21 protein-coding genes (1 of these 21 running past the window's edge) are annotated in these 57,671 nt (G+C 47.8%); 2 read left to right on the forward strand and 19 right to left on the reverse strand.

What is annotated here, in order from left to right:
• Window positions 1–352: 352 nt before the first annotated feature.
• Complete coding sequence (locus QZZ54_RS09240) at window positions 353–2,485, forward strand: GGDEF domain-containing protein (protein WP_290701993.1); 2,133 nt, start codon at window positions 353–355, stop codon at window positions 2,483–2,485.
• An 89-nt stretch (window positions 2,486–2,574) separates the two neighbouring features.
• On the opposite strand, the gene serB is transcribed toward QZZ54_RS09240, so the two are convergent.
• From serB to QZZ54_RS09320, 16 genes are all read right to left on the reverse strand, one after another.
• Complete coding sequence (serB, locus tag QZZ54_RS09245) at window positions 2,575–3,789, reverse strand: phosphoserine phosphatase SerB (protein WP_290701996.1); 1,215 nt, start codon at window positions 3,787–3,789, stop codon at window positions 2,575–2,577.
• A gap of 51 nt (window positions 3,790–3,840) precedes the next feature.
• Complete coding sequence (locus QZZ54_RS09250) at window positions 3,841–4,662, reverse strand: efflux RND transporter periplasmic adaptor subunit (protein WP_290701998.1); 822 nt, start codon at window positions 4,660–4,662, stop codon at window positions 3,841–3,843.
• Window positions 4,662–6,644 carry a hypothetical protein gene (locus QZZ54_RS09255; RefSeq protein WP_290702000.1) on the reverse strand — a complete coding sequence of 661 codons (1,983 nt, stop codon included), beginning with the start codon at window positions 6,642–6,644 and terminating at the stop codon, window positions 4,662–4,664. Before QZZ54_RS09255 ends, QZZ54_RS09250 begins: the two co-directional genes overlap by 1 nt.
• On the reverse strand, window positions 6,644–8,791 hold the full coding sequence (locus tag QZZ54_RS09260) for a hypothetical protein (protein WP_290702002.1): 2,148 nt from the start codon (window positions 8,789–8,791) through the stop codon (window positions 6,644–6,646). The genes QZZ54_RS09255 and QZZ54_RS09260 overlap by 1 nt, the downstream gene beginning before the upstream one ends.
• Entirely contained in the window at window positions 8,791–10,617 is a 1,827-nt protein-coding gene (locus QZZ54_RS09265; RefSeq protein WP_290702004.1) for an HlyD family efflux transporter periplasmic adaptor subunit, read from the reverse strand. Before QZZ54_RS09265 ends, QZZ54_RS09260 begins: the two co-directional genes overlap by 1 nt.
• 73 nt (window positions 10,618–10,690) lie before the next feature.
• The gene (locus QZZ54_RS09270) at window positions 10,691–11,011 is read right to left on the reverse strand and encodes a DUF3467 domain-containing protein (protein ID WP_290702005.1); all 321 of its coding nucleotides are present in this window, start codon (window positions 11,009–11,011) and stop codon (window positions 10,691–10,693) included.
• 15 nt (window positions 11,012–11,026) lie between these two features.
• Window positions 11,027–40,723: a DUF4347 domain-containing protein gene (locus QZZ54_RS09275; protein WP_290702007.1), complete on the reverse strand. Its 29,697-nt coding sequence runs from the start codon at window positions 40,721–40,723 to the stop codon at window positions 11,027–11,029.
• Window positions 40,724–40,816: 93 nt separating this feature from the next.
• Window positions 40,817–42,163 carry a TolC family outer membrane protein gene (locus tag QZZ54_RS09280; protein WP_290702010.1) on the reverse strand — a complete coding sequence of 449 codons (1,347 nt, stop codon included), beginning with the start codon at window positions 42,161–42,163 and terminating at the stop codon, window positions 40,817–40,819.
• 471 nt (window positions 42,164–42,634) lie between these two features.
• Window positions 42,635–45,343 (reverse strand): ribonuclease R, encoded by a 2,709-nt coding sequence (gene rnr / locus QZZ54_RS09285; RefSeq protein WP_290702013.1) that lies wholly within the window; start codon window positions 45,341–45,343, stop codon window positions 42,635–42,637.
• A 176-nt stretch (window positions 45,344–45,519) separates the two neighbouring features.
• Window positions 45,520–46,443 carry a protein translocase subunit SecF gene (gene secF, locus QZZ54_RS09290; RefSeq protein ID WP_290702016.1) on the reverse strand — a complete coding sequence of 308 codons (924 nt, stop codon included), beginning with the start codon at window positions 46,441–46,443 and terminating at the stop codon, window positions 45,520–45,522.
• Window positions 46,444–46,457: 14 nt separating this feature from the next.
• Window positions 46,458–48,317, reverse strand: coding sequence for a protein translocase subunit SecD (gene secD, locus QZZ54_RS09295; protein ID WP_290702018.1), 1,860 nt, complete (start codon window positions 48,315–48,317; stop codon window positions 46,458–46,460).
• A gap of 69 nt (window positions 48,318–48,386) precedes the next feature.
• Entirely contained in the window at window positions 48,387–48,722 is a 336-nt protein-coding gene (yajC, locus tag QZZ54_RS09300; RefSeq protein ID WP_290702020.1) for a preprotein translocase subunit YajC, read from the reverse strand.
• 41 nt (window positions 48,723–48,763) lie between these two features.
• Entirely contained in the window at window positions 48,764–49,906 is a 1,143-nt protein-coding gene (gene tgt / locus QZZ54_RS09305; protein ID WP_290702022.1) for a tRNA guanosine(34) transglycosylase Tgt, read from the reverse strand.
• Between the two features lie 139 nt (window positions 49,907–50,045).
• Entirely contained in the window at window positions 50,046–51,083 is a 1,038-nt protein-coding gene (gene queA / locus QZZ54_RS09310; protein ID WP_290702025.1) for a tRNA preQ1(34) S-adenosylmethionine ribosyltransferase-isomerase QueA, read from the reverse strand.
• A gap of 288 nt (window positions 51,084–51,371) precedes the next feature.
• A complete protein-coding gene (locus QZZ54_RS09315; protein WP_290702028.1) occupies window positions 51,372–52,115 on the reverse strand; it encodes a hypothetical protein in 744 nt (247 codons plus the stop codon).
• A gap of 104 nt (window positions 52,116–52,219) precedes the next feature.
• Entirely contained in the window at window positions 52,220–53,305 is a 1,086-nt protein-coding gene (locus tag QZZ54_RS09320; RefSeq protein WP_290702031.1) for an ethylbenzene dehydrogenase-related protein, read from the reverse strand.
• Window positions 53,306–53,662: 357 nt separating this feature from the next.
• Between QZZ54_RS09320 and QZZ54_RS09325 the strand changes: the two genes are divergently transcribed.
• On the forward strand, window positions 53,663–54,643 hold the full coding sequence (locus tag QZZ54_RS09325) for a rhodanese-related sulfurtransferase (protein WP_290702034.1): 981 nt from the start codon (window positions 53,663–53,665) through the stop codon (window positions 54,641–54,643).
• A 104-nt stretch (window positions 54,644–54,747) separates the two neighbouring features.
• Here the strand turns inward: QZZ54_RS09325 and QZZ54_RS09330 are convergent, their stop codons facing one another.
• The 3 genes from QZZ54_RS09330 to QZZ54_RS09340 form a co-directional block, all read right to left on the reverse strand.
• On the reverse strand, window positions 54,748–55,434 hold the full coding sequence (locus tag QZZ54_RS09330) for a response regulator transcription factor (RefSeq protein ID WP_290702037.1): 687 nt from the start codon (window positions 55,432–55,434) through the stop codon (window positions 54,748–54,750).
• Between the two features lie 12 nt (window positions 55,435–55,446).
• Window positions 55,447–57,240 (reverse strand): HAMP domain-containing sensor histidine kinase, encoded by a 1,794-nt coding sequence (locus tag QZZ54_RS09335; RefSeq protein ID WP_290702040.1) that lies wholly within the window; start codon window positions 57,238–57,240, stop codon window positions 55,447–55,449.
• Window positions 57,241–57,313: 73 nt separating this feature from the next.
• Window positions 57,314–57,671, reverse strand: partial view of a VWA domain-containing protein gene (locus QZZ54_RS09340; protein WP_290702042.1) — the end only. 989 nt of this gene lie beyond the right edge of the window; 358 of the gene's 1,347 nt are visible here — the last part of the coding sequence; its start codon lies off the right edge, out of view; the stop codon is at window positions 57,314–57,316.

Raw genomic sequence — 57,671 nt, forward strand, 5'->3', positions numbered from 1 at the left:
GCTCGTTGCTCGTTGCTCGTTGCTCGTTGCTCGTTGCTCGTTGCTCGTTGCTCGTTGCTCGTTGCTCGTTGCTCGTTGCTCAGAATTATCAGCCCCTGCCCAACCAACTCAACCACTTTCTTACAAAGCTATTCACTCTCTCGTTAACCTAACGCTAAATAAAGAAGGCTTATATCGAGCAACGAGCTAGGCACGTACTTTGTAACGGTCGAGCTACGAACTACAGCTTTTTAAGTTTCTTTGTGACGTCGAACAACGAGCTACTACTTTTAAGTTTTTGACCGCTGACAGTTTCCTTCAAAGCGGATACACTCGATAGATCAAACAAGTATCTTAACTGCAGAAGAATACGATGAGTGGACAAGCAGAAACAGGCGCACCTGACGCCCTGTTAAAAAGGATTATTTCAGAAAAGCGGCAGCGTCTGCGCAAAAATGTACATATTCTGTTTCTCGGCCTGACCGCAGAGGAAGCGGATCCCATTATCACCTTGCTTCGCGGTGCCAGACTTGCACCCCGGGGTCAGCAGGTACAGTCTGAAGAAGAATTTAACGAAGCGCTGAGTGAGCGCTCTTGGGATCTTATCCTCAGCCCTCAAGTAGAGGGCAAGTTTACTGCAAAAGAGGCTAACCAGGTCCTTCAGCGGCTTAACAAAGACATTCCTATTATCCAGCTGGTCCCCAAGAACAGCAGTCAAAAGCTGCTGCAGGGTCTGAAAGCCCGGATGGCAACAGTAATCTCTCTTGATGAGCAGGAACTGTTGCTAATTCAAATTCGACGACAACTTGAACACCTGGAAAACCGTCGTCAATTGCGGATTGCCGAAGCACAGCTAGCAGAAGCTGAGAAGCACTGCCAACAGCTTGCAGCACTGTCTGAGCTGCCCATTAGCTATCTATCATACGACTTTATCTCAGAATATATTAATCCAGCATTCTGCGAGCTCTTCGGATTAGAGGAAAACGCTATCAGCCAGGGAGAGCTGCTGGATAAATTTATTGCGATGAAGGATCGCGACCAACTTAAAATATCTCTGCAAGAAGCGCTTGAAAATGATCATCCAATCAAAGTGGACCTGACCGGCCGCCGGATAGATGGAACAAACTTCCAAGCAGCTTTCAGTATCCAACACGCCCGCTATCTGCACCAAAATTGTCTTCAGGTAATCATCAGTCCTGATAGCCGCCAAAACGATAGAAGTTTTGAAAATTTCGACCCAGCCACCCGTCTATATGATCGGGATTACATGATCAACTCACTAGAGAAGGCGGTTCACAAAGCCATTCCCGGCGGAGCTGATTGCAGCCTCCTGTATGTAAAGTTTGATAACTATAGTTCACTACAATCAGAGCTTGGGGCAACCGGTAGCGATATCGTGCTTGCCGATATTGCTGAACTATTCCGCAACAAGATCAACAAAGCTCATATCTGTGCACGGTTAGAAGGAGGTGTATTTGCTGTACTCTTCCACGACCCTAGCCCAGATAAAGCGATGAAGCTGGCTGATTTGTTGTGCCAGGCCGTGTCTCAACTGAACATCAATGTCACTGGTACTACAGTGCAAACCAACTGTAGTATCGGTATCTGCACCATTAATGATAATGCCCCCCATTTTATGGAGCTGCTCAACCGCGCCCGGATTGCCGCGGATGAAGTCGGTAGCAAAGGACAGAAAGGTAACGGTGCAAAGCTCTTCGAACTAACTACCGATGAGGATGAGGGTATTGATAACTCAGCTATCAATACGATTTGTGAAGCGCTAGACAAAGATCAGTTCCGTATATTATTCCAGCCTATAGTTGGCCTGACTTCCTCAAATGCTCTGGGTAACTATGAAGTCTTCCTGCGACTCAATCAAAATGATAATGAAGAAGGTTTATCGCCTAACGTTTTCCTCACCACTATGGATCATGCTGAAACCAGTATTCGGCTCGACAAGTGGGTAATAGAGCACGCCTTTATTCGTATTGCAGAAAAGCTCAAGGAACAGCAGCGCAGTCGGGTATTTATCAACCTGACAGCCCGCTTCTATCAAGATTCCGATGTTCTTAACTGGGTCGCAGATCAGCTCAAGGTATACCGCATCCCGGCTGATCTTATCGTCTTTCAGGTAAGTGAATCAGACCTGAGTACAAGCAAGGCTCAGGCAGAGAATTTCCGTGCGGGTCTTAAGAAATTGGGCTGTAAGTTCTGCATCAAACATTTTGGCGTATCCGCAAATCGCGAACTGCTTCGTAAAAAGCTTAAACCAGACCTGGTGAAGCTAGACGGCTCCTATATTCAGGACCTGAACCATTCAACGGATACCGATAAAGCGTTTGCCGCCATGATTAAAGAGTTAAAGAAGTCGAGCATCACCACAATCGCTCCCTTGGTGGAAGATACCCGCCTAATGGGTCGGCTCTGGAAGTTGGGCGTAGACTATATTCAAGGCTACTACCTACAGCCCCCAGGAAAAGAGATGGATTATGACTTTTTTGATTAAGAAACAAAAAACCGCCTTCAGGCGGTTTTTTTAAGCTCTTGATTTTTCTCGCAACGAGCAAGCGGCGCAGCCGCGTCTAGCCACGGTTTTTATAACGTGTCCCGATCCCGAAAACCGATCAGATAGAGAATACCGTCCAAACCCAGGGTAGATATCGCTTGCTTGGCACTCTTGCGCACTAGAGGCTTAGCTCTGAAGGCAATACCCAGACCTGCAATAGACAGCATTGGCAGGTCGTTAGCTCCATCGCCAACAGCGATAGTCTGCTCTAACCGAATACCCTCTTTTTCAGCAATCTTGCGCAGCAGCTCGGCCTTACGCTTACCATCGACGACGGTACCGGTGACATTGCCGGTTACCTTACCATCAACAATCTCAAGCTCGTTCGCGTAAACGTAATCAAAGCCCATTTTTCTCTGCAGAAAATTAGCGAAGTAGTTAAACCCACCGGAGAGTATGGCTGTTTTAAAGCCCAGAGCATGAAGATTAGAGACCAGCTCTTCAACTCCCTCAGTAAGCGGTAAACGCTGAGCAACGCTTTCTAATACAGACTCATCAAGGCCTTTTAACAGCGCCATACGTCGCTTGAAGCTTTCAGTGAAGTCGATCTCACCGCGCATCGCTGATTCGGTAATCTCAATCACCTGATCACCCACACCCGCTTCCTTGGCAAGCTCATCAATCACTTCTGCTTCGATCAGGGTTGAATCCATATCGAATACTACCAAGCGGCGATTACGACGATAGATATCATCTTTCTGGAAAGCGATATCCACATCCAGATCACTAGCGATGCGAAGAAACTCTTCGCGTAGCTGAGCGGTATCTGCAGGGGCTCCACGTACTGAAAATTCAACACAAGATTTAGTTTTCGTCTGAGGAGCCGAACCAACCGAAACCCGACCCGATAAGCGACTAATATTATCGATATTCAGGCCATGATCTGCAGCGGTCTGAGCGACCTTGCCAATATGCTCTGCGGTCACTTTTCGGGCCAGCAAAGTAATGATATGACGGGACTTTCCCTGCTCAGTTACCCAACTCTCATATTCTTCAGCGGGTACCGGTTCAAAGCGGATATGCATATCCATCTCGTGAGCTTTAAACAGGATATCCCGTAACAAACTGGATGCCTCTGCTGCCTCAGGCACACCGATCAGGATCCCTAAAGAAAGCGTATTATGGATAACCGACTGACCTATATCGAGAATATCGATATCAAATTGGGCCAGAGTACTGGTTATTGAGGAGGAAACCCCCGGTTTATCCTGACCGGAGATGTTAAGCAAGATAATCTCTTTCATGACCTATTCACAATACGTACTGAAGATGGGCGATTATACCACCGCGATAATTTAATGCTGCTTAAGATCGAAACGTATGCTGCATTTCAGCCCCGCAGGAAGCAGATAATCAGGATTAGGAAGCGTCAGACGAACACCAAACGTTCCGCTGGCTGCATCTAATACACGATCAACAATAATGACTTTCGCCTGGTGCTGACTTTCCAAGGGTTCTTCGAGAGTGACTTCAGCAACATTACCTTTAGCAATTTCACCAAAATAACGAGCAGGCACTACCGCTTCTATATATAAAGGGTCCAGTTGAGCCACCTGAAGAATAGGCTCCTCTCCCACATACTCACCCGGATCAAGGAAGTTCTCAACTACAACCCCGGTGATAGGACTACGGATAGTTTTCTGCCCAAGGATCGCTTTAGTCTGAGCCATTTCATAACCATAAAGACGATTAGTTATAATAATCTCGTCTTTCTCCTGCTCAGAGATCAAGTTACGCTGGTACAGCTCAATATTCCGCTGAATTGTACGCTTGCCATAATCCGTCTGCGCCTGATTCAACTTCAGGGTTGCCTGCTCTACCGCTGAGCGAAGCTTTACCAGCACTTCACCTTTCTTGACCAGATCACCACGCTGGACCAGCACCTTATCGATTACCCCTACAACTGAACTAGCTATACTAGCGTCCACACTGGGAGTCAGCAGACAATCCGTTGCTGGCGCTCGCTCTGAATCCTGTGTATCCGATACTAAAGCATCATCGACATTGTGCCCCGACGAATTCAGAGGTTCAGTCAAAAGTTTTTCTGCTTCAGCGTCGGTAACAGCCATGGCACTGCCGGACACTAATACGGCTATCAGTGTAAAGTATCTGATCATTAATCTACTGTTCCTGCGAAGGCTAAAAGTTCTTTCTGCTTGTGATCATACTCAAGGGTTGATTGCCTGGCCAGATAGTTCTGTCGTTCGACAAACTGCTGCTCGGCTCGCAAAAGGCTCAAAGCCGCTTTCTGACCTGCAGCACTACTGATTCCTAGACTGCGACAGGTTGGTAAAAGACTTTTGCCCCGAAGGGATCTGATTGGCTGATCTTCCAGACTAAGTAACATTTCGAAACTACCGGGGTCTCCCTGACGTGCACAACGACCAGCCAATTGTCTATCAACCCGGCTGGACTCATAATGCTCTGTCAGAATCACATGCAAGCCTCCCGACTCTTTAACGGAGGGCGATAACTTAATGTCAGTACCCCGGCCCGCCATATTGGTCGCTACCGTAATCCGTCCCGGCTGTCCTGCCTCAATAACAATATCAGCCTCCTCTTTATCTTCCTTCGCACTAAGAACCTTGTGAGCAAGCTTCGATTGTTTCAGATACTCACTAGCCACTTCCGACTCAGCAACAGATGCCGTGCCAATCAGTATGGCTCGCCCTTCTTTAACCAGTTCTCTACAACGCTCTGCAACAGCTTCCCAGCGCGCGTCATTTTTATTAAAAACACGAGAAGCTACTTGGATACGTAGCTCTTTCTTATTAGGTTTTACTGGAGTTACTGCAAGTTGATAGACGCGCCAAAGTTCATCTCGGACCTCCCAGGCAGTCCCGGTCATACCTGAAATATGGAGGTAACGGCGAAAGAAATTTTGATAGCTGATTCTAGCCAGGGTGATACGCTGCTCAGTTAATTCGCACTCTTCTTTTAATTCAACCATTTGGTGCAAGCCTTTTTCCCAGGAACGGCCTTCCATTACTCGACCAGACAACGGATCAATAAGCTCAACGGCATCCTCTCGCACCAAGTAATCTATATCTAATTGGTAAATAAATCGGGCCAGCAACGCTTTTTGTATAATCTCCTCTCGCCTGATAGAGCCTTTCCAAAGGGGCCCGAGCTCTCTACTCAACGTTTGAATATTCTCACGACCCGCTTCAGTAAAATCAACTTCACGCCGATCTTTGTTTACCAAAAAATCTGTCTCTTCCTGGAGCTGGAACGAGAGCTCCCAGCCCGTTTCAATAAAGCTCTGCTCCTCTTCATTACCTTGTGTACCGGAAATAATTAGAGGCGTACGGGATTCATCAATCAATACTGAATCCGCTTCATCCACCAGCGCGAAATGAAGCCCTCGCAGCTGTAATTGCGATTCGACATGGGTGCTATGTAGAGACGCCATTTGCATTCTGATTGGCTGCTTATGGACCAGTTTCATCTGATCTCGCAGGTAATCAAACACTAGCTCTTTACCGGTGATATAGACAATATCGCTTTGATAGGCAACACGCCTTCCAGGCAGATCTACCTCATGAAGAATAACCCCCAGAGATAGACCGAAATACCGATAAAGCGGCTCCATCTCTTCAGCATCCCGCTCAGTCAGATAGTCATTTACAGTGATTACATGAACAGGAAGCCCAGCCAAAGCTGCAGATATAACAGGTAATACCGCGGTTAGGGTTTTACCTTCTCCCGTTTTCATCTCTGCTATGCGGCCCTGGACCATGATCCAACCACCCGTTAACTGGCTATCAAAGTGACGCATACCCAATATCCGCCCTGACATCTCACGTATGATAGCGAACTGCTCTGCCAGCAAACGATCATCAAACCCTTCTTGACGAATCAAATCACCTAGTTGCCTGGCGCGCTGTAACAACTCAGATTCAGCCCGCCCCTCTATTCCTTCACTCTGCGACTTAACAGTCGCCAGAAAACGCTTCTGACGCAGCTTCATGCGCCATGGATTCAACTCAAAGCGACCCATCACATTCCGCTGTAGCCTCTCTAACCAATCAAGATGAACCACAGGTCGTTCCGGCCTATGCCGATAATCCGCAGGGGCGTGATTGGCTGTCCTGATCATCAGAATTCCAACTCTCGTAAAAGCGTGCGACGAATCTGCCGGTAAATTCTAAAACCAATAGGTTCTGGAGTGTGTTCAAAACGAACATAAACCCGCTCACCAATCCGAGAGACAGGCAGATTATTTACTTGAACGTCAAACAGAAATATCGGATCAAAGGCTTCAGGTTTATCTTGAGACTTTGGATCAAGAGCAAACTGTCCCCCGCCATCAACGGAGAGTGCAGCGCTGGGTAGTTCCTTCTGCGCACTTGGAATCTCTCCCACTGGGGTAGCTTCTATAGTGTCATCGATATTCTCAGATACCTTAACCGTCACTCTCTGCAAGTCGTTTCGCACAGCGGCTATATCATTCTGCCCAACGACTGCCCGGACCCGATAATCACCAGGCTGCAGCAAATAACCTATCAATGTTCCACGGGGTATATAACGACTCGTTGGATCGACCGGCATTGCGAGTTGAAATACCCCATCAGCAGGGCTTTTCATGACTAATTCTCGTTTTTCTTCAAGTGCTCGTTCAAGCTCAGCCCTAGCCTGGCGAATTTCCTCTTGAATAATACCCGCTTCATTCTGGCGGGCATCAGCTACCGCCGTACGGTAATGAACCAGCAGTTCCTTGATCCGACCTGCGGTCTTATTCAGTTGAGACTCAAGCTCTTCATTGGTACTGACAAACAAAGTCTGTCCGGCCTGCACTTCAGTTCCAGAAGCAACCTTTAGCTCTTTTAGAAAACCATTACTACCCACCGTCAACCGAGACGAATCCGGGGCCCAGAATACGCCATGCACCAAGGTCATACGTGGTACCGGCGCGACAAATAATAACAATCCGATCACTCCCAGCACCGCTATAGTAACCAGAGCGGCTCGCCCTCTTTTCTGTGCCATATTCCTATCCATAAAAAGATATTTGATTATGCTAAACAATGGCTTACCAAACATATTATAAAGCGACAACATAGCCAGAAGAATACCAATAAAAAACAGTTCACTGGCTACAAAAAGCACGATGGTAATGGTGATAAATACTCGATATACAAAACTGGCTATCGAATAAATAAACAACCAACGTGCCTCCCCTTGAGTATAAGCAGGGGATTCTTCATGTTCCTGCCCCAACAAATATTTCTTGCACAAGTACGCCACCTGACGAGTGCCTCTGGAGGCCAGGTTTGGAATCTCAAGAAAATCTGACAATACATAGTAGGCATCGAAACGCAGCAATGGATTACCATTGAATAGCAGCGTCGAAACGCCAGCAATCAGCAGGGTATTAAACGCCAGACTGCGCACCAAACCAGGCTCGGCATACACCCAAACGGCCATTGCCACCGCGGCGATAAACGCTTCAACTATAATTCCCGCACCTGCAACCATCATGCGTGGATACTTACTGCGAAATGCAGCCGATGAGGATGCATCTACATAGGGGATGGGCATAAAAATAAGGAACATTACACCCATTTCATGAACTTCACCGCCCCAACGCTTCAGAGCATAGGCATGACCGAATTCGTGAATCAGCTTCACCACAGGATAAACAAGCCAGATCAGAAATAGATTTTCCGTTGCAAATACACGGTCTGCCAGGTTGTTGGTTAGCTCATCCCAATGATAACCGGCCTGCATCAAAGCCCATCCAATGCACCAGAGCCAGATAACCCCAGTAAAAGGATTAAAAAGCCAACGACTAAAACCCGCTGTACGATTAAGAAAGGGCTCAGGATCAATCAACGGAATCTTGACCGCCATTGGTGATTTAATCATCGCCAACATTTTATTGCGTTTATCCTTTGCCCGACGTCCAGCCGCTTCGGTTATATCGGGAATTACATCAGTCTGAATCAGATCTACTCGATAGAGCTGCGACAACAGCTGAATCACTTCATCCTGCGAGGGCATATCATCGCCCAGCTGATCACCTGCACTGTGCCAGATTTTATCCAGATCCCGCTGGCCATCCATCAAACCAATCAACGCATAGGCCTGTGGTGTAAAACGGTGATATCGCCCACTGGCATCATCCTGAATCACATACCAGACATCACCTCGATAAATATGGCGATTAATCTCAATATGAGAGCGCAGGCGGGGCTTTACTGCAGCAACCCGGTGCCAGAATGGGCTAAAAAGAGAGGTCGACATTAGGGCATCCAGGCCCAGAGTTTCAACTTAAACCACTGTATCAATGGGTAGGTCCAGATCCAGATCAAACGTCGTTCGTCCACTTCAACCTTTGCTACACCACCCATTCCTGGACGTAGAACAGGAGAAGGGTCGAGCAATTCAGCCTCCACACGAAAAAAATTACCGCCATCTCTAGCTTCAGTTACTGGCGTTACGCGGCGCAGCGTAAACCTAAAGCTTTCCTCAGGCAGGGAATTAAGCACAAGTTTTCCTTGCTGACCTTCCGTAATATCTAGCATCCGATGTTCATCAATCCAGATGATAATCCGATAGTTGTCCAAAGGCGAAACTTCAAACAGAAGCTCTCCCTGTCCAACAGAACTACCTAAACGCTGGCTCAGGTCTCCACTGACCACCAGACCATCAAAAGGTGCTTTCAGCCGGGTTCGTTGCAATTTACTTTCGACCAGGTCTAATTCCGCCCGGCTTTGTTCCAACTGCGCTTGCAGTACTTTCGCTTCAGCCCTATCCCGTTGAGCGACCGCTTCCTCATACTGCCGCTGCAGTTTTGCTTGCGCACTGAGATACCCCAGTTTCTCCAACGTTAGATCCCGGTCATCCAACCGGCTCATCTCTTCACCAGCACGAACCCTATCCCCCGCCTTTACCATCGCGTCATCAAGGTAACCGTCAAAAGGAGCAACAATTGCCCGTCGCACTTCACCTTCTAGCTGACTATCTGCAGCAACCCGATAAGTGCCCATAGCAAAGGTAAAAAACAGACAGATGAGAGCAATGCTAAGCAATATCAGTTTACGGCCTAAGTAACCCGCGCCAAATAAGCGCACAAGCTGCGTCCGGGTAGAACGGTAAAGGTGTTGAAACCAGCTACTATCCTGCTTCTCTTTATTACGTAAAACCTCACTAGAAAGTGCAACGACACTGCAGATACGTCCAACTTCGTGCTCATCAAAAGGTTGGCCTACCGCTCTCTCAAGGGTCACCGCACCAAAGTAATCATCTCCACTGTGCAAAGGAATGGTAAGAATATTGCCGTTACCACCTGACTGAGAAAACTGTGCATGCTCACGCAACACTAGCTGACTCTCACTGCTACCTACAAAATTGTAATTGATTACTCCTCGTTGCAGAATCGCCTCATCCATAACGCCGGAGAGACGCCTGATCAAATTCATTTTCTTGCCGAACTGTGCGCTATGGGACAGCGCCGTCACTTCTGTCTGACGGCTTTTAGTTAAGCCAAAACTTACGCGATCACAGCCAAAAGCTGCCGCTAATTCATTAACAAACCGTAATGCAGAAGGCTGAAAACGCTCTTCCCCCAAAACACCAGAAAGCAGATCTACTGCACCGGACAAACGATCAAACTGTTCGCCTTGCTCTTTGCCCTGCTGCCGCCTTACTAACAACTCAATCCAAGCACTTCCCCACTGAATCTGTTCCATCACTTCAGGCAGCACAATTTGAGGTACTTTCAGAGAGAGAACAACAACACCCACTAACTTATCATCAAGGCGGATAGGAAAGGCTACACCGTAACTCCCTGAAACCAGGGTATGTACTAATCCGGCCGCTTCCTCAATCCCCTCTTCAATCAGGGCGGTAAACTCATCATCAGGCTGGCTTTTTTCAGGCCAAACCGCCGTTGGCAAAAAACCAGCATCACCGCTTTCCAATACCAGCGCAGCCATAGTGACACCACCAATACGAGTACACATTAGCTCTAGCCAATACTGACAATAGTCGTTATAGCTTTCTGCACCGCTGAACTGTACCCAGGCCTGGCGTAACTGGTCGTTATTTGATTCGGAATCTAGCTGCATGGAACCGGCTTTTTATAAAGTTGTAGAAACAATTATGCCCGGATAAACCGGGCATAACCTATAAAGCTAGAAGTTAGTGGCTTTCAGCCTTCGCAGCTTCTTCTGCTTCAGGATTTCCCTGACCAATCTCACCGAAACGCTCTTCGTACTGAGACAAAACATTATTCAGCAGGTTTGCCATTCGCTTCGCCGCATAAGGGTTTAAGATGATTCGATCAGACAGCTCGATAGTCAGTTGCTTCTGCTGTGCATTCCAAGCCTGATTAAGACCAAACAACAGTGTGATCTCCTCTCGGGTGCTAGATACGTTGCACACATTAGCGTAGGTACTTGTCATTTTAGTGTCATCCCAACGAATAGTTGGACCTTGTACCTTTTTTTCTTTATCAGCCATTTCAGTTCCTTCGTGTTAGTGTTTTGTCGTATTTTTAAGTGCCTGCTGCCAGTCTTTACCGGTAACAGATTTAAGCTCTTCAGTTTCGATAAAGCGCTGAGTTGCTTCATCCCAACGCTTCACTCGACGTTGCTGATGACGTAGTTCACTGAAGCCTTTCGCTGCCAGTTTACTACCCGTACTACGATTACCGCTGGCTAACTTCCAACCCGCCAGCGCTGTAATAGCAGCAGCGGTTCCTATAACGTCACTATCATCGGCAGGAACAGGTGGTTCCGCTTCATCGCCAGTCTCTTCAGATTGCCCGTCAACTGCTTCAGTTTCAAGCGATTGCTCCTCAGTCTGTGTTTCTGGCTGAGTAACCGGTTGCTCTTCAGAACCTGTAGATTCGGCAGCAACCGGCTCTTCAGCCAGACACTCGATGTTCATACCTGAATCATCGTAGCAGACCTCTTCAACCCGCTTCTCATCATCATTAGCAGGGTTAGTTCCCGGCTGGTTAATGAGAATATCCCCTGTCCTTGCAGAAGGATTACCCAGACTACTGGCTCGATGATGAGTCGGAGCCTTCGATTTGCTTCCTGCCTCGGAATTTCCACCGTTATTAGCGTACGTAGCTGGAGTCATTATCGCAAGTGGAGCGAAACCAGTGCCATTTTTCTTCTCACTGTACTGACTAAACAAAGTTGAGCCGACTAAATCGAGTGAGCCACTACCCAGACGATCTACCCAAGTATTACTACCTGCGCCAGTAATCAGTGCTTTAGCATACTCACCGACCATCGTATCTTCCGACAAATTACCAAAGAAGAGGTCTCCACCAAAGCCACCAAACATAATATCGTTATCCGCGCCGCCATCCAGAAGATCAGCGCCACCAATAAACAACTCCGTTGCCTCAACACTGACCAGTTGACCATTGAAATAAATAACTTCACCACCATCACCGGAAATAAAGTCATTGCCACTGTCACCGTATAGCTTATCTTCGTTACCTCCACCGATGACGACATCATCATCAGTACCACCGTGAATCTCGTCTTTGCCACCGATCTCCGAGTTCTTAGTAAAGACCCGGTCAAGGGTCGTAGGATCGCCATCATTACTATTGTAATTAGCTTCACCCAGATCACCGACAACACGGTCATCACCAGCACCAGCATACACCAGCTCATTGCCAAGGCCACCGAAGATCAAGTCACTGCCAGCTCCTCCGACTAGCTCGTCATTTCCGGAGGTTGCATCAGTGGTATCCGTAGTGAAATACCTATCAGCCAATCCGTTTACATACCCAGCAATGCCGTTATCACCGAAGATAACATCATCACCCCCGCCTGTTTCTATGCGGTCATTGCCGACACTACCGAATGCCAGGTTATTGCCGCCGCGGGCATTAATATCATCATCACCACCCAATGTACTTAGTTCACTGACAGCCTGAACCCGCTGATCTCCGGTAATGTTAAGTTGCACAAAGCCGTTATCACCCATGAGTATGCTGTTACCGATACCGGAATCAATCTCATCACCATGAGTACCACCGAATACCATATTATCGCCATCACCCGCTTCAATAGCATCGATGCCGCCAGTCGCTTCAGAGATATCAGTGGTAGCTATTCGATTAAGAATGCCGTTCAAGTAATCAAGTTGGCCATTATCACCAAAGATCCGATCCGCACCAGCACCCGTCGTTATATCATCGCCACCAACACCGCCTAACACTAGGTTGTTGCCACCGGCGGCAGAGATTATGTCATCTCCGCCCAAGATACTTAGCTCGCTGATTACTTGAACTCGCTTACCATCAGCCGCAAAGGTTGCTGTGCCGTTATCACCGATCAGGATCGCATCACCAGTACCTGAGATGATCGTATCGCCGTGGGTACCACCCATCGCAATATGCTCACCGTTACCCAGGGTGATCTTATCAACACCTCCTGTCGCGGCAGAAGTATCCTGTGTATTAATGGTCTGTAGGATATCGTTGCTGAATAGCATCTCACCATTATCACCCAGCACCAGGCTTTCACCGTTGCCTGCGATAATGGTATCTCCGCCGAAGCCACCAATAGCCAGCTTATCACCGTTACCCAGTGTCAGCGTATCATCACCGCCTTCGCCCGTATCAGTACTGCGGCCCGAGGTAATAATACCGCCAACAAAGTTAAGTTCGCCGTGATCACCCAATAGGTAGTCTTCGCCATTACCGGTGTTCAGAGTATCACCACCAGCACCCGCGATAACAACGTTGTTACCAGCGGCCCCTAGGTTCAGACTAATCGTATCAGCAGCACCGGTAGTACCATTATTGATCGCCTGCTGCAAAATTCCGTCAGCCTGATAGATCAGGTTACCCTGGTCACCCAGTACATGGTGATCTCCGGCACCTGCGGTGACAGAATCTTCACCAATACCGCCAATCACGACTTTCTTCTCACCGATTGCCGCAGCACCCAGGTTCAGAGTATCGTTGCCGCCCAGCGTATCTTCGACGCTATTCGCGCTACGCAGGATCTGAGTAGCAGGGTCGAAGATCAGGTTACCGTTATCGGCCAGAATATGGTCAGTACCATCTGCAGTGGTAATGAAATCACCACCGACTCCGCCGATAATCTGGTTTTCACCATCACCCAATGTGATCGTATCAACATCACCTTGATCACCGCCCAAAGCTGCCGTGGTACTGGTCATCTTATCCAGATTACCCGCGGTATAAGTCAGTTCGCCGTTATCGCCGATAGCCTTATGATTACCTGCTGCCGCATCGACAAAGTCAGCGCCAACACCAGCAATCACCGTTTTCTCACCATCGCCCAGATCGATATCATCGGCAGCACCATCAGCAGTATCAGTACTGGTCACACTGGTAAGAATGGTGTTGCTCCAACTAATCTGCCCATTGTCACCCAGTATGATATCCGTGCCGTCACCCGTATCAATATCGTCACTGCCAACACCGCCGATGACGATGTTGCTGTCGTTACTGGTTCCGCCCAACGTCAGGGTATCGTTATCACCCTCAGTGCTAGTGCTTCTAACGGTTTCTAGATTCAGACTGGCATCGTAATCGATCTCACCTTCATCACCCAGAACAACCCGGCTACCCGCGCTGTTCAATGTCGTCTCGACAGTATCCTTACCTTTACCCGCAATCACGATCTTGTCGCCACTGCCCAGGGTAATGGTATCGTCACCTCCGGTTTCACCCAGATCACTCTGCATGTTGGTCAGCTGCTCGCCGCCCTTAACGCCGGTGTAGGTCATGGTACCGTTATCACCCAGTACATGATCGGTACTAGTCGCGGTGCTGACAGTAATACCGTCTGCTGCGCTGCCACCGATCACCTGGTTCACATCACCAGACAGAGTGATCGTATCTTCACCACCATCCGCATGAGCATCGCTGGTCATGCTGCGCAGTGCGCCAGCGTTATAGGTAATCGTACCGTTGTCACCAATGACTCGATGAATGCCGCTAGTGCCAGTATCAACCGTATCTGCACCAACACCTGCGATGACAGTTTTAGAACCGTTACCCAGATCAATGTCATCGGCTCCGCCAGCTGCCGTATCAGTACTAGCGATTGAGGTTAGCTCTGTATTACTCCAGCTAATCTGACCATTGTCACCCAGCACGATATCGGTACTGTCACCGGTTGTGATCTTATCGAGGCTACCGACACCACCGATAACAATGTTGCTGTCGTTACTGGTTCCGCCCAACGTCAGGGTATCGTTATCACCCTCAGTGCTAGTGCTTCTAACGGTTTCTAGATTCAGGCTGGCATCGTAATCAATCTCACCTTCATCACCCAGAACAACCCGGCTACCCGCGCTGTTCAATGTCGTCTCGACAGTATCCTTACCTTTACCCGCAATCACGATCTTGTCGCCACTGCCCAGGGTAATGGTATCGTCACCTCCGGTTTCACCCAGATCACTCTGCATGTTGGTCAGCTGCTCGCCGCCCTTAACGCCGGTGTAGGTCATGGTACCGTTATCACCCAGTACATGATCGGTACTAGTCGCGGTGCTGACAGTAATACCGTCTGCCGCGCTACCACCGATCACCTGGTTCACATCACCAGACAGAGTGATCGTATCTTCACCACCATCCGTATGCGCATCGCTGGTCATGCTGCGCAGTGCGCCAGCGCTATAGGTAATCGTACCGTTGTCACCAATGACTCGATGAATGCCGCTAGTGCCAGTATCAACCGTATCTGCACCAACACCTGCGATGACGGTTTTAGAACCGTTACCCAGGTTGATATCATCAATGCCGCCATCGGCAGTATTAGTACTAGAGATCGAACTCAACTCAGAACCGGTGTATTGAATTTCACCGTTATCACCCAGCACTAGATCAGTACCGTTAGCGGTATTAATGGTATCGCCGCCAGAACCACCCAGAACGGTGTTGTTTCCATCCAGCAGAGTGATGATGTCATCATCGCCTTCATTACTATGGCGACTTGCAACAGCCAGAGTAATGCCCGCCAGATAAGTAATCAGAGCATGATCACCAAAGACGAGCTCGTTACCGCTGCTATCACTGATAATATCCTGACCTGCACCACCGATAAGGGTGTCATTACCAGTACCTCCAGTCATGGCATCGCCATTACCTGCATTACCTCCCGCCAGCGTTGATTCCAAACGAGTAATAACGCCATCACGGAAGTACTGATAACGGTACTCAATACCCGCTAGTAGTTCCGAAACGTTGTCATTAGTCACTATTACAGAGACCACAGGCCCCTGTGGTAGAGGCAACGGTACGCCGACCGGCGCAGGGTTTGTTGGAAGTTCAAGAGTAATACTGGCCAGATCACCTAGCAGCAGATCCTGACCTTCGTCACCGGAAATCGTATCGGCACCTAGTCCACCCACAATCAGGTCATTATCTTCATTACCTGACAGGTTATCGTCATACGCTGAGCCAAAGATAACATCATCGCCCTGGTTACCTTCAATAGTCACACCGAAGCCAGACTTAGATGCGTCAATCACATCATCACCCAGATCACCCTTGATAGTCAGAGAGGTCAGACTATTCAAGACGCGGGTATTGGTATTCGTGACGGTGACATTATCATCACCCTCATTGGCTTCAACCAGCGTATGAGCGTCAGCAATAACACCGGCAATGGTAATGTCATCATTACCCTTGCCCGCTTTCAGGTTAACCCCGGCGCTGCCATCTACCTGACTATAGTTACCCCTGTAATTGATATCACCCTGATTAGTTTCAGTCACCGAGGTGTAACCAGCACGATTACTATTGGTCATAGTAATTTTGTTATTAGTCAGATCTTCACTGTCATCGATAGTCAGCGTGTTATCACTGGCATCAGTACCTACATCGACAGTCACCGTGCCTACGATACCATTCAGATTCTGTGACTTACCGACGGTAATATCATCTTTACCCTCACCGGTATTAACCGTCACTTCACTGATAGCCTGGCCCAGACTATCTTTAATAGAGACAGTGTCTAAAGAGCCGCCCAAATTCAGGGTGAAGTTCTCAATCGTATTGTAATCAGCATGAATACCACCGACATTCAGGTTATTCAGCGACAAGACTTCAAACGAATCCCATTCTGTCTTAGTTGCAACAACAGAGTTGCCACTTGGCCCTGGTGTAAACACCGCACTTGCGTATGGGCTATCTGGGTCAGCGCCCGCAGGTGTTCCATCTGCGGATGTAACCGTATAAGTACTGGCATAAGACAATACTTCAGCGACCAAACTACTGGTATCTTCAAAGTCTTGTGCAGCATTGGCCCGCGTTTCACTCAACACGGTGATAGCAACACGGCTCAAGTTACGCAGGAACTTATACTGCTGATCCAGAGTTTGTTTCAGTGCATCAAGATCGACATTGCTAGCGGTCAGAGTAGCCTGAACATCGGTTAACTCACTATCTATTGCGGCGATCTTCGCATTGAGGCCAGCTTGATCAGACAGTGCCTGATTATCATCACGTTGGGCTTTAGACAGATTAGTCTGAGCTTCACTGATAGCATTATTCGCAGCAACGTAGCGAGCATCGTGGCTATAGTCGAATGTATATGTGTATGACAGTCCTAAGAAGTAACTAAAGGTTACCGTGTAATCGTTTAGCAGATCACTGCCAGGAAGCAGTAATGTCGCTTTAGCGGCATTAGCCTCGTTCAGTCTATCCTGGAAGAAAGAAACGATTGCAGCATTGTGATTTACAATGGCATCTATTTCCTGCTTATCTGCCCGAAGTGACACAAGTTGCGCTTTATACTGAGATTCCAGTCGGATAGATTCCAGCAACTCAATTACCGTATCGAGCTTATCAACATTGGTCTTATAGTCGGCCTTAAAGTCTTCAAAATTAAAGCCGTTTTCAAGATAGGTTGTGGCCGTCTCGAACTTAAGCATATTACGATAAGCGGCACGATAATCTGTGTACTCGGTATCACTATAGTTAGTAAAGTCTTTAGCCAACTCCTGCGCCAGCTTGTAAGCACTAACAACATTCGCAAAATTCGTGTCATCAAACAGATCCAGCGAGTCCTGCCAGGTTGGTGCTGTCAACCCATTGAAAGTAGTCGCGGCGTTATAACCGGCCACATTAGGAATTGCCTGCCAAAGCGTTTTTATACTGCCTAGCTCTGTGGTTTCAGAAGTAAATTGAACATCAACCTCAAGCTGAGATCTAACCAGATAGACCCATTTATCCCAAGAGTCTGCCGTGCCTGGTGTTGCGCTCAGAACCGCACGTAAGCTAGTCAACTCGGTGGTAACCGCATCAACTTTCGTTGCTATATCACCCGTTGCAATAGCCAGCGCATGGGCATCAGCAATAGCATCAATTAGAGCAGTCAGTGTAGCGTCGCTAGTGTCTGTAATTTCCTGTTTAATCGTATTTAGCGCACTGACGACACCTGCATTGTTTCCAATTACGTCATTTGTTGCTTCTGTAATGCCCCGCTGCTTCACAGCAATGAAAAAGGCATCCAGTTCCGCTTGTGACAGACTCGATGTTGCAGTTCCTGCAGCATTGGTGAAGTAGGACTTCAACGGTGCAGTAGCGCCTTTCAATTCAGCCCTTAACGTTTCTAACTGTTTATTCGCAACCAGCGACTGTGCTTTCAGAGATTCAATGTTTGCCAGCTTACCAGCGATGTAAGGATTCACCGGAATAACATAGCTAGTCGCTGTTGGAAGAATCTGATCAAGGGCATTCCAACCACCATCACCAATCTTATAGCCCGTAGTGATGCCATCACCATAGATGCGCATCTTCATGGCCAGTGTCAGAGTGTTAGCCGTTTTGTCATACCCTGATAGCACCGTGTTTGCATTAAAGTCTTGTGGGTTGCCTACACTGAAGTACAAGTACCAAGTAGACCATCCCGGATGATTAGCCGTCATCCAAGCACTAGTAGGCGCCTGTATCTGAGAATTCCACAGACTCCACTGGGAGAAAATTGACTGCACCGCAGAGTCAGCCTGACTTTCAATCGAGGCCTCCAAGCGAGCAACGGTAGCTTCTTTCGATGCCACCGCCTGTCGAGCGCTGTAGTACTTAGCAAGAGTACTTTCAAGATATGATCTCAGGATGCTCTGCTGATCCTGAATTAAGCCATCTACCTGATCGACTAAACCAATCTGCTGCATATACAGGTTCTTAGTCGCAGTGAGAGCTTCCTCTAGACTTACGCCCAATTCATTTGCAGCCTGAACCGCAATCGCCTGTAAATCGGCAGCATCAACCTTCAGTGCCGCTTCCTCGGCGTAAGCCACTGATTCAGTTTCAAGCTCTGCACCTATCAGAGCGTTTTCAGCCGCCCCTTCGGTGGTTGTGTCATCAACGGTTAGCTCAAGTGCGTTAGTAACTTTACTGAGTTTCTCCTGTTGTAGATCATGCTGGACAGTATTCTTCACAAATTCCACATCTGTGGTACCGGTCAGATCAGTACTATTAACGATTACGCTGTCGCCATCGCCACCTTCACCCAGCATAAACAGTTCACTGTTAATCTGATCAACCGTACCCTGCCCAACCGTAAAGGTATCATCGCCTTCTCCACCGTGGAGGAAGGTTTGGCCTGCTATTGCATTAACATTAAAGTTATCGTTCTCACCACCGCCTTGAGCAAACAGTTTGCCAGTAAAACGATCATTATTTAACGTCAGCGTACTCGCTTGTGTTTCATTCAGATTAAGTTTTATTTCCTCAGGCGTTTCGAAGTAAATTCTTGGCTTCTCATCACTCATAAAGACGGAGTTCAGCTCATCTCTACGTATCTCATTCCAGTACTTAATATTCTGAGGATCGGTGATATCAACAGGTTTCAGATAACCCGCTTGTAGCTCTAGATCAATAGCGGTTGCCGTTATCAAGCTAACGCCAATCAGATCATAATAAGTGACACCATCTTTCAGCGTTTCGGTGTATTGCCCCTCAAACGCCAGTGCCTCAGACCCTCTGGTAATATCGCGGATCTTATAAAGAGGATCAGTACCTGACGGATTAGTGATGTCGTAGTTAACGGTAAAGCCCGTTCCTACAAGGAAATCAAACAGCTGCTGACGAGCCAGATCAATCGTATTCTGGTCTGTCAGAGTATTCTGGAATACCGCATAAGAGACCCCTGCAACAATAGTGACAGGCTCTGATCCGGTACCCGCCGCAGCCTTAGCCGCCAGACGGCTGATCAATCCAAGGCCTGTGGCCGCATCAGCATCCGTATCTGTATATCGATCATCAAAGGTTATCTGATTATGCAGATGGTCATTAACCATCTCTTTGATGCCGTCCTGCGCTGATGTTGACAGAGTATTAAGCTCAGCAATCAAATCAGTCTCACCAACGGTATTAGTCGCAGTAGTAGGGAAGTTAATCTGCGCTACATCCGTATCGATCTCTTTCCTAATCAGATCGCGCGCTTCAAAGGTCAGGTTGGTCGCTCCTTCCTGATTGTTGAAGACTACGGTATCTAACCAGCCCTCTGAATCTTTTATCTCAACCGGATTCAGAATGCCCGCCAGGGTAGGTGCCGCAGCAACTACCTTCTTCAGCGTATGCGCAGGAACGACAACCTCAAAGGGTACAACACGCTCCAGGCTCTCAGTCAGTTCAATATCCAGACCATAAGCAACCGATGCGGTACCTGCTGAGTCATAGCCATCTACAGATGCATAGTCTGTACGTTTACGGGTTGGGTAGTTCAGATCAAATTCAAGCGTGTCGCCACCGAAGTAAATCGTGTCACTACCTGAACCTGTATTGATAATCAGATTCGCTACAGCGCCCATATTGACACCATAGACGTACACCCGATCATCACCGGCACCGGTAATAACCTGAATGCTTTCAATATTCAGCAATTCTCTGAGTTTAACGCCGGCGCCATAAATACGCTGAACAGTCTCATTCGTGTCTGGATCTACTTCGGTGAAGATGTAGAAGGTATCACTCAGTGCAGTACCCACAATGGCAACGGAGTCAAAACCAGCGCCACCATCAATTTTAATATTGGCATTTTCAACATAAACCAGAGAGTCTACATCTACCTGTCGCGTATCATTGTTGCCTTTTTGATCCGCTTCACTACCCTCTCCAGAAGTGCCGCTTAGAGTAGCAATCTTGTTATCAATTTCTACCAGATCTTCATCTTCATTAAGCGTCAGCAATGCCTTGATGAAGAAGGTGTCGTTACCCTTATCACCGTACAGGCCGATATCTGCTTTGTTATGATTAACCTCAAAATAATCATCATCATCGCCGCCGTAGATATTCATCTCGAATGAGGTGCCGTTGGTAACCTCAAGGGCAATATCAATCAGACGACCTTCTACCGATACCTCACCGGCTTCAACGATAGAACCAATATAGAACTCGTCATCGCCATCACCACCGAAGATATCGATCTCTTGGGAAGTATCATCGCTGACAACTTTATCGTTACCAGCCCCAAGATGTACTGTGACCTGCTCGATAGTAGAATAATTCAGAATCTGGTAATTAGCTGAATTAGACAGTTCGGACTGTTCAACCGCCATCAACGCATCGGTATCATCCAAAGTTGCCGCAACAAAGTCTCCAGCCACATCATCAAAGTGAGAGATCAGCAGGCCTTCGCCCTCATTTCCCAGCTTAGAGCCAAAAGCACCAAATGAGGCAAGCGTACGTGCATTAATGACATCTAGTTGAACCAGGTCGCCATTATCCGGATCGCTGCTACCTTTATAAAGCAGCGTATCATCACCGTCATTACCGCTATCTTTCAGATTGATCAGGCTGCCACCGACAATGCCCTGGGCAACCGTGAAGATGTACTTATCGCCCTGATCGCCACCATCAATCTCAACAATAGCACCGGTACCGGCCAGATCATCAAAGATCGTGATGATATCGCTGTCATCTCCAGTCTCTACGTTTATATTTCCAACTAATTGAGACAGGGTAACTTCATCTGCCCCTCCCTCAGTGGTCAATGTCAGGCTAGCGGTTCCTGACGCGCCTACATCCACCTTATCGGCACCAGCATGGGTATTAATCGTCAGCGTGTTAAGTGCTGAATCGGTAATAATATCAAGATCATCAGCACCGCTACCGGTAGTAATAGTTATATCTTCAACATATCGAGTGGTGCCAACATTCACATCAGCCACTTCACCTGAGTCAGTATTCAGATTCAGCTCGACATTCTCGAACGAGTTCATGAAGAAGCCGTAGTTTAGATCGTTACCGGCTTCACTCAGCGTTAACGTATCGTAGGTCACTTCATAAGGATTCGCCTTATTCGTTGCATAGTTTTCCGCTACCGTTACCGTCACACTCTGACTAAAGTCTTCACGAATCTGAATCAGACTTGGCAGGTAGAAGAAATCATCATCCTGAACCGTCTGAATATCGAAATAGCCGATCCGACCATTGCTATCCAGATGCACCCGGGTGCCATCTTCAACCGGCGCAGTAATATCAGTCCGCTGAGCCTGACCAAACGCAGCTTCAATTAGAGCTTTCACATAACCATCTTCAAAATCTTGATCAGCCCTACCGCTCTGTCCGACCGCTGTTACATAGTCATTCCAGGTATCCGCGGTCAGATAAACACCGTTCTCCAAGGCTTCTGCACCAGCAACAAGACCATTGACCCGATTGATAGCAACAGCACTCAGTATCTTATTACCACTACCATCAACGCTATAGTAGCTCTGTGTATAGTAAGCGCCGTTAAGTGAGTTAAGCTGCTGAACATACTCTTTCAGCATCTCTACTTTATTTGTAGCAAGACCTGACGTCGCGTCATCACCCTCACCCACATGCAGATTATCCGCGCCGGGCAACAGGTAAGTAACAATTTTAGCCAGAGCCGGATCAGCATTACCGGTAGTGGTAAGCCCCAGTGCTTCAGAGTCATTACCATCTTCATCAGGCAGCGCCACCAAACGGTCCAAGAAGCCAATAGCACTAGAACCAATATCTGCACGCGTACCTACCGGATTTCCATTCTCATCCAGCATGCTTGCGAGAGCACCAAGATCAAGACGGCTGTTGTAGAGATTACCCAGATCAACATCCGCTTGCGCCCAGAGATCATCGAGATAAGAGCGTTCTGCTGTATAGGTCTTTAAGGTAGTAACACCGCCGGCAACCGTACCCAGATCGCTTGACAGGTAAACCTGCAAACCAGACTCGGCAATGACATCCAGATTCTTAGTCTTATTATCAGTATTAACAATATCCAGAGTGATATAGGAAAACAGGTTATCCAGCGTTGTGCTCAACGCATCGAAGCGAGTTCCATTAAGCGCTTTCAAATCAGCCAGCTCTGTACTGTTAATAAAGGCAGTCAACGCGGTCAGCGAGAACTTAGCCTCATCCGGTACTGTCGCTCCTAAAGGCAATTGGCCAATAAGCTCCAAGCCCCGGTTAGCAAAATCTAATACTGAAGCAAACCATGCTGACCGGTCTGCAGCCAGTGTCGTTCCGCTGGTGCTATCCCAGACGACACCTGTGATTGCAGTATGTTGGGTGCTAACGCTCGTAAGAACCGATTCCAGAGTGCGATTAAACAAACCATCCGGATCTGTCGAATCAGGTACCACCCGATCAATAGAAACATTGACGGTTACGTCAGTAGGCTGACCGGTAGCGCCCATCAATCGATCAAGAGCACCAATATCCAGCTCTTTGTGCGTACGTACCAGTGCATCCTGCAGATCAGAATGACTAATAGTATGCGCGGTATCGTAGTAGTAAGAGTTAACCAGATCAGTATCGTTCTGAGTAACCGTTTCACCTGCCAGAACACGGGCTTCGATAGCAGAAACTAACGGGGCATAGGCTCGATCCACAGCACTCTGGAGCGTCTGAGGATTATAGTTATCAATACGGAGCTGTTCTTCCGGAGTGACGGTGCCACCTGCAGCGATATCCGCTTCAAGTTGAGCCACCGCTACGCCCTCATCGTAGGCGGCGATCAGATCAAGGTCACTCTCTAAAGGCGTCTCACTGGCCGATAGTGCGGCAGCTATGCGCGCTTGGACTGCAGTAATTATCAAGCCTTCTGGAGGTGTTGCACTAAAGGTGAAATCACCCAAACTTAAGGTCTGCGCTGCCAAATCAGCCGTCAGTGTTACGCCAGCAGCGCTGCTTTCAGCATTGACATAAACAGTATCATCACCCGCAGCACCTGCAACGCGTACCACACCGGCAATACGAGACAGATCATAGCTTTCCGCCATGTAGCGGGTTTCGGTACGCTCTGGAAGGTTATCAAAACGATATGTAGCAAGACCTTCCGTTTCTTGAGCACTATAAGTCTCTACCTCGTTGTAAGCGACATCGTTAAGTGCTTCAACTTTATAGAATAGCGCCAACAGATCCGCTAATAGGTCACCGCCGCTAAAGTTGTTTTCGATAGGGCGATCCATGTGCCACTTATCACCAACCCCCTCAACGTGAGGCATATTACCGTTATTTTGTACCTGAGTTGTCAGGACGCTATCGCCATAGATGTCATTATCACCATGGGCATCTAAGTCACTATGTACATGAATCAGATCACCCGCCAACGCATAATCAACCGCGACACTGAGGAACTCATCATAAAGCAGATCGTCGACTGACAGCTGACCAAAGCCACCACCACGATACCCATCAATCCAAATATAGTTACCGCTCATCAATTCCAACACACCTTCGATAGGTAGCGCATTCTGCATTTTAGGTGCAGTACCATTTACCAAAGAAGCATAGAAATTGTTATTACCCGAAGTACCGGAATTCAGATTACCCAACGGGGTCGTATTATCAAGAAGCGCCCTTATTGCTGCAGTATCGGCATCATAAGCGGTGAACTTATCAATCTCGCTCTGGCTGGTAAACGGCACTTTTGATGCATCGTAATTATCATGCCAATGCGACCAATCCCAGAACGCGAAACTATGATTAGCCCAAGTCGAATAGGGGTCATAAATATAAGTATCGGTGTTATCTATCGCGTTTGCGAAGTGATATAGAGCTGCGGCAACATTCGCTTCCAGCAGATTCCAGTGCTCAGGGCTGATGGAAACATTCTCTGAGTCTGCGCCGTCAGGGTACCATTTATCATAGAAAGCCTGGAAAGCAGCAATCTTCTCACCCGAGCTCATCTCACCGTCTTCACGACGCACCAGGCTGATATTGTCAGTGACAATATCAGTATTGATTAGAATCTCCTGCAGTACTTTCTGAGTTACGGTATAACTGGCAGAAGCAGCCGGATAGGTCACTTCAAATTCCTGCTGAGCGCCACCTAGATGCAGCTTATCGTCCCCGGAGCCCATATTTAACATCAGGCTCAGACCTTCGTCCAAACCATACAGCCATACCTGATCATCGCCGGAACCTGTAATCAGAGCTAAACGCTCAATACTATCGATATTCTCCAGCTTCAGGCCCGCTCCATATAGATATTGCTGACCATCATTATCAGTGTAGATGTAGAACTCATCTGCTAGCGCTGTACCAGCAATTACAACCGTATCGAATCCGGCTCCGCCAAAAATTTCAACCCGATTATTTTCGATATAATCGAGCAGAATATCTTTATCTTTCTCGTCGACATAACCCTCGTCATCACCAGCACCGGTGGTGATATTACCGCCTTCGCCTTCGACAACCTCGTTGTCACGCTCCACCTTGTGGGCTTTCAGGAAGAAGGTATCGTCACCGGCTTCGCCAAACAACTTCAGCTCACCAACGTTGTGGTTTACCTCAAAGTAATCGTCACCACTACCACCGTAGAAACTAGCGTTATAGCTCACACCTGCGGTAATACCATCACCAATACCATCTCCATCGGTATCAGCATTATCAACAATTTGAACCTGTACCTGATGAGCCTCGGCACCCTCACCTACGGTAATCGATACCATTTTAGTCTTCAGAACCCGACCGACCAGGAAGTTATCATTACCCTGATCACCGTAGACCTTCACAGCAGCGGCGGTATTGTCGGAGATAAAGGTATCGTCACCGCCACGACCGTGAATTGAGACACGCTCGGTGGTGTAGTTGTAATACACTCGTTGGAAGTCACCATCGGCAAGATCACCCGACGCCCGGGTCTGAGCGGCAGCATCAGCAATATCTGCTGGATTAGTGAAGTGAGCCGCGTCCACACCTGCCAGAGTCAACAGATAATAATTACCTTGGCCATCCACAGCATCTGCCGCGGTGCTGTTAAAGGTTAGCATCCATGGGTCTTGCTCTGTTCCCTGGCCGACTAACTGAACACTGCTATCAATTGCCTGCAAGGCTGTCAGCAGTTGCTGAGTATAGGTTCCACCTGCTTGATCATAAGCAAAGGCAACACTGGTATTGTGATAATTAAGCGTAAAGGATTCGTTATTCGCTGCTGTACCACTGATACGATTAAAGATCTGTGACTTATTAACCGGGTTATCAAACATCGCATCGATGTCCGGAGCGCCCGCCAGCAGTGAATTAGCGGCCCCTGGAGTAAGTCGCTGCACGTAAGCGGTATTAATACCGGTTAATGTATCCCCTGCTGATGCTACCGTTAGTAACAGGCTAGTATCAGCGACATCCACCAAGCTGATTCGCCAAGGCTTCTGTACGCTTCCATCACCACTGGCGGTTACGTCATTGATACCTTCAAGTGCTTCCAGCTGACTTTCAATATGATTACGTTTTTGCTGGTCAGTCAGTGCTTTCGGCGTAATACCGTCTGCTTCAACTCCTCGCTCTATCGTCGTAAAGTCAACAACTGCTGTGAGGCTGTTGTAGCTGAAAGTAACGCTATCGCCTGACAGGTCCAATTCATAATCGGCGGTGGATATTTCTGCATCCAGCTGGATAGTATCGTCACTATCGCTACCCTGAAGAATGACAGAATCAGTCTCAATACCCTGGCCACTATCGACCACACGTACATTCGATGAACCCGTTACATTGCCACTTAAGGTTATCGTATATTCATCGCCGCCTTCTGTACCATCCAGAACGGCTTGTTTAGTAAAGTTACCAATGCTGAACTTATCGTTATACGCACTACCGTACAGATAGAAATTATCAAACAGGCTAATGCCGTTACCATTCGCATCGGACTCTATTTCGGTCGGGCGATCTGTGATCAGCTCATAATCACCGTTTGCATCTTCTTGCATACGCTTTTGATCAAAGGTAATCGACAGACTGGTATCGGTGAGTACAAATACGCTATCAGAGATACCGAAAGATTCGATCAATGTATTCTCAGATGTACCTGTTCCGCTATCAATAAAGGTATCAATACCCTCACCACCGGTTACTCGGTTAACACCATCACCTACATCAATTTTATCTTTAAACAAACTACCAACAATCTGGTCATTACCTTCGCCACCGCTGAGGATTAACTCATCAACAACCCGACTCAGCAGTACGTCTTTACCTTCCACAACATCTGGACGGTTAGGCACATTACCTGCCAGCAACGTATCGTCACCCTCACGAGCGTCAATATTAACCTTATCGTTGATATCTTCAGAAACACCGGCATCCAGCGACAGGTTTCTCAAGGTAATGACAACGCCGTCGTTATCCACACCATCATGGGTATGGGTGACCTGCATCACATCAAAGTTGATGGATTCAAGATTCTCAACGCCGCGGTTGATGATCTCATTACCTACGACAAAACGGTCATTCACATTGGTACTGTCTGAACCATAAATACTGATTGAATCAACCGATTCATCCGTAATAATACGTGGGTCCAGGAACCAGTCTTGCGTATTGGTTCTAACCGCTACGCCTTCATCATTAATTTCCCAAACATCTTTCAAAATCTGACGCGGAACCTGACGTTCAATCACCTGGAATGCTGACAGGAATTCGCCGGTACTGTTAGTGCTGGTATCAAAATCAAATACCGCAGCAGTACCACCATCCATCATGGTGGTCCAATCACCACTCTGTTGCAGCTGTTCAACTACCTTCATCAGGCTAACGTTATCGGTTGACGAAACGCCACTGATAGCTTTAGGCGCGCTATCGTAAACAGGCTTGAGTACAAAATTGAAGTAATCTATCACGGGAACTGAAGGATCTACCACATCAAAGCGCAGATGCAGCACGGTATCAGGAGCGCCGCCATCCGGGTCAACAAATTCAGTTACAACAACCTGATCAGCAGCAGGCGTATCGCCTATTGCTGCAATATATCCTGCTACAAGGTTAAAGGCTGAGCCATCAAGTAGGTCGTCATATGTAACCTGCTCAGTTGTTCCGTTATATGTCAGTTCGTAGGTTGCAAAGCCTTCAGGAATACTGAGTTCTTGCTGAATATTTTGTTGGAAGGCATTACTTACCTGAACCGTGGTAGCTCCACCACTGCTGCGAGTAGCAGTGAATTCAAATAACTCATTAGCCCCCAGAGACTGCCCAAGATCGACACGCCAGCCACCGTTCTCGGCGGTGACCGTAATACTACCAGGCAGTACTGTCATGCCAGAGGCTATTAATAGATTTGTAAAGGCTAATGTAACGGCCGCTTCATTCTGCACATCCGTTACCGGAACTGAATTTCCGGCGGTGCTTGGCGTTTTAAGAAATAGCTCAACACCGGTCAAACCGGTCATAGCAGGCACGATAAACTGTTCACTATCCTGCATGGTTTCAGCGGCAGTACGATCGAAGATCAACTCGTCTGACGTCAGGCTATAGGACTGCCATGGCAGTTCAACGGTCAGATCACCCGCCAGCGCACTATAAGCAGCAACCTGCATACCATTTTCACTGGTTGAAAAGCTGATATCCCAGTTACCATTGCCATCATCAACAACCGACACATCACCGATACTGATCGCATCGTTGGTCTCAATATCAGTAATGATCGCTGCAGCATTTGTAGACGTCAGATCAACCGATTGCAGTGTGGCGTAACGTACTTGCCAGCTAACCACCCCGGCATCAGGATCTGTATCCGTTATTGTGACAGTACTTGCCACAACGTTTGTCCGCGCTTCAATCAGAGTTCTTACTTGAGCTTCTGTCAGGCCGGCACTCACACCGTTGTCAACCATCTGCGTGTAGATTTCGACTAATCCACTGCTCTGGTCAAGCGTCAGATCAAACTGTTTGTTAGTGACATTGACGAGAGTCTCGCCCACGTAAGTACTAATATCGGTCGTACTTTCATCAGTTGCTCCGGTATGGGTAATTTCCAGGCTCTGAGCCAGGGCATCATCAAACGTAATCTGCCACTTACTATTAGTGATAGAGACATTTGCCTGACCGAGGCCTATTGCAACAAAAGCAGCATTGATCTTAACCAGATCAGCCGCTTCATCACCAGAAAGATCAATAATCTGGGCGGTACCACCACCGTAACTCAGTGAAGCGGTCGTAATCTGTGACCCAATGGCATGATCAAAGGTATAAACATAAGAACCGACTGGCGTTGGAATTGCGCCAGTAGCCGATTGAAGTGGTCTTTCAAGCTCACTAGGTACAGAGAATACCCAGTTGCTGCCATCATCAGTAACAACGACATTCCGACCGGTCAGTTCTTTAATTAGAGAACTGACATTCAGCAGATCTTCTGCATCCGTTCCGGACAGATCAACGGTCTGATAGCTGCCGTTGTAGAACAGATAATCAGCGTTCTTATCAATGCTGTAGGTAACGGCTTGGGTAGGCGTTACTCGTTCTGAGATCGCCCAGGTAGGCTCGCCATTACTAACCGTCTGTACCAGCTTGATATCTCCAACAGCGGAGAAATCATTCAATATAGCCTGCAGAGCAGCAGTTGCTTTTGAATAATCAGGGTTAGTTGCCAGCTGTGCCTCTGTTACAAAAGCACCAACGCTAGCTAGTGACACGCTTTCAGCACCATACTTCAGCATTGAACCGGTCATCCACTCTGCCCAGTTCAGATTATCACCGGTCAGCAGGGATTCGACGGCAACAACGGGCTCTGTACCATTGAACAGATAATCAATCGTGCCCGCACTGAAACTGGTAGCACGATAGAACGTATCGATAACCTTAGTATCTTCAATACTGTACAGAACACCGTTATGATCCTGCGTCTGATAGCTATAGGCCAATGTATCAATATTAGTACCGGTAAAGCCCCAAGCACCATCAACGTCGGCATACAGGTCTGTCACCGTAATACCGTTGAATGCAGCGTTGGTATCAATAACCGCCTGCACCTGAGAAGCCGTCATCCAGGAATAAACCTGAACCGTATTCGCTGATCCCTGACCGTAATTTATGCCCGCATCATTCTGATAACCGACATATAAGGTAACGCGATCAAGCCCCTGGCCTACTTCAATTTCTTGTGTGCCTGTTGCAGGGTCTGCTGGAATATAGTGACTGATAAGCACGGGCTCACCCGTTGCCGGATCATACTTGTAATCACCCGACGCTAAGCTGGCTCGATAGAAATAATCAGCTTGCAGAGCGTTCAGCCCCGTATTCGCAACCGCGGTGTCAGCCAGAGTCGTAGTGCCGTTATTAGTCAGACTAAACAGCTCATAGTTAGCGTTCGAATCAACATCAAGGCCAATATCGGCCAGATCCAAAATCCAGCGATTTTCATTGCCATAGGTGCCGAGATTCAGATCATCAGCTTTAATCTTCTGACTTTCAGTAAGCCCTAAAGTGGTATTCAAAGCGGCAGCAATTCCTGCTGCGGTATAGCTGGAGACCGTAATATCCTGCCCCATATAGGTCAGGGTGACACTAGAACCTTCCGCCGCATACGGCAAGAACTGCAAGTAGTTATTGGCACGGGAGCCATACTTATTGTTTTCTTCATCACGATCAGCCAGGTACATCATCTCCTGGCTAGAACCGGAATCCACATCGATAGAGGTCAGATCAGTGCCGATAACATCGTCGATCATCAACGTGTCCGCACCATCTTCCATCGCCAGGGTCAACGCTTCTACCCCGGTCAGGGTAATATGATCAAGGGTATCAGTCGTATTACTTACATCAGAAGCTTTAACTACATCCAATGTCTTTGGGGTTAATCCAGGCGCCGAATCAACGGCCAGCACCGCATCGCCGTTGCTATCATAAATATAGACACCCTGATCAGTGGCAACATCATTCTGATCGACAAGCGTTGCACTCAGACGGTCGGTACCGCTACCACCATCAACTGTCAGCGTAGTGCCTGGTTGGTACAACCATTCAACAACATCGTCTCCAGCACCCGCTTTTACGATACCGGAGCTTTCCAGGGCATCAATAACATCGTTACCCATGCCAGCATCAACGTAGTTCGCACCCTTACCGCCATTCAAGCTATCAAAGCCTTTGCCTGCAATAACGGTATCATCGCCATCACCCGTGCTAATAAGATCACCGTGACGGTTCAACAGCACCATGCTTTCAGGATCAAGTGCCTGAGCGGCCAAACCAGCAGGGCTGAGTGTACCGTCAGCCATGTAATAGCTCATCGCCAGCGGCGTACCATCAGTGTTGTAGTAAACACTGATTACTTTGTTATGTAGGTCAGGATCATAGCTACCGTAATAGGTGCCAACACTTACAACGGTGTCATCGGACTTATTGCTGTAAACAATAGCGACGGTTTCATCGCCACCTTCAACATAATCTTTTCCACCATAGCTGAGCAGCACATCTGCGCCACCCATGTTCGCCGCGGACTGAGCTTGCACACCTGCAAGTGCAGTACCCGCTATATTTGGCGCACCGGCAACTGCTGCAGCTGCCTCAGCGGCTGCAATAAAGGCATTAACCTGCCCCAAATCAAGCGTGCTGTCACCGTACATAAAGTCGGTATTGTCGCCACCCATAATGGTATCGCGACCGTTGCCACCAAAGGCACCAAAGAACTGATAGTTATGCTGTTCACCATCCAGGCGCAGACTATCGTTCCCGGAACCACCTTGAGCAATAATCTTCGCCACAATCGCAGCAGATACCTTAATCCGGTCATCATCGGACCCGGCATCAATAATGATATTGCCCGCTATAATGTCGTTAACGCCACCGTTAACGGAAATAATATCGTTACCGCTACCTGAGCTAATAGTGATGCCATTGATAGCATCAGCAACGGTATCTTTGTCATCCAGATTAATCTCTACGAGATCACTGCCACTACCGGTATTCAGGTCGATAGTCTCAACATACTCATCGACACCGCTGATACGATAATGGTCATCACTGGCGGTACCCTGAGTAGTGATCTTTTTGATCTTGCTCGCTTCATACACTTCAACCCGCTGACCAGTACTGACCACCAAGATATCTTTGCCATCAAAGCCACTAAGTCGCGTACTTAACGCACTCAGTTCAGTGGAGGTGTAGTAATCAAAGTCTAGGAACCCCTCTCTGAACAGTGTTTCAATTGTCCAGGTAGAGTGATCTTCATTGTTCAGCTGTTTAACCGTATAAGCGTGTGCACCAGCGGAGTCGTCACCGTGGTATTTCAGCTCCAATATTTCATCAGTAGCGCCCGATATTTGAGCAATATGCTCTGGAGCTGCATGTACACACTCCCATTTAAACTCAGCAAGCAGAACATCAACAAAACGTTCTGTCGCTTCAAAGATCGTGATTTCAGAGAAACCCAGATCGACACCTATCCAGAGGAACACGTCTAGGAAGAGCGTTAGGGTACCGTGAACATCAAACAGACACTGAGGGCCATGACTGATTCTGTCTAACAGCTCAGAGCCATAGAACTTACCATCACCGATCGGGTCGCCATTATCAAACTGCGTTAGTTTATCGTTCAGGTCGAAGCCAATTTTGGCTTCAATACCACCCATAACACCTACTTCAACAAGACCACCCACACCCAATGATGCAATCGCACCCAGCAAGGCTGACAGTACAACCTCATCAAGGTCATTGGCGGTATTCTCCAGACCATGATCATCCAGGTAGAAGCCGTTCATGATGCGCCAGATCTCTGATGTGGCGTAACCTGACTCCTGGAATTCGATAAAGCCGGAGGTATCAAAACCAAAATCAAAGAAGGTCTCAACACCGACGCTACCGATAATACCCACGTTCAAGCCTGGGTATACCGGATAGGTTTTCTTGTAGGTAAACTCAAGATCAAGGTCAGGCAGGTCATACCAGAACAGATCAACCGGCTTACCGGTAATCAGCCCCAGTGCCGTTGCAGGGTCTTCAAGAATGGGCAGACGGAAACGTTTTACAGGGCCTTCAGCCAGCCCTTTCTGATCCGGACCTGCAGCGGCAGTACTCGTTGAACTATTACCCCCTGTTGGACCGGTACGATTGGCTCCAAGCTCACTCTCTGTGGCTTGTGAATTAGGGTCTTCCAAGAAGTTACCCGTCAGATGGAAATCACCGAAAGAGATGATTCCACCAATACTGTCCATCGCATCAATAAACTCGATAGTGCTCTTGATTATCTGAATAACTTTCTTTGCCGTATCAACCGTCTTTGCTGGCAGTTTCAAGTACGCCATGTCGATCATCATCAACTTAGCGATACCTAAATCCAACTCCATTGTCAGCAGGTCAATCACTGGGCGCATAGGCTCAATAATCTCTTTGATGATACTCAGCGACTCACCCAGGAAGCTGCCCATGATCGAGCCAGCATCCAGCTGAACATTACGCAACCAGACATCAGGATCACCCAGTTCAAACGACGCACCGGAATCAGGATTCCAGCTAGCATCTAGAATTTGCTCATACTCAATACCTGTCGACATCGTAGGTAGGAAGTCAAACAGAGTAGAAGCCGTTGCTTGAATATCAGCAGAGGCTATAGCACTGGCATTGATAGACAGCCCCAGCGTTTCACCCAGAGTCAGACGACCATCACCACCACCAGTCAGATCAACCCCAAGATGCCCGGCTAGACTCGCCACACCGGTAAGGTCCATCTGTAGGAAGCCCAGCGTACCGGTAATAGCTCCATTACCTGTATCCAGCTCGGCAACAATATCGACAGCGATCTCTTCACCGCTTTCATTGATACCAGAGGTATCCAGGAATACGCCATCGGTGATGCTCAGGCCAAGGCCCAAGCCCATCAGATAATCCATTGTGGTATTGATATCTTCGTCGATATCCAGCCCTAAGCCAGGCAGACTAGTGAAATTAATCGGTAAACCAACAGGGTCGAGGATTGAATTTACAACCTCAATATTGGTATCACCAACAATCTTCGCGCCCTGGCTATTGTAAACAAACTGCTGATTACCATCCCAGGCAACCAGGTTACCATCGGAATTGTATTCTAAACGGTCACCAATCAGGGTACCGCCAAACATCAGGTTAAAGGTAAGCTCACCATCGGCGTTCAACAGCAACTGAATATCGTCGGCGCTCTGTGGCTGTTTAGTCAGTATTTTGCCGTCTTCGGCGTACTGCTTCTCGCCATTCTCATCCAGAATAGCGGTAACAAAAGAGAGGTACTTGTTGTCTATACCTTTCAAGCCCTCAAAGAGTTCCTGGCGTAAAGCACCCAGAATCACACTGGAAACCTGCGTTTCATTATTATCGACCATGTCTTGCAGAATATTCTGCAAACCACCATCGCTGCCGGTACCCATCACCGATGTGCGCATATCACGCAGACTTTCGGCCATAGAGACGAACTGCTCACCGCCGATCAGTGGTATTTCAATTGAGGCAATGGAGTCAGCTAGATCGTCGATACCATCGAAGAATCCACCTAGGCCATCGAGCAGGTTCTGCGGATTATCCAACCACTGCAACAGACCAAAGCCACCAAAGCCCGGCTTAACAACCATCAGGTCATCGGTAGTGAAACCACCGGTATTACTGACACCAAAACCAAACGAGGCGTGCAGCAGGTTGTCTGCATAACCATCACCGTTGAAATCACCTTCGGTACCACCCATTGGCAAGAAGCCAACGCCAGCATCAGTAATTCCTAAGAAGATGGGTAGGTCAATCGTCGCTTCGCCGGTTGCGGATGCGTTGAACGCTGCGCCACTCAGCTGTCTTAAGCTGTAACGCCCATCACTACTGGCATTTAAGCCAACATTCGCATTAGCAGATGCGAGCGCTGCACCACCGGCAATAACAAAACCGATATCAGGAATAGCGCCTGGCATATCGATGGTCGCCTGAGCATTCAGGTTATTACCCGAGATACTGGCATCAAGATTAATACCGGTATTGTCACCTAGATAGATATAGCTCTGGATATCGGTAGCGCTGTCACCAATAAACGCTTTTGCATACTCTTTGAAGGCAACCTGGAAGTCGAAAGCCATATCCAGCTCAGCATCAACCGCCAACTCTCCGTCAGCACTGATATTTATCGCATTCGCCAGATCGCCAAGCCCCAGATCATCCAGCCCCAGGTCCGCAAGGTCTAAATCGAAAGGTAGAGATAGCGAACCAAGAATGTCATCCAAATTCAGATTGAAATCAAAATCTATATCAAGATTAAAGCCATCCCAGCCCAGATCGAAGCTAGGTAGATTCAACGTTGGCCAGGTCGGCATTAACCCAGCTAGCTGGTCATTCAACCAGACCTCGAGCCCTTGCAAACCAATATCTGCATTAAAGCCATCAAGCAGGCCTCGCAGATCCGCAAACATATCCTCAATACCATCAATACCCGGCAACTGGCCAAAAATATCATCCAGCGACAGATCAATGCCTGGAATCTTCAGGTTAAAGTCAAAGTTATCTACCAGGAAGCCAAGGCCATTACTTAGCATCGACAACAGTTGTTCGATACTAATATTACTCAGATCCAGGATGTCTGAAAGATCTGGGAGTTCCCAGTCCATATTCAGCGCAAAGAAATCGGCTAAATCAGACAAGCTACCCAGCGAAGGAAGAGTTGGTGTAGACAGTGAGATAACCGGTAGAGAGGGCAGATCGATACCCAGAGCGGTAGTATCAACCACCACTGGCAGGTCAGCTGTAACACCCGTTGCTGTGTCTATTTCCAGGCTTAGCAGCGTCTGCAGTGTCGCGGATGAAAGCACACCACTACTGACAATACCGTCAGTCGATAACGCAAGCCCAAGATCTAGCGCTAGCACGCCCTTAGGATCTCCAGCATCTGGCCCGCCAATAGCAGCTTTAATCAGGCCAAGATCCATTCCCGCATAGAGCTCGTCATCGAAGATCGATACATCGAAGCTTAATGCAGGGTCCGCAATATAATATTCCGGGGTTGTCTGAGAGGTTGCCTCAACGACGCCCACCGCAAAAGCCATGCCTGCGGTTGCGGTCACATTTGGAGACAGGTCTACATCTAAACCAGGAATCTCACTTAGCGTAGATCCCAGGTCCAAACCTAGTGACTGGGTGGTTGATGCCAGCTCGAAACTAGTACCCACCTCAAGCAGACGGGTATTGGGGGTAATACTGAACAGTTTATTTCCGGTTACCAAGCCATCATCGGTAAGCTCCAGCAACGTATCAGTATCAGAATCATTAGTATCGTTTGCTGTAAGGTCACCTAACCAAAACGCACTCTTCATCGCAGCAATACGAAGATCCAGCTCAGCAACAATCGTTGCTTTCAGCGTTGCAATCACCGCGTCAGCATCTGCCGCTCCTGGGGATAACAGATCACCCAGCGTGTCATTGCCATTGCCAAGCAGAGGCACTTGAAAATTAAGAATACCGGTCAGATCAGTCAGCGTTGCGGTATTCTCAACAACTGCTTTAAGCGCTTCCAGGCCGGCAATCAACTGATCTTGCATATCTGCAGTCAGTGTTACATTTGCTTGTTCTAGCGTATCGGTGTCTTTCAGACCGGTAAATTTTTCTACGTTAAAGCCCTGAGAGCGGGTATCACCACCCGTTGCAGCGGCCAGATCAATCTTGTTTTCTGCTGCGCCCACTCCACCATCAGAGATACTGATCGCATTTTTAACAGCAGCATCAATATCGATAGCATTAGCGTTCTGGCGACCGATATTAACCGTAATATTTTCAGCAACGCCGGCAAAATCTAGTACATCTTTGCCTTCATCCAGAGCTTCTTCGATGTCATCCTGGCCCCAACCAGAACCAAACAGGTAGGTATCATCGCCGTCACCGCCCCGTAGGGTATCGTTATCGGCGCCGCCAACCAGCACATCGTTACCAAGCCCTCCTTCGATGATATCTGCACCATCACCACCCTCAAGGCGGTTGGCATTGTCATCACCTATTAATTGGTCAGCACCGCCGCCGCCTATAAGATTGACAATATTGCTAAGTTTAGCGATTAGATTGCCAGTATCACTATCTTTATAGGCCGAGCTAAAGGTATTACCCGCATCTAGCACAGATAGATCAACATACAGATCAACACTACTGAAATTATCGAAACTTACGGTGTTATTACCGGTTCCGCCATCAATTGTGTGCTCGTTACCGGTAGCATCCGTCCAACGACCGACAAAGAAAGTATTGTCCTGATCATCACCTGTCAGGGTGTCTCCACCGGTAGTATCAGAACCATAAACATCCCGAATACCAGTAATAACCCCAAAGCCAGTAGCATCATCTGCCGACAGATCAACCGTTACGGCAGTCTTATAACCGTTACTACCATCTGTACCGTTGTAGTAATCAAGCGTATTAACGCCAGTGCCGGTATCAAGGTCGCCATTAAATAGAGTGCCTGAGGTTACAGTAACCGTATCGTCTCCACCGCCGGTCTTGATATCCCAGTTAGCATCCGCCCCTGAGATATTTATCTTATTTTTTGTTGCGAGTGGCAGCTCAACAGCGACAGAAACATTAGTACCTGTTCCTGAAGAGGGCGCTGTAAAAGTAACCTGAAGATCTTTCTTGATAGCAGACAGATCAAGAATATTATTGCCGTCGTTATCGGTAATAGTATCGGTTTTACCCAGCCCTAAGCTCACCCAGCTGGAGTCTTCCGTATAAGTATCATCATTCAACCCACCCTGCATATCATCGGCGCCACTACCGCCGATCAGAGTATCGTTACCAGCACCACCGGTCATTACATCATCACCGGCACCACCTTTCAGCATATCAACGCCGCCGTTGCCACTGATAGTATCTACTTCATCTCCGCCATCAATCGTATTGGCCAGGTCATCGCCTGTCAGGGTATCGGCGTAATCACTACCGATTAGATCGTTAACCTTAGCGATCGTACCAATCAGAGTGCCTGCAGCAGTAGTCGCGCCATTAGCAACAGTAGATAGATCAACTGTCACAGCAGACGCATATTTAGAGAAATCTAATACAGCAGAACCGGCGCCCGTATAGCCCGTCAAAGTACCCGGCAGCGTTGCAGCCCCCTTGAAAATAAAGGTATTTTCCCCGGTACCACCGGTAATATTTTCAATACCCGTCGCAATAACTTTGTACTGTTTACCACTCACAACAGTAGTCACAGTTACCGTGGTCACACCAGCGCTTTCAGTCAAAGTGAAGACCAGATCGCTAGTTACCGCTGAAAAGTTAAGCGTTCCACTCTTACCAACAGCCGTGTTGGTATCATCAATGGTAATTTTATTGGCGTAATAGGTTTTACCAGACGCGGTACCCTTGCCCCAATTATTAGCAAAGGTATAACTATTATTACCTTCACCGCCGATCAGTGTTTCAATATATGGAAAGCTATCTGTGGCCGCCGTTAGGGTGTTCGCCCCTCCCGTTACGGTTAAGGCCGCAGAACTAATCGCCAGCGTCAAGTCACTGGTAGTCGCAGTAATGGCGCCGACAACCGGTGAGGTTTGCGCATCCATTCCGGCAAAGCTGATAGTATCGCTACCCTCTTTACGCAGTTCCGTTATGGTATCCGTACCCCAAGCATCAGAAACGTAGTAAGTATCATCGCCTTGGTTACCAATCAACGCATCAACACCTCCGGCACCGGTAATAATATCGTTACCTTTACCTCCGGATAGCGTATCAGCGCTCGCATCTCCGATCAGGTAATCATTGCCACCCATTCCCGACAAGGTAGTTCCGCCCGTAGCAACATCTAGCAGATCCTGCTTTGCACTACCGACAACTTCAAATACACCGCTGCCCGCGGCCGTGAGCGTTCCAGTAACACCCGGAATAGTCGCAAAATTAATCAGATCGACTGTCTGATTAAATTTACTGTAATCAAGAACATTGGTGCCGGCACCACCGGTGAGGTTACCTGGCAGGTTCGCTCCAGCCTCAAAGATAAAGTAGTTGGTTCCCGTACCTGCGATAATATTATCAACAAATTCAATAATGGCACGATGTCCACCAGTACGAGTGGCTACATCTGCCACCTCAACCGTACCGTTCTTCTTTATTGTGAAATAAAGGTCAGTAGAAACAGCGGCAAAGTTGATATCTACGGTCGCACCGGCAATTGCATCAACGACTATTTTAGTCGCCCAGTTGTTAGCAAACGTAAAGGTATTAGTACCCTTACCCGCTACCAACTTTTCAATATTATCTACACTAGAAAGCGTCTGCCCACTACCCGTAACAGTAATACCGGTACTGGCAATCGAATAATTCAACGCTGACGTAATAGTCTGAAAACTTAGCGCATCAGAACCGCCATTCAGCAGTTCTGTAATGGTATCTCCACCCCAGGCGGCTCCTGAGAAATAGTAGGTATCATCACCGGCTCCGCCGATCAGCGTATCCGCGCCGTCACCACCGTATAGGTCATCGGCACCCAAACCACCAGTCAGATGATCAGCGCTATCACCACCCCGCAGAATATCATCGCCCTTACCGCCAACAGCCTGCTGAATGTTTTTCACTCCACCCACAGCAAAGCCATCGATAGAAGAAGCACGACCCGTTGTATCTAACGTACCGACAGAAAAATCAATCGCAGCGTCACTGGTATACGCATTAGACGTAGAGGTGTATTTCAAGATGTTAGTACCCAGCCCTCCATCGATGTAACCCTTGAGAGTTGCGCCTTTCTCAACGATGAAAGTATCGCCCTGCTTACCACCAATAATATTTTCTACATTAGTTGCCGATATTTTCACGCCAGAGGCGTTACTAACATCAATCCGATTACCGGATTTTATTGTAATCGTCAGTGCTTCATTTATTGCCGACAGATCAAGAGTATCGTTACCAGCTGCTTTACTTTCAGTCACAGTAATTTTGGCAGTTGGCAGAGTTGTAGAGGTGATTTTATATACATCATCACCTTTCAGACCTGTAGCCGTACCACTAATCAGTTGAACAGTATCATTACCATCGGTCCCTGTTGTATCCAGAGAGTCCAGCATTGCAGCACTGATAAAGGCAGACGTTTCAACCTGACCGACTGACTGCTCAAGATCCCAGTCAGCACCCTTAGCATTACCGGTTTCATCATTTGATGCAGCTACATCTGCACCAGTCAGCACAGCAAGCTGTTCAATGAAAGCCATACCCTCGGCATCGCCAGCAACGTCACAGCCATACAGCAATAGATCGCCATCGGCTGCCAAGGCATTACCCCAACGCTTTAGCTGCTGTTGGTTTTGACGTAGCTGCTGGTTATTCAACTGAGTATTACCCAGGAACAAAGCACCCGCCGAGCCATGGCTTAGCAAGTGAATCGCAGCAACATCATTGAAATAATCGAGAATTGAACTGATCTGCTCAACACCGTCTTGTTCAGCATTCAATACGAACACTTTTACATCACGTTCAGCGTTAAAACGGATCTGCTCTTCGATAGAAAGCCCTACCAGTCCTACAGCAGTCTGCTCTGAATCTGCGCTTTCAGCGGCGGGGGAAGCCGTCAGCTGCAGAGAAGAGCCTCCATTATTTACCGTATTAACAACATTCTGAACATCGCTGTCAGAATTGGCAAAGAGTTCATTAATAACGGATTCCAGCTGGGGGACGGCTGCATCCAGTATAATAATTTCTTTAGTGACACTCTGTTGCATAAGGTGCAGTAACTCGGGAGAGAGCTCTGTAACTTCAACAGTCACCTCAGCTTCAGTCACTACACTATCTAGAGCGCCTTCTGTTTCAGCAACCAAGCTTTCAGCTAAACGGGTGAGGGAGTTATCAACCGCGATAGTCTGGGGTTCAAATTCACCGGCACTGATAGTATCTAACTGCAGTTCCGAGGCGATAACCTCAGCACCCTCCGGTTGCTGCAAATCATTCGCAGTAATGCCTAGATCAGCCGATAAAAGAATCCGATTTTCCAGCGCTTCAAGCTGAAGATTCTGTTTTTTCTTAGACGCCTTACGCGCCTTTTTACCCTTACCAAAGAACTTACTCATAGCAACGCCCCCGCGTTAAATACAACTGCTATGCTCTTACCTGGAATCAAGTAAAAACAGAGAAAAACAGAGAAAAACAGAGAAAACACCGACTTAGCCTTCAAGCCAGTTGTTTACAAGAACCAGATCATCCTGAGTTAATACGCCAACCAGCGCCTTCAGGCGCAGTCCGTTAATCAGATAATCATATTTGGCACGAGACAAGTCCCGTTTTGCGGAATACAGATCCCTTTCAGCGTCCAAGACACTGATAGCGGTCTCAAGACGCGCATCATATGCGGCCCGACGCAAATCAAGTGTCGCCTGCTGAGCCTCAACTGACTTATTCAAAGCTTTAACACGCTTCACGGCATTCACTACACCCCAATAAGTTTCCCGGGATTGACGTCGTGACTCACGTAAGATACGAGTTAACTCTTCCTCAGCACTATGATAGCGGGCAACAGCCTCACGCTTACTGGAACTAACAGATCCACCCGAATAGATCGGAAGATTAAACTTCAGCATCAACTCTTGAGTCTCGATCTCATTTGCACCACCAAAAAGCCCCTGTCCGGTATCAGCATCATTAATTCGAAACACTGCATCCAGAGTAGGATAGTGACCGGCCCCTTGGCGCTTAACCTCTTGCCGCGCAACATCCACTGCTTCTCGCTGAGTAACCAGCGAGGGGTTATTCTTCATTGCGTTTTCTAACCACTGCTTCTCTTCAGCAGGAACAGGTAAAACCAGATCAATTTCAGCTTGCAACGCAGCAAGGCTGCTCACATCGGTCCCTGTCATCTCATAAAGCGCTTCATAAGCATCTCTCTGAGCAACATCCGCCTCGGCATAATCCGCTTCAACTGAAGCCACTCGAGCTTCAGCATCATAGCGGTCAACCTTACGACCGACAGCAGCACTCTCACGCCCCTTCGCTTGCTTTAAATGCTGACGCGCAGCACTTAACTCTGAATTAAGAAAATCCAGTTCATCTTGAGAGGCCAACGCTTCCAGATAAGCTTCAGACACGCGCAACATCAAACCCTGTTGAGCATTAATCAATTCAGCGTCTGCTTGACGTAATTCAGTTTTAGCCTGTCCAATACGAATATAATTGGCATAACGGAAGATAGGCTGAGTAACAGTAAGCGCCCAGGTAGTAACCGGGTAATCAGCTTCCTTACCGTTAAAAACAACGTTTTCGCTACTCACTACCGTTTCAGTAGTCTCAACCTGGTCATAAGTGAAATTAACTTCAGGCCGATATCCAGACCAAGCTTGGGTGATAATTTCTTGACTGGCCTGGTGATCGAACTGAGCCGATCGTAACTGAGGATCGCCTTCTAAGGCTGCTTTATAGAGTTGTACGAGATCTTCGGCGTGTAACGGCGCCGAACAAAGCAAAGCAGAACAAAAAACCGTATTCGCCAGAATACGGATTAATTTATTATTAACCATGTCATCCCCCCAACCTCATCCTAAGGCATCTCTCACCAGCAACCTTGCAGGAGAGCCAATATCCGTATTAATTCATATTTATAGTTATGTAGAACTACAGCATATATTACTTCTATTAAGAAGCCATTATGTTCAAAAAACAAGCAATATTCAAACAATAAGGCACGTCTGTACCACGCTTTTAACGGATTACAAAACAAATTGATATAAAACAAGACATTACAAAAAAAATCAATAAAAACAACAAATTAAACATATCTAATATATGGTACTTATAGACCATGCCGCTAAAAAAAAACTAATGAATCATACAAAAGTATGACCAATCTCATCTAATAGCAGCCACCAGTGATTATTTTTTAACCAGTTGTAATCAACCCTCCTGACACTACCTAAAGCAAAAAAGGCGGGGACCATCATCGATGATACCCGCCCTAAAACTAACTAATCCTAAGAAGAAGAACTTCTATACTATGACTTATGCGAAGCTTTACCCCGCAACTTCTTCAGTTTACGTTTTTTAGCTCTATTACTCAGACCTTTCGATTGCTTCTTGGATAAGCGGATCACTTCCAGCTCAGCCTCACTTAATCGGGTTTTTCCAGCATGCTCAGGCTTTGCCTCGGGCCGCTGCCGGGAACCATGCTCTGATTTTGCCTCAGGACTCCGCTTTCGGGGAGATTTTCCTGTGGCCGGCTTATTGCCAGCAGACTTATTATCAGATGCCTTTCCCCAGGGAGATTCTGAGTCAGTCCGCTTACGGGAGGTTGTCGCTTTAGCCTGCGGCCTGCCTGACTCCGGCTTTGCCCGCCCGGGCTTACGTCCCTGCTGACTTTCCAGTTCGGCCATCTGAATCTTACCTTTACGCAACATCTCCCGCTTACTGAGCCGCTTAACCTCACCATCGGTGCCCGCTGTTTGCTTATCCGCAGCATTTAACTGTTTAACCAGTTCGAAGTCGATCTTCCGGTCATCCAGATCTACCCGGACTACCTGCACCTGAACCCGATCACCGAGGCGGAAGGATTTACCGGTTCTTTCACCCTGTAGCCGCTGGCGTGGGGCATCAAACTGATAATAATCACCCGGCAACGCGGAAATATGAATCAAGCCTTCAACATAAACCTCTTCCAGCTCGACAAAGACACCGAAACCAGTCACAGCAGAGATAACACCAGCGAACTCATCGCCGACGCAATCCTGCATATATTCACACTTCAACCAGGCCATCACATCCCGGGTCGCATCATCCGCCCGACGCTCAGTCATAGAGCAGTGCTCACCCAACTCAACCATCTGCTCCATCGTGTAACCATAAAGGAACTTTTTATTAGACAGAAAATCCTCAGGCCGAACTAGGTGACGACTGTCGTTGCCGGAGTGAATTAGGCCACGAATAGCCCGGTGCACAATCAGATCGGGGTAGCGGCGAATCGGTGAAGTAAAGTGGGTATAAGCAGGATAGTTCAGACCAAAGTGCCCTTTATGCTCAGGACTATAAACCGCTTGGGACATGGAGCGTAGCATCATAATCTGGATAACATGCTTATCCATCCGCCCTTCCAGCGACTCCGTCAGCGCCTGATAATCCTGTGGTGTCGGCTCTTCACCGCCCCCCAGACTTAATCCCAACGGCCCCAGATAGGTCCGCAAATTAATTAATTTAGATTCTTTAGGCCCATCATGTACCCGGAACAGTGCTGGCTGCTTCAGTTTTTGCAACATCTTTGCTGAAGCCACGTTGGCACACAGCATGCACTCTTCAATAATTTTATGAGCATCGTTGCGCACCACTGGAATGATCTTTTCGATCTTGCGCTCTTCACTAAAGACTATGCGCGTCTCGGTGGTATCAAAGTCGATCGCACCCCGCTCCTCTCTCGCTTTTCGCAAAGCGCAGTAAAGATCGTTCAGATGTTCGATATGCGGCAGTACTCCGGAATACTGCTGACGCATCTCTTTACCGAAATCAGAATCCGGCTCCTGCAACATCGCACCAACCTTAGTGTAAGTCAGCCGAGCTTTTGAGCGAATAACCGCCTCATAAAACTGATAGCCGCTCATATTACCGCTGGCACTGATGGTCATCTCACACACCATCGCCAGACGGTTAACATCAGGATTCAGGGAGCAGAGACCGTTAGACAGCATCTCCGGCAGCATCGGCACCACAAACTCTGGAAAATAGACAGAATTACCCCGACGATGGGCTTCAATATCCAGCTCACTGGCAGGATTTACATAAGCTGAAACATCCGCGATAGCAACCCAGAGACGCCAACCACCGGAGCGCTTCGGCTCACAGTAAACAGCGTCATCAAAATCCTTTGCATCTTCACCATCAATCGTAACTAAGGCCAGCTCTCTCAGATCAACCCGGTTCTTAACTGAAGAATCTTCCACTTCAGGGCCAAACTCACTGACCTCCTGGCGTATCCCGTCGGTCCATTCATTAGGAATATCATAGTTATGGATGGCAACCTTAATCTCCATCCCTGCTGCCATATGATCACCCAGCACTTCGGTAACCCGGGCAGTCGCCTTGGCTCGCTTAGAAGGCGGCGTGATCAACTCGACCACCACCAACTGCCCCTGTTTATATTTCAGCTTACTATCTGGATCTGGCATTATCTGAATATCATTGGTGATCCGCTGGTTCTCCGGGGTCATATAACCGAAACCACCCTGTCCCTGAAAACGCCCCACCAACTTACGGGTTTTGCGTTCAAGCACCTCAACGATAGCTCCCTCTGTACGCCCCTTACGATCCTGACCCGTCGCACGAACCAGCACCCGGTCGCCATCAAAAACCTGACGCATCTCCCGGGCAGAAAGGAAGATATCATCTCCCGCCTCATCCGGAATCAGAAAACCAAAACCATCCCGATGCCCCATAATACGGCCCGCAACCAGGTCTAGCTTACTCAGCAGTACATACTGAGCTTTGCGGTTGCGCATCAACTGACCATCCCGTTCCATCGCTCTCAGACGGCGACGCAGTGCTTCAGAGCTATCTTCATCACCAATATCCAGCAATTTTTCCAACTGCGGACGAGTCAGCGGTTCACCCTGCTCATCCAGCAACTGCATAATCAGCTCCCGGCTAGCGATGGGGCGTTCGTATTTATCCGCTTCGCGGACAGCATGGGGATCTTCAGAAAAGTTTTTGGGATCAGACATTAAGCATCTTCTGTTATATAGATTTAGAGTAACTATACTCCAACAACTCGTTAATCTGGAGTCTTTCCCAGAGAAGATATTCAGTTAAAAGGTCTGAAGTTTCTTCACCGAGAAACAAGTATAGCCCATACAAAAAAACCGGCTATCAGCCGGCTTTTTTAAGTAAAGAATGCAACTCAAGGCATCTCGTCAACTTCATCGCCTTCAGGCTTCTCGGGTGGCATCAGATCTTCCTTACAGATACCCAACATGACCAGTACATTGGCCGCCACATAGATAGAAGAGTAGGTACCCACACAGACACCCACTAACAATGCGACAGCAAAACCGTGAATCATTTCACCACCAAATACAGCTAGAGCAATCAACACCAGCAAGGTAGTAAAGGAGGTCACCAGTGTACGTCCCAAGGTCTGACTCAGTGAGATATTCATAATCTCGATTGAGTCACTCTTACGTATCTTGCGGAAGTTCTCCCGAATACGGTCAGATACTACAATGGTATCGTTAAGCGAGTAACCTATAACCGCTAGCAGTGCCGCCAGTACAGTCAGATCAAAATCCAGTTTCAGGATAGAGAAAAAACCCAATACGATCAGCACATCATGCGCCAGCGCCGTTACCGCACCGATAGAGAATTTCAGCTGGAAGCGGAAGGCTACATATACCATCACCATAAACAGTGCCAGCAGCATACCCAGACCGCCCTGCTCTCGCAGCTCTTCACCAACCTGAGCACCGACAAATTCGTTTCGGCGCAAAGTCAGCTCTTGAGTTTCACCGCTTTGCAGGGTTTCTAATACCTGATCTCCCAGTTTAGGATCATGAGCGACACCCATACGAATCAGAATATCAACGGGCGAGCCAAAGGTTTGCACTATTGCATCTTCGTAGCCTGCACTCTGCAGCTTATCACGCAGACCATTGAGATCTGGCTCTTGCTCAAAGCCCACTTCGATCAGCGAACCGCCGGTAAAATCCAGGCCAAACTTAAGACCATTGACCGCCAGTGAACCGATCGAAATCAGCAATAAAACGATCGACAATCCGGTTGCGATCTTACGCAACCCCATAAAGTTATAAATTTTTTCAGTCGTCATCTTACTCTACTCCGTCAAATCGACAGTTTCTTCACTGCACGACCGCCGTATGTCAGGTTAACCAACAAGCGGGTAACCATAATAGCCGTGAACATGGAGGTCAGAATACCGACCGACAAGGTAATCGCGAAGCCCTTCACCGGCCCCGAACCCATAGCGAACAGAATCACTGACGCCAGCAAGGTGGTAATATTGGCATCAAAAATAGTCGTAAATGCTCGATCAAATCCGGCACTTATCGCCGATTGCGCCGGCAAACCATTCTTCAGCTCTTCCCGTATTCGAGAGAAGATCAGCACGTTTGCATCTACCGCCATACCGACTGTCAACACAATACCGGCAATACCCGGCAAGGTTAATGTAGCCGACAACATCGACATCACCGCCAGCAACAGAACCAGGTTAAGTGTCAACGCGATATTCGCCAATACACCAAACACTCGGTAGTAAACCAGCATGAACAACAGCACCAGAGCAAAACCAATCTGTACTGAGAACACACCCATTGCAATATTTTGCTCACCCAGGCTTGGCCCCACGGTGCGCTCTTCGACAAAGTAGATCGGCGCAGCCAAAGCACCTGATCGAAGCAACAATGCTAATTCAGAAGATTCAGTCGCACTATCCAGACCGGTAATACGGAAGCTGGCACCCAGCACGCTCTGAATTGTTGCCAGAGAGATAATGCGCTTCTCTACATAAGGAATCCGCTTAGCGACCTGCTCACCATCAACAGTTTCGTAAAGAGTACGGCTCTTATGCTCAACAAACAGTACCGCCATCCGACGCTGAATTGCGTTACGGGTAGTACGGTTCATCAACTGACCGCCCTTGGCATCCAGCGAAATATTAACCTGCGGCTGACCAGTTTCATCAAAGGATGACTGAGCATTAGAAACACTGGAACCGGTAATAATAATATCTTTTTCCAGTATGCCTTTATTAGGGCGACGGTTCTCATTACGGAACTGATAAGTTTCAGTGGTCGCACGGGAAGCATCGGTTTTAGCTTCTAAGCGGAACTCAAGGTTCGCTGTTTTACCAATAATACGTTTCGCGGCAGCCGCATCCTGAATACCCGGCAACTGAACCACAATACGGTTACGACCCTGACGTTGAACCAGCGGCTCAGCTACACCCAACTCGTTCACACGGTTACGCAGCGTTGTCAGGTTTTGCTTGATCGCATAATCTTCAATTTCGCTAATCTTGCTGTCAGAAAGATTGATGGTCAGGTAAAAGGCTTGTTCACGATCTTCTGAATCGATCAGAAATTCTGAGTAATCCTTACGCAACAGGCTCATCGCCTCATCACGCACTTCAGTCGTTGAGAACTTAAGTTCCAGACTACCATCTTCCCGATGGTTCACAGCGCGATAACGCAGCTTCTCGGTTCGCAGCTTGGTTTTGATCTCACTGACGTAGACATCAAGACGCGAAGTCACTGCAGAGACCATATCCACTTCCAACAGAAAGTGAACACCACCACGCAGATCCAGGCCCAACTTCATCGGGCCCGCGCCCACTGAACGCAGCCATTCAGGCGTTGTCGGAGCAAGGTTCAGAGCCACCACATAATCATCACCCAATGTACGGCTGATAACTTCTTTTGCCTCAAGCTGAGCTCGGCTATCAGGGAAACGAATCAGGCCGCCCTTATCAGTCAACTCATCTTCTTTAAAGCTGATCTGAGCTTGCGTCAGCGACTGCTTCACCCGGTCCAGCAAAGGTTGGTTTACAATATTCGCCTCCCGGGTACCGGAAAGCTGAACAGCATAATCATCAGGGTAAAGGTTAGGCGCAGCATAGATACCACCAACCAGCAGTACCAGAATAATCAGCGCGTTTTTCCACAGTGGATATTTATTGAGCATGGCGCTCTGTCCCTACATAAAACAAATCAAAAAACGCCACGATAGTGGCGTTTTGTTATGAGATTGTTACTAGATCTCTTTAATAGTGCCTTTTGGCAGCGCAGCACTCACGTGACCTTTCTGAAACGTCAGCTCAGTAGTGTCGTTTACGCTCAGTACAATATAGTCATCATTCAAACGCACTACTTTACCAATCAGGCCGCCAGCAGTGATCACTTCATCACCCTTAGCCAGCCCACCCAGCAATGCTTTATGATCTTTTGCACGCTTGGCCTGTGGGCGCCACATGAACATATAGAAAATAACACCGAAACCAACCAGGAAAATAAGGTTGAACATACTTGGATCTAAACCACCCGGTCCTGTAGCGTCTGCAGCTTCAGCTGTAGCGATTAAAAAGCTCATCGGTATTTCTCCTAATACTTATTAAAATCAATCAATTAAAGTCAAACTTCAACATTAAGAGGCGGCACTTCCATCCCCTTAAGATGGTAGAACTGGTCAACAAAGTCGTCCAATTTACCCTGTTCAATGGCCTGACGCAATCCGGCCATAACTTCCTGATAATAATGCAGGTTATGGATCGTATTCAGCTGTGAGCCAACGATCTCCTTACACTTATCAAGATGGTGCAGATATGCACGGCTAAAATTTTGACAGGTATAGCAACTGCACTGCTCATCTAACGGCCGAATATCGGTCTTATTAGCCGAATTACGCAGTTTTACTACACCGTTACGAGTAAACAAGTGACCATTTCGGGCGTTGCGGGTCGGCATCACGCAGTCGAACATATCCACACCGCGACGCACACCCTCAACAATATCTTCCGGCTTACCTACACCCATCAGATAACGAGGTTTATCTTCCGGCATCTTATGCGCCAGGTGATCAAGTACTTTGACCATCTCGTCTTTGGGCTCGCCGACTGAAAGCCCGCCAATGGCATAGCCATCAAAGCCGATCTCATTCAGCCCCTCAATCGACTCATCACGCAGATGGGGATACATACCACCCTGTACGATACCAAACAAAGCCGAGGGATTATCGCCATGCGCTTCTTTGGAACGCTTTGCCCAGCGTAACGAAAGCCGCATCGACTCCGCCGCTTCAACTTCAGTTGCGGGATAGGGCGTGCATTCGTCAAAGATCATCACGATATCAGAGCCCAGATCTTTCTGAACCTGCATCGATTCTTCCGGGCCCATAAATACTTTGGAACCATTCACCGGCGACTGAAAATGTACACCCGCTTCGGTAATCTTGCGCATAGCGCCCAGGCTAAACACCTGAAAACCACCGGAATCGGTCAGAATCGGACCTTTCCAGTTCATAAAATCATGCAGACCGCCGTGGGCTTTAATCACCTCAGTACCGGGGCGCAACATCAAATGAAAGGTATTGCCCAAAATAATATGAGCACCAATCGCTTCAATATCCTTAGGCAGCATTCCCTTCACCGTGCCATAGGTACCTACCGGCATAAAGGCTGGAGTTTCCACATCGCCACGGGGAAAGCTCAAACGGGCGCGACGGGCTTTGCCATCGGTTGCCATTCGCTCAAACTTCATAAAACATTCTCTAGTCACACTCTTTCCCAAAATCAGTTTCCTAAAGTCAGTTTCCTAAAAAAGGAATTCGCCATCAGAGCAGTAATCTCTACCCTATATAAGGCTGATTTGAATAAATTAAAGGCTACTTTCTGTTTTTTCGATTCAGACGCCATTGTTACTTAAACTTTTTCTTGGTCAAAAACATGGCGTCGCCGTAACTAAAGAAGCGATACCGCTGCTCTACTGCTTCTTTATAAGCAGCCATCATATGCTCGTAACCGGCAAATGCGGATACCAGCATGAGTAGAGTAGATTCAGGCAGATGAAAGTTGGTAATCAATAGATCTACTGTACGGAACTGGTAGCCGGGGAAAATAAAGATATCGGTATCACCGAAAAAGGGCTCGATCTGCCCCTCTTTACTCGCCGTTTCAAGACAACGCACAGAAGTTGTACCCACCGCCAGCACCCGATTGCCCCGCGCCTTGGTTTCCCTAACGGCCTGACAAACTTCCTCAGACACCTCGATATATTCAGCATGCATCTTATGATCTTGAATATTATCGACTTTCACCGGACGGAATGTGCCTGCACCTACATGCAGAGTAACAAAAGCTTTATTGATGCCTTTTGCTTCTAAGCTGGCGAACAACTCATCATCAAAATGTAATCCGGCGGTAGGTGCAGCAACAGCACCCGGTTTTTCATTATATACCGTCTGATAACGTTCTCGGTCCGACAGTTCATCTTCCCGCTTCATATAAGGAGGCAACGGCATATGGCCGAACTGCTCTAACGCTTCAATCAGATGACCTTCAACCAGATCAAATTCAAGTTCAAAAAGATCGTCATGGCGGGCAACCATTGTCGCCTTCAGGCCGCCATCAAATGTCAACTCGGCACCAGGCTTCGGTGACCGGCTAGAGCGAATATGCGCCAGCGCTGAACGCTCATCCAACACCCGCTCGATCAATATCTCGATTTTACCGCCGGACGCCTTCTGACCAAACATCCGTGCAGGAATCACCCGAGTGTTATTGAACACCACCAGATCACCGGGCTCGAGCAGATCCAAAACGTCGAAGAACTGCCGGTGCTGGAACTCACCGCTGTTGCCATCAACACAGAACAGACGGCTATCGCTGCGCTTTTCCAGGGGATAACGAGCAATCAACTCATCGGGGAGATCAAAATGAAAATCTTTAACCTGCATAGAGAAACGTAACCTGAAGCTCAATTATTTAGCTAAAGCCGGCACTTTAATCAGTACTCAGCCCACAAAAGGGTGCGTATCCTACCCGATTTACATTGAAATTTCAGCTATATTGCGCGTGATAAAAGAATGATGAAGATCACAAACGAGAGGGATAAATTTACCGGAATTGGCTACCGTCTGATATTGGGCCAGAGTGCCCATAAAAAAACGGAAAAAACATCAGCAGATGCTCACTAACAGAGCTCTATCTGCTGATACTTTTCCCGGCTTACGCCTTACTTAATTTTATTCAGACGAAGTTTCTGACCGTTCAAGAATGGCATCCGGTAATTTGAACCAGAGATTCAACAGACAGAGGCCACTCATCGCGCATACAGCGCCAATTTCGACACCTCCAGCAACCGATATCATATAGGCAAACATACTGGAGAATTTCGCCAGCCACCAGGAAGCAATATCCAGCCACAAAGCGATCCAGCCCGCTGAGATAAGCAGAACTTTGATCCATGCAACATAACTACTAAACGCCATCACCATCGACACAATCACTAGAAAGACAGCGATGCCAAACAGGTGAATATGTGCTGTTTTTGCCATTTTGGTCCAGCTATAGCCTCCCTCGGTGTACTTTACTATGTCGTCATAACTACTGAACGGCATAGAGGTAATAGCCTTACTCATCTGTGACTTACGGCTATGACATTTCTGGCAATCTTCCTCGATAATATAGAGCACTTCTTCTTTAAAGAAAGCATCATTTTTTGCCCCATCAGCGATCCATTTATCAATCACATCAATGTCGCCATCCTCAGCAACATATTCATACATCGACCCCTTCATTGCGGAGACTAGTGAGGAATCACTATAGTGGGACTGCACTTTATCCATGTCTGGAATGTTAAAGCCACTGTTATGCTTCGAATAGAGCAAACCGATCAGGGTCACTGCACTCAATGCGCCTAATATAACGGTAATCAAAAAACCGGAAAGCCCTAGCTTTGCAGAAAAATTAAGTGAATCGATACGCATAAACAGGTCCTTGATAGGTCACTTCGCAAGACAAGAAAGCTCTTTACCCTGGCGGGAAAAGAGCTTGCCTGATTATTTGAACATCAGTTATTTCAACGTTTCTGCTATTTGAACATCAGATCGTACACGCCATCGTGATACAAATGGTTGATTTGCGAATTATCAAAGACCGAAATGCCGAAGCTATACGCCTTGCTCAAGTCACTGAATTGTACGTCTTGAATCTCTGCCTTATCACCGGTAGTAACCAGAGCCCGTTTGATTTCAACGGTCCACTTACCATCCTTCCAATCACCTTTAGCCCAAATATCTCCTCGAGATCCGGTAAAAGCTTCAGACATGATGCCTGGAATCTGATCACCGGGTTTAAAGGTATCGACAAAAGGAGTCTTCTGCGATGGCGTAATTGTATAACCATCAACATTACCCTCGCTGCGATTCATAAAAGCAGGTCCGGTCTTATCTGCATTCATATTGTTGACATAACCACCACCGGTTTTGCTGTCGCCATGACGTCCCCAGTTTTTATTTACTGCCGGGTCTTTCACACTATCGACAAACTGATCATCGATAAGCCCCAGTGGATTCATGCGCACACTCTTCCAATGCCACATGTCGATTGTCTGGCCTTCACGGGTATATTTACGCCCGGGCGCTTTGCCCTTCTGATCAAAACCGTTAATTTTCCCTTCGTCATTCTGCATATGGCAGGCAACATCACAGCCTTTCTTTGCAAAGCCCCGGGCATTAATGTTCCAGAAAAGGGCAAGCTTATCTTCATAATAAACATTGTCGTGACCGGTCTGGTCTTTGTCTTTAAGCTGTTTCCAGGAGCCATCCTCTTGTTTCACCCATGGGTAGCGGGCAAGACTTTTGGTCGGATCATCGTACTGCATAAGAAAATAGACAAAATTATCATCATAGAGCGACTTCATCGTCACTTCGACACTGCTCATACCACCATAGTTATTTGCTTTGTAGGGAAGATTATCAAGCGTTATGCTCAACACAGACGCCTTATCCCAGGCACTATCAACCATACCATCCAGTGTAATCGTAGTGTCAGTCTTAACACTGGTCAGTGTCTCGTTTGCAGCCTGTACGGCGGTACTTAAAGTCGCACTTAAAACACCACTAAGGATTACCAGCGAACTTACAAAGCCAACAGGAGTTTTAATGAATCTACGCATGAATTAACCCTCAAAGTGTGTAGTAAGATGCGGACTTTTTTCCCTGTCCATTTTTATTTAACCCTTTATCTATAGCTAAGCTCATAAACACTCAAAGCGCGAGGATAAAAAGGGCTAAATCTGTCAGTTTGGTTACACCTTTTTCCTCCAATTGATGCAAGTCATAACCGGCTCTCATTAGGTGATTAAATATGCCAATAACATCTCAATATCACTTATAATTACCTTTACTGTTTGTCTGTTTTCCTGACGCCAAAATCCAAGTACAATAGCCCTCCTTTCGTAAGTCACTATAAGCCAACCACCCCACACCCCACTAAGCTCCGGAATTACGCTCCGATCGGCTGAGGAATACAGATGTCTAACACCATAGTCTGTGCGATGTATAAATTTGTCGCACTGGAAGATTTCGAAATGCTGCGCGAACCGCTGCATAAAGTCATGCAGGATAACGGCGTACGCGGCACCCTGCTGCTAGCCCGCGAAGGCATTAATGGCACTGTAGCTGCAAGTCGTACTGGCATTGATGCACTTCTCAGCTGGTTGCAGAGCGACCCACGTCTTGCCGATATCGTTTACAAAGAATCCATAGATGACAGCAACCCTTTCCATCGCACCAAGGTTAAGCTGAAAAAAGAGATCGTCACTATGGGCGTAGAGGGCATAGACCCGAAACGTGTTGTCGGCACCTACGTCAAACCCGAAGAGTGGAATGCCCTGATCTCAGATCCAGAAGTGACTCTGGTAGATACCCGCAATGATTATGAAGTTCAGGTGGGTACTTTTAAGGACGCAATTAACCCGGTTACCGATACTTTCCGTGAATTCCCTCAATACGTAAAAGACAACCTCGATCCAGAAAAGAATCGTAAAGTTGCGATGTTCTGTACCGGCGGAATTCGTTGCGAGAAGTCCACCGCGTATCTTAAAGAGCAAGGTTTTGATGAGGTTTATCATCTGGAAGGCGGTATCCTCAAATACCTGGAAGAAGTACCGCAGGAAGACTCCCTCTGGGAAGGCGAATGCTTTGTTTTTGACAACCGGGTAACCGTAAACCATCAGTTAGAAAAAGGTAGCTACGACCAGTGCCATGCCTGCCGTCTGCCCTTAACGGCTGAACAGATGCAAAGTGATCAGTACCAGGCGGGTATCAGCTGCCCGAGCTGCTATGACAGCCAAAGCGAAGAACAACGTCAGCGCTTTGAAGAGCGGCAGAAGCAGATGAAACTGGCTCAGCTACGCGGCGATGCCCACTTAGGTGCCGATGCAAAAGAGACCAGCGAGACACGCCGCGAATTGAAGCAGCAGCTGCGTGAGGCCCAACAAGAAAAGAAATAAACATTAACTAAGAGGAGTCTATGCAGACTCCTCTTAGTTTTGATAACTAAACCGCAGATTCAGTTCTATAGCTCAACTCTAAAGCTCAACTCTAAAGCTCAACTCTAAAGCTCAAATCGATAGCCTATTCCGTGCACCGTGGTGATAATGCGGGGCGCTTTGCCATTCAGTTCAATCGCCTTACGCAGTTTAGATATATGCTGATCCAGGGTCCGGCTGTTGGCAAAATAATCCCGCCCCCAGCAATGGTTGAACAACGCATCACGATTTACTACCTTGCCCCGCTGCTCAAAGAGCAAACGCAGTATTTTTAGATCCCTCAGGCTGAGCTCAATCACCTGATTATCCCGTAGCGCACGAAACTCAGACGGCCTGATCTGCAGATCACCCATGACAAAGCTATCATCCTCTACTATGTCAGCGACCGGACGTAGCGATCGTCTTGTCACCGCCCGTATCCGAGCGATCACCTCACGGCTACCAAAAGGCTTTTTGATATAATCATCAGCGCCCAGCTCAAGCCCCAGAACTTGGTCAATTTCTTCAGATTTTGCGGTAATAAAGATAACCGGGAGTAGTTCATTATGCTGACGAATACGACGACAAACCGAATAGCCATCCTGTTTAGGCATCATGATATCCAACAACACCAGGTCAGGCTCATGCTGAAGGTATAACTGCCAGGCCTGATCACCATCAGCCGCTTCTATACACTCATAGCCCTCAGACTCAAGTAGAGTCGCCAGCCCCTGACGGATATGCAGGTCATCTTCAGCAATTAACAGTTTCATAACACTTTCCGTTTAATAGCCCGGCTTTCTAACCGGCGTCTCAGTTAACAAAGCAACGGGGGTAACCAGCGTCAGTAAAAAACTGGCTCCCGATGCAACTTCCGCTAAAGAGCTCTGTTCCACAACCAACTCTCCCTGATGAGCCCTGGCCAGATCTCGAGCCAGCCCTAACCCGATACCCGTGCCACTGACGCCTTCAGTTAATTCATCACTGCCACGGTAAAAAGGCTCAAACAACTTTTCAGATTCATCTACCGACACGCCGGGGCCAAAGTCGCTGATCCGGATATAGCTGTACAAGCTACCTGATCTGTCATTTTGCCAGCTACTGATGTCGACAAACTGCCCCTCAGCAGCATATTTTTCACAGTTACTCAGCAAGTTATTAAGAATCTGTTCTAACGCTTCACTGTCAAAATGGCATAAATGGGAAGCCTTACCAGTAAAGCGTATGGTTAAGTTTCTCGCGTTTAAAACCGGCGTAAACAACTCCACAACCTGACCAATACAGTTATCAATTATGCCTTGTTGATATCGAACACTGACGCCTTCACGTTTAGATCGCGAGAAACTCAGTACATTTTCAATCAGGCGCGACAACCGCCCCGCCTCACTGCCGATCACCCCCAGGTAGCGCTGCGCAATTGGCTCATCATCGGTTAGCTCCCCTTCTAACATCTCAGTGTACAAACGCACATTCGTGAGCGGCGTTTTCAGCTCATGGGAGACCTGGTTGACAAAATTAACCCGCTGCTCTGCTTCCCTCAACTCCCGGTTATGCTCGCGATATAGGAGATAAGCCAGCGTCGACAAACCTGCAGCCAGCAACACTAATAATACGATCAGTCCCAGCCAACCAGTAATTGCCACCGGCAGTTCAGCAGCATAATATGCCAAGTGCCAACTAGCTAAAGGGTGGCTCAAAGGCACCGTTTCTAAAGGCTTTTGACCTTTCTCGACAACCCGTTCACCTCCCCAGCTATAGGCTATTTCACCTCGATCATTTACCAACCGAATTTCACTATTCGTTTCTAGCTCGGTGGCCATATCCGTATTAACACCTACAACAGAGCTGGAGGGTAACAGGTTAATCAGATCTGATAATAACCGGGCAGAGTTCAGCGAAAAACCAACGGTATTCCCATCACTATCCTGCAACCAGAAGATCTGTTGCAAACCCGCTTCTGCGTACCAGGCTATCCAGCCATGGGGACGCTCCGGCGCGCTCAATTCTGCTGATTCAGATAACGCCTGAACTGACTCATCGGCACTGTATCTGGATTTTTGAGAAACCGCGTCGCTTAGTCTGGCGCTCTGTAACTCACCCTTATTCGCGCCGGAATAGCCCTGACTAGCAGCATTCTGAGCACCCACCGGATCCGCCACCGGCATAGTGAAGCGCTCGGGCTCTCGCAACAGGTTACGAGTTAGTTCGACAAAGCTCTTCTCTTGCTGATTCAAGGGTTGGTCTGATGGGGGAAAGCGACGTTCTCCGGTTGCAGACAATACAAACACCTGCTTTACCGCGGTCGACTGAGCAATAAATCGGCGCACATTTTCAACCCTGTACTGCCCTGCCGTTTCCTTCTGCAACGCATCTGCCTGGCGAATAAAGCGTTGCTGTAACAAGAAAAAGTGCTCTTGAAACTGTGCATCAATACTCTGCAACCGACCGGTTACCAGGTTACTTAATTGATGGGCAACCACCTGCTGTTGATCCAGCTGCAAACGCACACCAAACCAGGTCAGCAACAACAACGGCAGAGCGATAATGATTGCGAGCAATAGTGGTGTTCGTCTTTTCACAGGTCCTTCCGGTAGATGTAACGGGAATAAACGCCATCGTTCATCCCCGGTCACTCTCTCTTTTGCGCGCGTATTAATACGCCTGCTGAGTGGCTCGCTTATACTGTCGTGCTTTCAATTCTTTACGCTGTTTGTTCCAGTTCTCGTCGGATTCCAGCGCTTGCGCATCCTGCCGGGCTTCCTCTTCCTGTTCCTGCAAGCGCGGTGAATTCAGCGACTTAGCCTGAGACCCCAGATACGATGCGCTATCCTGAAGAATTTTCTTAGCCCCTTTCAGGTCTCCGCTATCTCGAGCCTCAATCGCATCACGACTATATTCGTTTGCTACTTGTTCAACCGCCGCTTCAAGCGCCTTATCATCCCGGGCAGCCTTCACTTCCTGTTTTGAATGACTGAAACGGGCAATACTCTGACCAGCTAACTGTTCCTGA

The sequence above is a fragment of the Amphritea sp. genome, assembly GCF_016744155.1.
In the GTDB taxonomy this organism is placed as follows: domain Bacteria; phylum Pseudomonadota; class Gammaproteobacteria; order Pseudomonadales; family Balneatricaceae; genus Amphritea.

What these genes read in the sequence shown, in the direction of transcription:
- QZZ54_RS09240 (WP_290701993.1), top strand. Translation starts at nt 353, where the DNA reads ATGAGTGGACAAGCAGAAACAGGCGCACCTGACGCCCTGTTAAAAAGG.
- serB (WP_290701996.1), bottom strand. Translation starts at nt 3,789, where the DNA reads ATGAAAGAGATTATCTTGCTTAACATCTCCGGTCAGGATAAACCGGGG.
- QZZ54_RS09250 (WP_290701998.1), bottom strand. Translation starts at nt 4,662, where the DNA reads ATGATCAGATACTTTACACTGATAGCCGTATTAGTGTCCGGCAGTGCC.
- QZZ54_RS09255 (WP_290702000.1), bottom strand. Translation starts at nt 6,644, where the DNA reads ATGATCAGGACAGCCAATCACGCCCCTGCGGATTATCGGCATAGGCCG.
- QZZ54_RS09260 (WP_290702002.1), bottom strand. Translation starts at nt 8,791, where the DNA reads ATGTCGACCTCTCTTTTTAGCCCATTCTGGCACCGGGTTGCTGCAGTA.
- QZZ54_RS09265 (WP_290702004.1), bottom strand. Translation starts at nt 10,617, where the DNA reads ATGCAGCTAGATTCCGAATCAAATAACGACCAGTTACGCCAGGCCTGG.
- QZZ54_RS09270 (WP_290702005.1), bottom strand. Translation starts at nt 11,011, where the DNA reads ATGGCTGATAAAGAAAAAAAGGTACAAGGTCCAACTATTCGTTGGGAT.
- QZZ54_RS09275 (WP_290702007.1), bottom strand. Translation starts at nt 40,723, where the DNA reads ATGAGTAAGTTCTTTGGTAAGGGTAAAAAGGCGCGTAAGGCGTCTAAG.
- QZZ54_RS09280 (WP_290702010.1), bottom strand. Translation starts at nt 42,163, where the DNA reads ATGGTTAATAATAAATTAATCCGTATTCTGGCGAATACGGTTTTTTGT.
- rnr (WP_290702013.1), bottom strand. Translation starts at nt 45,343, where the DNA reads ATGTCTGATCCCAAAAACTTTTCTGAAGATCCCCATGCTGTCCGCGAA.
- secF (WP_290702016.1), bottom strand. Translation starts at nt 46,443, where the DNA reads ATGACGACTGAAAAAATTTATAACTTTATGGGGTTGCGTAAGATCGCA.
- secD (WP_290702018.1), bottom strand. Translation starts at nt 48,317, where the DNA reads ATGCTCAATAAATATCCACTGTGGAAAAACGCGCTGATTATTCTGGTA.
- yajC (WP_290702020.1), bottom strand. Translation starts at nt 48,722, where the DNA reads ATGAGCTTTTTAATCGCTACAGCTGAAGCTGCAGACGCTACAGGACCG.
- queA (WP_290702025.1), bottom strand. Translation starts at nt 51,083, where the DNA reads ATGCAGGTTAAAGATTTTCATTTTGATCTCCCCGATGAGTTGATTGCT.
- QZZ54_RS09315 (WP_290702028.1), bottom strand. Translation starts at nt 52,115, where the DNA reads ATGCGTATCGATTCACTTAATTTTTCTGCAAAGCTAGGGCTTTCCGGT.
- QZZ54_RS09320 (WP_290702031.1), bottom strand. Translation starts at nt 53,305, where the DNA reads ATGCGTAGATTCATTAAAACTCCTGTTGGCTTTGTAAGTTCGCTGGTA.
- QZZ54_RS09325 (WP_290702034.1), top strand. Translation starts at nt 53,663, where the DNA reads ATGTCTAACACCATAGTCTGTGCGATGTATAAATTTGTCGCACTGGAA.
- QZZ54_RS09330 (WP_290702037.1), bottom strand. Translation starts at nt 55,434, where the DNA reads ATGAAACTGTTAATTGCTGAAGATGACCTGCATATCCGTCAGGGGCTG.